Here is a 45,582-nt window from a genome sequence, read left to right on the forward strand (position 1 = left end):
CGGCCGGGAACGCCGCGCGCAGCAGGCCGAGGGCGGTGGGCTGGAGCATCGCGCCGAACAGGCCCTGAAGGACCCGCAGCGCGATCACCATCACGATCTCCTTGGAGAATCCGATGCCCGCCGAGGACAGCGCGAAGCCGGCGACGCCGATCAGGAAGACCGGTTTGTGGCCGAACCGGTCACCGAGCTTCCCGGCGGTGATCAGGGCGACGGCGAGGGCGAGGAGGTAGCCGTTGGTGACCCACTGCAGGTCGGACAGTGACGCGCCCAGGTCCTTGGAGATCGCCGGGTTGGCGATCGCGACGACCGTGCCGTCGAGGGTCACCATGATGACGCCGAGTGCCACCGCGGCCAGCGTCAGCCACGGGTTCCCCTTTCCGCGGCGTCTCGGTCCCGCCCCTGCGGGCAATCGCTCCTGGACGGCCGGCTGCGACATCTCAGTCCCCCTTGGATCGCGCGATCGGTGGCACCCCAGAACTTATGGCAGCCGCTGACACATGACAAATCGTTTTAAGAGTCACAAGCTGCCTTATGGCACACTCTGAACCGATATGTGAACGAGAGGGTGACATGGTCCAAACCTGGGAGGTACCCGCCACCGGCTTGCGGGAGCGGAAGAAACAGCGGACACGCTGGGCGTTGATCGGCGCCGCGCTGGACCTGTTCCTCGCCAAGGGGTACGAGGCGACGACGATCGACGAGATCGTCGCGGCGGTCGATGTGTCGCAACGCACATTCTTCCGGTACTTCGCCGGCAAGGAGGACGTCGCCCTCTCGGTCATGAGGGAGCACGACCAGCTCTTCGTCGCGACGCTGGCCGGCCGACCCGCCGACGAGCCGCCCGTCACCGCGCTGGCGGCCGCGATCCACAGTGTCCTGGACACCGTCAGGTACGCCGACGAGGACCACGCCGGCCGGTTCGCCAAGGTCCGCGACGTGATCGATCACAATCCGGCGCTCGCGATCGCGCAGCTGCGGTACTTCAGCGAGCTGGAGCACGAGCTGGCCACCATCCTCGCCCGGCGGATGGACGCGGACCCGGCGACCGACCTGCGGCCGACGCTGATCGCCGCGACGTTCCTCACCGTGATGCGGGTCGCGTTCGAACGCTGCGCGCGCGACGGCCTCTTCCAGCCGGATGAGGTCGCCACGCGCATCGAAGAGGCCTTCGCCCTCGCCGCCGAGACGCTCCCCCGCGCCTGGTCCGGCGGCTGACCGATCCGCCGACCACGCGCGACTCGGGGGCCGGTGCTCAGCGCAGCGGTTCGGGCAGGTCGCGGGAGTGCAGGACGGTCAGCCGCGAGACGGCCCGGGTCAGCACGACGTAGAGCCGGCGCAGCCCGGGTGAGCGCTCGCCGCCGGCCTCGGCGTCCACGATCGCCACGGGTTCCACGACGATGACCTGGTCGAACTCCAGGCCCTTGGCCTGCGTCGCCGGGGTGACGACGAGACGTGCCGCCGCCATCCCGTCCGCCAGGCGCACGTGCTCGACCCCCAGCGCGGCCAGGTGGCCGGCGAGGCCCGCGACGTCGGCCTCCGCGGCGATCAGGCCGATCGACCCCTCCCCGCGCAGCGCCTCACGGCAGGCGTCCTCGACCGCCTCGAACGGGTCGGCGACCCGCTGGACCCGCAGCGACCCGGGGGCGGATCGTACGGACGTGGGCGGCGCCAGTTCGGGGGCGATCCGCGGGAGCAGACGGCTCGCGAAGTCGATGATCTGGCGCGGCACGCGGTAGCCGCGGTCGAGCACGGTCAGGTCCGCGTCCGGTTTGCCTAGATGCCGCAGGAGCGTCGGCCAGTCGCCGACCGCCCACGGCGTCGTGCCCTGGGCGATGTCCCCGAGGACCGTCACCGATCCGGTCTCGCAGCGCCGGCCGACCGCCCGGCACTGCATGGCCGACAGGTCCTGCGCCTCGTCGAGGACGACGTGGCTGAGGCTGGAGGTGCGGCTGATCAGGTCGGCGGCCTCGTCGACGAGGACGGCGTCTGCGGGCGTCCAGCGCGCGGACCTGGGGCCCTTCGGCGGCTTGGCCCACAGCAGGGCGGCCTGCTCGGCGGGGTCCAGGAGACCGTCGGCGGCCTGCGCGAGGAACGCCGCGTCGGACAGCAGCCGCGTCACCACGCGCACCGGGTCGAGGGCCGGCCAGACGTGGTCGACCATCGCCTTGACGGGACGGGTCCTGCGAACGGCGTCGTGGGTCCGGTCGTCGCAGGCCTCGCCCGCCGTCTCCATGCGCAGAAGGATGGCGTGCGCGATGCGGTGCCCGAGGAGGTCACGGCCGGCGCCGTACCGGATGCCGCGTGCGCGCAGGGTCTCGGCCAGTTCGGTGATCTCATGCGTGGGGATGCGCCAGCGACGGGTGCCACGCGGCAGCATGAGGGCCTCGGACGGCTCGCGCAGGTGGCTCCAGACCGCGCGGCGCAGCACCTCGGCCATCCGGGCGTCGCCCTTGAGCCGCCCTGCCTCGGGCTCGTCGCGGGCCTTCACCGGCACGGCGGCCAGCATCTGGTCGAGGGTGCGCTGCTCGACGTTCACCTCGCCGAGGGCGGGCAGCACCCCGCGGATGTAGTCGAGGAACGACGCGCTCGGGCCGATGACGAGGACACCGCCCCGGCGCATCCGCTCGCGGTGGGCGTACAGCAGGTAGGCGACCCGGTGCAGGCCGACCGCGGTCTTGCCGGTGCCCGGCGCGCCCTGGACGCACAGCGTGTGGGCGGCGTCGGCGCGGACGATGTCGTCCTGCTCGGGCTGGATGGTGGCGACGATGTCGCGCATGGGGCCGACGCGGGGGCGTTCGATCTCCTGGATCAGCAGCCGTGACTCGACCGGCGCGGAGAAGTCCTCGTCCTCGTACGCCGTCAGTTCGCCGCCGGAGTAGCCGAACCGGCGGCGCAGCACGAGGCCCATCGAGTCGGCGGTGCTCGCCTTGTAGAACGGCCGCGCCATGGGCGCCCGCCAGTCGATGACCAGGGCCCGGCCGCCGGCGTCGTGGACGTGGCGCCGGCCGACGTACAGCCGCTCCTCCGGATGGTCGAGGCGCCCGAAGAACAGGGCGGTCGTGGGGTCGTCGCGCAGGGCCTCGGCGCGCTTGGCGAGATCGGCGCCGAGCACCTTGGCGGAGACCCAGTCGCCGGCCGCCGAGGCGTCCAGGGACAGGACGTTCTCGCGCATCCGGCGCAGCGCCTCCCGCGAGTGGGTGAGGTGGGCGCGTTCGGCCGATATCTCGGGGTCGGCGTCCTCCGCCTCTTGCGTGGGCATGGCGAAAGCCTTTCGGTCGATGGAGGGGGTGCGAACCTGCCAACTTAGTACGCGGCCGCGCTCTTCTCAGCCCGTTTTCCCGCGCCCGGAGGGGTGCGCTAGTGTTCGATAAGAGTCGAACAAAAGGAGGAGGTCGTCATGCGCGCGATCCTGGTGACCGAGCACGGAGGGCCGGAGGCGCTGACCCTGGCCGACGTGGACGATCCGCGGCCGGGGCCGGGAGAGGTCGTCGTCGAGACGGCCGCCGCCGGGGTCAACTTCCGGGACGTCTACGAGCGCGAGGGCACCTATCCCATGGAGCTCCCGGCCGTGCCCGGCGCGGAGGGCGCGGGCCGGGTGACGGCGGTCGGCGACGGGGTGACCGACGTGCGCGTGGGTGACGTGGTGGCCTCGGCCGGCCTGCGCGGGGCGTACGCCGAACGGGCCGTCGTGCCCGCCGGCCAGACCGTTCCGGTGCCGGACGGGGTGTCTCCCGAACTGGCCGCCGCCGTGTTGCTGCAGGGCCTCACCGCGCACTACCTGACGCACTCGACGTACGAGATCAAGCCGGGCGACACCGCGCTGGTGCACGCCGCGGCCGGCGGGATGGGGCTCCTGCTCACCCAGATGATCAAGTTGCGGGGCGGCCGGGTCATCGGAACCGTCTCCACCGACGCCAAGGAGAAGCTCGCGCGCGACGCGGGCGCCGACGAGGTGCTGCGCTACGACGACTTCGCCGAGGAGGTCCGCCGCCGCACGGATGGCGGCGTGGCGGTGGTGTACGACGGCGTCGGCAAGACGACCTTCGACGGCAGCCTCGCCGCGCTGCGCAGGCGCGGCCTGCTCGCACTGTACGGGGCCGCCAGCGGGCCGGTGCCGCCGGTCGACCCCCAGCGGCTCAACGCGGGAGGCTCGCTCTACCTGACGCGCCCCACGCTCGTGCACTACGTCACGACCCGCGAGGAGCTCCTGTGGCGCGCCGGCGACCTGTTCGGCTGGGTCGCCTCCGGAGAGCTCTCGGTGCACATCGGCGGCCGCTACCCCCTCGCCGACGCCCGCCGGGCCCACGAGGACCTGGAGGCACGCCGGACGACGGGCAAGCTCCTCCTGATCCCCTGAGTCACGAAACCTCCCTCCTGTCCCGTTAGTCTGGTCGCTCATCGGAACGGGAGGGCGGGTCGTCGTGACCGGAGGCAACACGATCCATCCGCTACGGCCCGGTGACCCGGCCGGGCTCGGGGACTACCGGCTCGTCGGCCGGATCGGCCGCGGCGGGATGGGCACGGTCTACCTCGCGGAGAGCGCGCGCGGCGAGCGCGTGGCGGTGAAGGTCATCAACCCGGACCTGGCCGAGGACGAGATGTTCCGGGACCGCTTCCGCCGGGAGGTCGAGTCCGCCCGCCGGGTGCGGCGTTTCTGTACGGCCCCGGTGCTGGACGCCCGGCTCGACGGCGAGCCGCTGTTCGTGGTCACCGAGTTCGTCGACGGCCCCGACCTCGACGCCTTCGTACGCGACAGCGGGCCGATGCGCGGATCGAGCCTGGAGCACCTGGCGGTGGGGGTCACCACCGCGCTCACCGCGATCCACGCCGCGGGCGTGGTGCACCGCGATCTCAAGCCCGCGAACGTCCTGCTGTCGTCGGTGGGCCCGCGTGTCATCGACTTCGGGATCGCCCGGGCGCTCGACACCGTCTCCGGCGCGACGCGGACCGGGCAGTTCATCGGGACGCCCGCGTACATGGCGCCCGAGCTCGTCGCGGGCGAGACCGCCTCCCCCGCGTCGGACGTGTTCGCCTGGGGATGCGTCGTCGCGTACGCCGCCACGGGACGGGTCCCGTTCGACGGACCCACCGTCCCCGCCGTGCTGTACCAGATCGTCCACGGCGAGCCCGCCGTCGACGACCTCGACGAGGGCCTGCGCGATCTGGTCGCGCAGGCCCTCCTCAAGGACCCCCGGCGGCGCCCGTCCGCCCAGGAACTCCTCGACCGCCTCACCGGGCGACCGCACGCGGACACCGCGGGCGCCGCCGAGGCCGTGGGCCGCACCTGGTCCGTCCCGGATCACCGCACGTCCCCGGCCACGGCGGGCCAGGCGCCGCCGGCCGCCCCGGGGGCCGCGACCCATGCCCGGGCGACGCCCGGCGACCGTACGACGCGGGCCGACGCGCCCACCGGCGCCACCGCGCACATCGGGGGCGGGGTCCCGGCCTCCCTCCGCCGTCGGCGGTGGCTGCTCGCCGGAGGCGCAGTGGCGGGCGTCCTCGTCCTCGGCACCGTGTTCCTCGTCCGGGGTTCCGACGGACCGCCGTCGAAGACGACCGGCGTCTACTTCGACGACTTCTCCAACACGAGCTCGGGGTGGTCAGGCTCGACCTGGTACTCGGGGAACGGCTACTACCAGGGCGGATACCGCATCGACGCGGGCACGAGCATCTACACGCGCCGCGCCGAGAAGGCCCCGTCCGACAAGGCGGTGAAGGACACGCCGGAGCGGGTGCTCGTCGGCGCGGACGCCTCGGTGCTGGGCGGCCCGCCGTACGGCATGTTCGGGGTCTTCTGCCGGGCCACCGGTGACAGCGCCGCCGCCGCCTACTACGACTTCCTCGTCCGCGCGGACGGCAAGGGCGTGCTGATCCGGAAGGCCGCCGGCAAGAGCGGTTCGCGGGAACTGCTGAGGAGGCAGTCCGCCGCCGGTTTCAAGAAGCAGGCAAAGAACCGCGTCCAGGCCGCCTGTGAGGAGCAGGACGGCAAGGTCCTGCTGCGCCTGTGGCTGAACGGCACACTCGCTGCCGAGACGTCCGACGGGGACCGCCCACTGGCCAACGGCGCGTCGGGTCTGGTCGCCGCCCAGGAGAACGGCGGAAGCGGCGGCGACGTCCGGGTGCTGTTCGACAACTTCGACCTGTCCTCGATCCCCTAGCCCCCGTCGGCGGGCCGGGGTCATGTCGCCGCCGGACTCGGAAGTCGACATGACCCGTCGCGGGCTCTTAGTGCGCCGCCCAGTGGCGACGCAGGTGCGGGATCAGGTCGGCCGCGCGCTCGTCGGGGAAGAACAGCTTCCCGCCCTCGATCTCCACGACCTCGGTGGCTCCCGGGATCGTCTCCCGCAGCCAGTGAGCCCAGCGCAGGTCGAAGAACTGGTCGCCGGTGCCCCAGACCACGAGGGTGGGAATGTCGAGCTTGCGCAGCTCCGGTTCGACGGCCAGCAGGTCGGCCGCCACGACCGAGGTGAGGAAGCGCTCGAAGTCCCGGGCCCGGTCGGGAGTGCCGAAGACCGGTTCGAGGAACGCCCGCAGTGTCTCGGCGTCCAGCTTCTCCGGGTGTTCGTAGCCCGCTCCGATGACCCCGCGCGCCGCCTCGACGTCCGCCATGAACACCGGCCCCGCCGGTGCCAGCTCGCCACGCTCGGCCAGCTCGACGGTGGGCCGGAACTCCTCCGGCGGGAGGTTGTCGTGGGTGTCGCAGTTGGTGAGCGTGAAGGTGCGCAGCCGCTCCGGGTGGCGGGCGGCGAAGACCTGGGCGACCGCTCCCCCTGTGTCGTTGGCGACCAGGTCGATGTCGCGCAGGTCCAGGGTGACGCAGAGATCCGCGATCGCCTGGGCGAGCGCGGGCAGCGAGTAGTCGGCTCGCGGTGGGGTCGCGCCGTGCAGGGGAAGGTCGATCGCGACGCAACGCCGCTCCGCGCTGAACTCCTCGACGACTCCACGCCACAGGCGGCTGCTGGTGCCGACGCCGTGCACGAACATGGCGGTCCGGCCCTCCCCCGCGTCGACGTACGCCATGTCGCCCGACTGCGTGTGCGCGATGCGCGTTTCCATGGACACTCTCCTTACATACCGACTGTCGGTTCAAAATCGCAGACCGACTGTCGGTATGTCAACTCTCCGGTATTAACTGCCCTCATGAACAAGAAGGCGGAGCGGGGCCGCGCGACCCGCGAGCACCTGCTCGAGGTCGCGACCGGCCTGTTCGCGGAGCACGGCTACGAGGACACCTCGATCGAGGCCGTGCTCCAGGAGACGGCGGTCAGCCGCGGCGCCCTCTATCACCACTTCGGCGGCAAGGAGGTCCTGTTCACGGCCGTCCTCGAATCGCTCGAACGGGACGTCACGGAGCAGCTGATCGGTGTCGTCGAGCGACTGACCGACCCGGTCGAGACGCTCCGCGCCGGCTGCCTGGCCTGGGTCCGGCTGGCGGCGGACCCGGTCGTCCAGAGGATCCTCCTGATCGACGCGCCGTCGGTGATCGGCTGGGAGCGCTGGCGCGCGCTGGAGGAGAAGTACGCACTGGGCATGACGAAGGAGGCGCTGCGACTCGTCGCCGACGCCGGCCGGCTCCCCGCCGAGTTCGTGGACGCGTTCGCCCACATGCTGCTGGCGGCGCTCAACGAGATGGCGCTCATGATCGCGCGCTCCGAGGACTCCGACGCGGCCATCCGCGAGGGCGTGGCCGCGGTGGAGGAACTGCTCCACCGCCTCGTCGGGCCGGGCCCCGCCTCAGGCGCGGGCGGTCGCTAGGGGCTGTTTCATGAGCCGCGCCGCGCAGCCGGACAGCGGGCTCATGAAACAGCCCCTAGAGCTCGAACCAGAAGGTCAGACCGGCGTCGTGGGTGCGGATGCCGCAGGCCGTCGAGAGCTCCTCGATGAGGAACACGCCGCGCCTGCCCTCGCGGAGCTCATAGCCGTCATAGACCGTCGGGAGCGTGTCACCGCCCTCGTCGGTGACCTCGAACCGCAGCCCGGCGTGCGTCTCGAGCACGACCAGCGTCACCATCGCGCTGTCGGTGTGCACCACGGAGTTGGTGACCGCCTCACTGGTCAGCAGCACGGCGGTCTCCGCCTGCGGATGGCCGGCGAGCGTCTTGGCGACGAACCGCCGGGCCGTCGTGACCTCCTCCGGCCGCCCGGGGAGAGTGATCGCCCCCAGCACCGACCGATGCATCAGCCCGTCACCGGCAGGTGACCGACTGTGGCGAACTTGTCGGTAACTCCACCATGGCGAGCTCCCCCTGTAGCAAGATGGGCAGGGTGATCGAGACGAACGCGCATGGATCGAAGCCCTCTCAGCGGCGGCCTTTAGGGGGCCTATACGAGATAGAGTGTGAGCATACGGCCACGATGCGTAGTCGTGCAACAGGGGGGCTAAAGCCCGTCTCGAAGAGCGGAGCTCCGACGCTGTGAGCCACAGCAGACTGCGGGAGATCGCCGCCCTCGCCGATCCGATGGAGCGCGCCCGTGCCCTCGGCGCGGTGATGACCGACCAGCAGGCCCTGGTCGAGGAGGCCGCCCGGATGCGCCGCCAGGCGATCGCCGAGGCGAGGGAGAGCGGCCACCGCCTGGAGGACATCGCCAACGTGCTCGGCGTGTCACCGGGCCGCGTCTCCCAGATGCGTAAGGGCTCGGCCGCACGGGCGCCCGAGCCGCTCGAGCCGCTCGCCGAGCGGACGCCCCCGGTCATCGTGCAGCGATCACTGCCCACCGAGCCGACGATGTACGGCGCCGGGTGCATGTACAAGAGCGTGGCCGAGCGGCAGGGCGTCCACGCCGAGCTGCGGATCCTCGGCGTCGACCTGGAGCCCGCCCGAGAACACGTCGCGACCTGCCTGCGCGTGCGGCCCGGGGAGGACGTCATCGCCCGCCGCCGGTTGATGCTCGCCGACGACGTGCCGGTGCGGATCGCCGTCTCGTACTTCCGCGCCGATCTCTTCGCGCACACCGCCATCATGGAGCCCAAGCTGCTCAAGCCGACCCTGCACGAGGCGATCGTCGCCTGCGGGCACGCGTTCGGGCACGCCGAGGAGACGCTCGTGGCGCGGCCCGCCGACCCGCCGGAGACAGGCCTGCTCCGCCTCGATCCCGACGACTGGGTCGTCCAGGTGCTCCGGGCGTCCTACTCCACCGACGACACGCCGATCCACGTGCTCGAGACCGTCTGCGCCGCCACCCGCCACGTGTTCACCGTGAACCAGGCCGGCGGGTGCGACCAGTTCTGATCCCGCCGGCTCACAGGTAAACGGTCATCCAGCGCTCGAGCTCGTCGAAGACCTTCGCCCGCACGGGCTCGGCGGACAGCACCAGGTCGTGCAGGCCGGCCTCGACGCGCACGCAGGTGACGTGCCTGCCGAGGCGCGGCGACAAGCGGGCGATGTCCTCGGCGTTCAGCACGCCGTCGCCGGCCGAGAAGTCGGCCTTCTTACCGCGGACCGACGTCGCGCTGGCCATCACGAGGATCGGCACGTCGATGCCGAGCCCCGCGTGGACCTGCCGTTGTGCCCTGATGATCGCCGCCAGCCACCCGGCCCGTACGCCGAAGCCCTCCGCCGGCTTCAAGGTCAGGTCGAAGTCCCACTCCCCGGCGTGGTCACGGTGGATGCTGTGGACGTACGACCGGCTCACTCCGGCCGGCAGGGCCATGGTCGGGCGGCCCTTCGCCAGGGCGCGGACCACGGGCGCGAGCGTCCGCCGGACCCCGGCGGGAACGTTCAGCTCCAGGAACGGGCTGTTGAGGAACAGGCCGTCGACCAGTCCCTGACCGCGTACGCGATCGGCCCACAGCGCCGCGACCAGCCCGCCCGTCGAGTGACCGTTCACCAGCAGCGTGTCGTGGTCCTTCCGGATGAGGCGCACCGCCTCGTCGATCTCGGGGAAGTAGTCGGACATGCTGTGGGCGAAGTTGGGCGTCTGGTGGTCGAGCAGCGAACGCCCGTACTTGCGCAGGTCCAGGGCGTAGAAGGCGTACCCGCGCTCGACGTAGAAGTCGGCGAGGTGCGTCTGGAAGAAGTAGTCGACGAACCCGTGGACATAGAGCACGGCCTTCCGGCTGCCCGGACAGGGACGCCGGACGAGCGTGGCCACCACCTCACCCTCCGCGTCGTCCTCCAGCGTCAGCCGGATCGCCTCATAGTCCGCCCCCAGCACATCCTGTTCCATGGCCGATCAGCGTAAAGCGCCACCCGGACCCGCGCCACAGCCGAGCACGCGTGAAACGCCAGGAACCACCGGATGACCCCGCGCCCGCACATGCGGGCACGTCCACGAACGAGGTCCGCCTCATCCTCCGGCGGCGCGTCAGCCGGGCATCGGCTGCCATCGCCATCGCCTATTCGCCGGCCTCCAGATCGCCTTCGAGGTCGAGGTACGTCTGGCGGAGGCGGTTCAGGGTGTCGGCGTCCGGCTCGGCCCACAGACCGCGGTCGGCGGCCTCCAGGAGGCGCTCGGTGATGCCGCGCAGCGCCCAGGGGTTCGACCGCTCCATGAACGCGCGGTTCTCGGCGTCGAAGACGTACTCCTCGGCCAGCTTCTCGTACATCCAGTCGTCCACCACCCCGGCCGTCGCGTCGTAGCCGAAGAGGTAGTCGACGGTGGCGGCGAGTTCGAAGGCGCCCTTGTACCCGTGGCGGCGCATCGCCGCGATCCACCGCGGGTTGACGACGCGGGCGCGGAACACCCGGTGGGTCTCCTCCCCCAGCGTGCGCGTCTTCACCTGGTCCGGCAGTGCGGAGTCGCCGACGTAGGCGGCTGGGCTGGCGCCGGTCAGCGCCCGCACCATGGCGACCATGCCGCCGTGGTACTGGAAGTAGTCGTCGGAGTCCATGATGTCGTGCTCACGGGTGTCCTGGTTCTTGGCCGCGACCGAGATACGGCGGAACGACGCCTCCATGTCGGTACGCGCCTCCCGCCCGTCCAGACCGCGCCCGTACGCGTATCCGCCCCACACGGCGTACACCTCGGCGAGGTCGCGGTCGTCCCGCCAGTTGCGGGCGTCGATCAGCGGCAGCAGGCCCGCGCCGTACGCCCCCGGCTTGGACCCGAAGATCCGGCTGGTCGCGCGGCGCCAGTCGCCGTGCCCGGCCATGTCCTCCAGAGCGTGGGCGCGGACGTGGTTGCCGGCCTCGTCGAGCCGCGCGACCGCGCCGATCGCGTCGTCCATGAGCGCGATCACGTGCGGGAACGCGTCGCGGAAGAAACCGGAGATCCGCAGGGTGACGTCCACGCGCGGCCGGCCGAGCTCGTCCCTCGGGATGATCTCGAAGCCCGTGACGCGGCGCGACGCCTCGTCCCAGACCGGGCGGACGCCGATCAGCGCGAGCACCTCGGCGATGTCGTCGCCCTGGGTGCGCATCGCGGAGGTCCCCCAGACCGTGAGGCCGACACTGCGCGGATACTCGCCGGTGTCGTCCAGGTGCCGCTGGACCAGCGACTCGGCGAGGGACACCCCCACGTCCCACGAGGTACGGGACGGGATCGCCTTCGGGTCGACGGAGTAGAAGTTACGGCCGGTCGGCAGCACGTTGACCAGCCCGCGGGTGGGCGACCCGGACGGACCCGCGGGGATGTACCCGCCGTCCAGCGCGTGCAGGACCGCGTCGATCTCCCCGGACGTGGCGTCCAGCCGCGGCACGACCTCCCGCGCGCCGAACTCCAGCAGGGCCACGACGTCCGGCGCCTCTCGGCCCAGCACCTCGGTGCAGACGGCCGCCGCACGGGAGGCGTCCCAGCCGAGCGTCTCCATGCCGACGACCAGCCGGCGCGCCACCGCCTCGAGGAGGTCGATCACGTCCGAGGCGGTCCGGGCGGGGCCGTCCGCGAGTTCGGTGAGGGCCGTGACCCCCGCGGCCTGCGCCGGGGACTCCACCCGAGCGCCCGGGACGGCGAGCAGTTCGCGCTCGTCCAGCCCGTGGGCGTGAGCGATCGCGGCACGCAGACCGGGCAGCGCGCCGGCCCGCCCGGCCCACACCTGCGCGGCGCGGAGCACGGCGAGCACCAGGTTGACCCGTTGTTCCGCCTGGGGAGCCTCGCCCAGGATGTGCAGGCCGTCGCGGATCTGAACGTCCTTGACCTCGCAGAGGTACCCGTCGATGTGCAGGACGAAGTCGTCGAAGTCCGCCTCGCCCGGCTCATCGCTGACGTGCAGGTCGTGGTGGAGCTGCGCGGCCTGCACGAGCGTCCAGATCTGGGCGCGTACGGTGGACAGCTTCGCCGGGTCCAGCGCCTGCACGGTGGCGTACTCGTCGAGGAGCTGTTCGAGCTTGGCCAGGTCGCCGTACGTCTCCGCCCGTGCCATCGGCGGCACCAGATGGTCGACGATCACGGCGTGGGCGCGCCGCTTCGCCTGGGTGCCCTCACCGGGATCGTTGACGATGAAGGGGTAGACGAGGGGCAGGTCGCCGAGGACGGCGTCCGGCGCGCACTCGGCCGACAGGCCGAGGCCCTTGCCGGGCAGCCACTCGAGTGTGCCGTGCTTGCCGAGGTGGATCACCGCGTCGGCGCCGAACACCTCGTCCAGCCAGCGGTACGCCGCCAGGTAGTGGTGCGAAGGCGGCAGGTCGGGGTCGTGGTAGATCGCGACCGGGTTCTCCCCGAACCCGCGTGGCGGCTGGATCATCAGCACGACGTTGCCGAAGCGCAGCGAGGCGAGGACCACGTCGTCACCGTCGGTGTAGAGCTCGCCCGGCGGCTCGCCCCAGTGCTCCCGCATGCCCTCGCGCAGCCGCTCCGGCAGCGCGGTGAACCACCGCTCGTAGTCCTTCAAGGTGACCCGGGCGGGTGCGGCGCTCAGTTGCTCCTCGGTCAGCCACTCGACGTCGTGACCGCCCGCCGCGATCAGCGAGTGGATCAGCGTGTCCCCGTCGTCGGGGTACTCGCCGACGTCGTAACCGGCCTCGCGCAGCGCTCCGAGCAGGCGGACCGCCGAGGCCGGCGTGTCCAGGCCGACGGCGTTTCCGACGCGGGAGTGCTTGGTCGGGTACGACGACAGCACGATCGCGAGCCGGCGCTCGGCGACCGGTGTGTGCCGGAGCCGGGCCTGGCGGACGGCGATCCCGGCGACGCGGGCGGCACGCTCCGGATCGGCGGCGTAGACGGGGATGCCGTCCGGCCCCTCCTCCTTGAAGGAGAACGGCACCGAGATCAGCCGGCCGTCGAACTCGGGGATCGCGACCTGCATCGCGGCGTCCATCGGGGAGAGCGCGGCGTCCGACGCCTCCCACGTCGCGCGGGACGTCGTCAGGCACAGCCCCTGGATCACGGGCACGTCCAGCGTGGCGAGCGCCCCGGCGTCCCAGGCGTCCTCGTCACCGCCCGCCGACGCGTCGGCGGCCACCGCTCCGCCGGCGGCGAGGACGGTGACGATCAACGCGTCGGCCCCGCCCAGCAGGTCCAGCAGTCCCTCGTCGGCGGAGCGCAGCGACCCGCAGAAGACCGGCAGCGCGTTCGCGCCCAGCTCCTCGATCCGCTCGCAGAGCGTGTCCACGAACGCGGTGTTGCCGGACAGCTCGTGCGCCCGGTAGAAGACGACACCGACGGTCGGCCGTCCCTCCTCAGGCTCGCTCCCGGTGCGGTGCACGCCGTACGTCGGCATCCGCCGTGGCGGTTCGAAGCCCTCGCCGGTGAGCAGCACGGTGTCGGACAGAAAGCGGGCGAGCTCCCGCAGGTTGCCCACGCCGCCCTCGCGCAGGTAGTCCAGCGCCTCTGCGGCGACGCCGGCGGGCACGGTCGACAGCGCCATCAGCTCCGCGTCCGGCGCGGCCTCCCCGCCGAGCGCGATCAGCGGCAGGCCCCGGCGGCGCAGGTCCTCGACGCCCTCCCGCCAGGCCTTCAGCCCGCCGAGCAGCCGGACCACCACGACGTCGACGCCGTCGCACAGCGCGTCCAGGTCGGCGACGTCCAGACGGGAGGGGTTGCCGGTCACATATCCGGCGTCCGCGGAGCGGGCGGACAGGAGTTCGGTGTCGGCGGTTGAGAGCAGCAGGACACGCACGTGTCGTTCCTTCCCTCGGGGGTCCTCGCCCCGGCTCGGGTGAAAGGTCATCGACGGCGGGAAGTCTCCTGACTCCCAGGTCACCGCTCCCCCGCGGCCTTCCAGCTGGTCGCCGTGGCCGTACACGCGGGCTCGCTACCTGGTCACAGTTGCGGGACAGCCCCGGATTCGCACCGGGTTCCTTCCCTCGCCGTCGCACGCCCAGTCTACGAGTGGGCACCCCTCACCCGCACCGCCCGAGGTCACCCGATCCCCCTCCACGCCTTCGGCCGTGTATCAAAGTGTTACCAGGTCGGCCCTAGCTGGTAATACTTTGATACACACAGCTCACGGGCCGGCAGCGGTGAGAGCGCACCATCGACAGGATCGGCCCTCACTGTGCGTGGGCGTCGCCCACGGGAACGGCACGGGGCGCCCGAGCTCGCCCCGCTCGTACGGGCCCTGGAGACCCTCCCGGACCTCGCTCCGGGCAGCTGAAAGAGACCCGCGGCCCGGCTACCGTGGAGCGCATGGGCAGCCCCGCTCGCGTCAGCCAGACCGCCCGGGTACGGCCGCCGGCGCGTCTCGCGTCGTCGGTGACACGCTGCGTCGGCTACCGCTATGAGGGCTTCCCTCCGGGGACGCATCTCGGGCTGCCCTCCCGGCACCTGACCGTCGTTCTCAGCTTGGACGCCCCGACCCGTACGATCGGGCCGTCCGCCACGGATCGGTGCGCGTTCGCGGCCCTCGCCGGAGGCCTGCACACGCGTCCGGTCGTGATCGCGCACGACGGTGACCTGGCCGGGGTCCAGCTCGACCTGACGCCGGAGGGCGCCCGCTCCCTGTTCGGGCTGCCCGCCGCCGCGATCGGCTCGGCCGTCCTGTCCCTCGACGACCTGATCGGTACGCGGGCCGGGGAGCTCCTCGAACGCCTGGCCGAGGCGCCGACCTGGCGGGCGCGTTTCGCCGTCGTCGACGACGTGCTGTCGCGCGGCATCGGCCGCCTTCCGGGGCCGGCTCCCGAGATCGCGTACGCCTGGCGACGCCTCGCCGAGACGGACGGCACCATGCGCGTCGGCGATCTGGCGCGCGAGGTCGGGTGGAGCAGGCGGCACCTGAGCGAGCGGTTCGCGGCGGAGTACGGGCTGCGGCCCAAGGAGGCCGCCCGCGTCATGCGGTTCGAACGGTCGAAACGGCTGCTGCAGGAGCCCGGCCGGCCGTCGCTGGCGAACGTGGCGGCGGCCTGCGGCTACTACGACCAGGCGCACCTGGCCCGCGAGTGGAACGACCTCGCCGGGTGTCCCCCGTCCGCCTGGCTCGCCGACGAGGAGCTCCCGTTCGTCCAAGACGACGAGGACGCCGCCGGGGAACGATGAGGCCATGAGCGAAACGAGAGTCTGGCCCGCGCTCCTCTACAAGGACGCCCACGCCGCCATCCGCTTCCTCGTCGACGCGTTCGGGTTCGAGGAGGTCGCCGTGTACGAGACCGACGGCCGGGTCGACCACGCCGAGCTGCGCGCGCCCGGAGGCGGCGGCGTCATGCTGGGCAGCGCCGGCCGTACCGACAGCCCGATCGACGGCCTGCCGCCCGGCACCGGGTCGGTGTACGTCGTGACCGACGGGCCCGACACGCTCTTCGAGCGGGCCGTGAAGGCCGGCGCGACGGTCGTCAAGGGGCTGACCGACGAGGACTACGGTTCGCGCGGGTTCACCGTACGGGACCCGGAAGGCGTGTTCTGGAGCTTCGGCACGTACACCGGCGCCGCGTCCGGCGCTTGAGAGCCGCGCGGAACGGACTGCCGGGCTCGCGCCGCTCCCTGATCCGGCGCCCGTTCCGCGCGAGCTCTACGGCGTCAGGACCGGGCAGCCGAGCCACTCCTCGGCGCGCACCGGCGGCGGGGCGCCCTGCGACACGGCGATGCGCAGCGGCCAGAAGGGCTCGTGGGACGCCTCCGCGGCGAGTCTCGTCAGGAACGCCGACGACGAGAGCAGGACGCTCGCCCGGTGGCGGCGTACCCGCTCGGCGACGCCGGCGATCGAACGACGGCCGGAGTCGAGCACCGCGCTGGCCCCGGTGTACAGCGGCAGGAAGACGGTGTTGCGCAGCCCCACCGGGTCGTAGGTCTTCGGGACGGAGAACAGCACGTCGTTCTCCCTCAGCCCGAACGGCTCCATCGCGAGGAACGACGTCTCCGGGTCGGCGTGCGCGTACATCGCCCCGTACTGCGCGAAGGCCGGCGTGCCCGGGAGTACGGGGTGCGCCGGCGGCACGGCCGCCCGTGTCATGCCGGTGACGAGCTCGGCGGGGGTGATGACGGCCCCGTGCCGTCCGGGCGCGCAGATCGCCACCTCCCCGGGCGGCAGCATGGAGGCCTCCGGGTCGGCGAGCAGCGCGATCGCCCCGATCCGCACCGCCCCGAGGAACGCCCACACGAACTCCATCGATCCCGGCAGCGCGATCACGACCCGGTCGCCGGGACGCACCCCGCGCGCCCGGAGCATTCCCGCCGCGTGGCCCACGCCCCGGTGGACCTCCGCGTGGGTGAAGGCGTCGTCACCGCACAGGAACGCGGCCCGGTCGCGCCAGCCGAACGCGAGCGTCCATCGGCTCAGCGACTCGGCCAGATTGGCGGCCGGGGACGGGTCGGGCATGCGCGCTCCTCACCGGTCAGGGATCCCTCTGGGAGACTAAGCCGATCCTGCGTGCCGGGACAGAGCCGGAGCGTGATCAAATGGCCTTGAAGGAGGCCATCTGTGGACAATCTGCGCGTCGCTTTGATCGGGTATGGAACCGGAGGTGCGGTCTTTCACGCTCCTCTGATCTCCGCCGCTCCCGGGCTGGAGCTCGCCGCCGTCGTGGCCCGCGATCCGGCGCGCCGGGCCGCCGTCCGTGACCGGTACTCCGGCACCGAGCTCCTCGACGCGCCCGACGACGTCTGGTCCGGCGGATACGACCTGGTCGTCGTGACGACGCCGAACCGCACGCACGTTCCCCTGGCCCGCGCGGCGCTCGACGCGGGCCTCCCCGTCGTCGTCGACAAGCCGATCGCGACGACGGCCGCCGAGGCACGGTCGCTGGCCGGCGGCCCCCTGGTCGTGCCGTTCCACAACCGCCGCTGGGACGGCGACTTCCGGACGGCCGCCCGGCTGATCGGCGACGGGACGCTCGGCCGGGTGCTGCGGTTCGAGTCGCGGTTCAACCGCTGGCGCCCGCAGATCAAGCCGGGCTGGAAGGAGACCGCCGACCCGGCCGCCGCCGGCGGCGCCCTGTACGACCTCGGCGCCCACCTCATCGACCAGGCGATCACGCTCTTCGGGCCGCCCGTGGACGTCCACGCCGAACTGGACGTACGGCGAACCGGCGCCGAGGCGGTCGACGACGCGTTCGTCGCGCTCACCCATCCGAACGGCGTCCGGTCCCACCTGTGGATGAGCGCGATCAGCGCGGATCTCGGGCCGCGCTTCCGGGTGCTCGGCGACCGCGCCGCCTATGTCACGTACGGCCTGGACGTCCAGGAGGACCAGCTCCGCGCCGGCCTCACCCCGGAGGACGCGACGTATGGCGTGACGCCGCCGGAGGCGTACGGAACGGTCGGGACCCCCGGCGACACCCGGCCCGAGCCAACCGACCCCGGCCGGTACCAGGACTTCTACCCGGCTGTCGCGGCCGCGGTCCGCGGGGAGGGCCCGCCGCCGGTCACCCTGGAGGACGCCGTCGCGGGTCTCGAGGTCATCGAGACCGCCATGCGGCGGACCGGGAACGGCTGAGCGCCGGAGGACAAGCCGGCACGCTCGCCGGCTATTCCGGTCGGCCGCGGGCGCGATCGGCTGCGGCGTCGCGCTGCGCACAGGACGACGTCGAACCGCGACGGCGCGAGCAGGGTCGCCGCGTCGCGCGCGTCGCCCTCGACCAGGCGGACGCGCTCCCGGACCTGCGCGGGTTCGGCCTCCAGCGCGGTCCGAAGGTCGCCGAGCAGGGCGGGTGAGGCGTCGACCCCCGTCACCTGGTGGCCTCTGCGGGCGAGCGCCAGCACCTGGGTGCCCTGGCCGCAGCCCACGTCCAGGATGTTCCGGGACGGAACGTCCGGAAGGTGACCGGCGAGCTGCCGGGCCACCAGCTCCTGGCGCACCACCTGCCGTAGCGTGCCCAGCCTCGCCCGCCAGCGGCCCTCCCCCGGCGCGAAGTCGCTCACGCTCCCGCTCCCCCCGGCGGCACGATCGGCAGGCCCGCCGGGGCTCCGGTCTCGATGAGACGCCACAGGGCGTCGGTGTCGAGGTGCTGTTCCACCAGGTCCCCGAGGGCGTCGAGCTGGGCCTCCCGCAGCGCGGCGAAGTCGGTGTCCGGCGCCGGGGTGAAGTCGCGTCCCGCGACCCGCGCGACGTCGGCGAGGAACGCGCGGCGGAAACCGTCGTTCTCCAGTGCGCCGTGCCAGGTCGTCCCCCAGACCGCCCCCTCGCGGCAGCCGTCGAGGAACGGTTCCCCGCCCTCCACGGCCGCCATCCCGTGGTGGATCTCGTACGCGCGCACCGGCTCGCCGTAGGCCGTCCCGGTGGGCCGGCGCAGCGTCTTGTCCGGCGCGAACTCCACGCGGACCGGCAACAGCCCGAGGCCCGCCACCGCTCCCGCCATCGACTCGACGTCGTCGAGGATCTCGCGGGCGAGCATCTGGTAGCCGCCGCAGATCCCGAGCACCGGCCGGCCCGCCCGCGCCCGGCGTACGACCTCGGCGGCCAGCCCCCGCTCGTGCAGCCAGGCCAGGTCGGTGACGGTGGCCCGGGAGCCGGGCAGCACGACGAGGTCCGCGTCGGCCAGTTCACCGGGCGTCGTGGCGAACCGCACGCTCACGCCGGGCTCGGCGACCAGGGCGTCGATGTCGGTGAAGTTCGAGATCCGGGGCAGCCGGGCGACCGCGACCCGCAGCGTCTCCCCCGAGTCCGCAGGGCGCGTCGCGGGGCGCGCGTCCAGGGCCAGGGAGTCCTCGACGTCGAGCCAGAGCCCGCCGAGCCAGGGCAGCACGCCGTACACCGGCCGGCCGGTCAGGGCGGTGATCTGCGCCAGGCCCGGGGCCAGCAGCTCGGGCGCGCCCCGGAACTTGTTGATGACGAACCCGGCGATCAGCCGCTGGTCCTCCGGCTCCAGCAGGCCGACCGTCCCGTACAGCGCGGCGAACACCCCGCCCCGGTCGATGTCGCCGACGACGATCACCGGCATGCCGGGGCCGTCCGGGGATCCGGCGGCGCGCGCCAGGCCCATGTTCGCGAGGTCGCCGGCGCGCAGGTTGATCTCGGCAGGGCTGCCCGCGCCCTCGCAGATGACCACGTCGTACCGGGCGCGCAGCTCGGCGAGGCTGGCGAGGACCACCTCGCGGAGGCGTGTCTTGTGCGCGGCGTACCCCATCGCGTCGACCTCGGCGACCGGGCGGCCGAGCACGACCACCTGGCTGCGCCGGTCGCTGCCGGGCTTGAGGAGCACCGGGTTCATGTGGGCGGTCGGCTCGACCCCCGCGGCGGCGGCCTGCATCGCCTGGGCCCGCCCGATCTCCGCCCCGTCGGCGGTGACCATGGAGTTGAGCGACATGTTCTGCGCCTTGAAGGGGGCCACCTTGACCCCTTGGCGGGCGAGCCACCGGCAGAGCCCTGCCGTGAGGGTGCTCTTGCCCGCGTCCGACGTCGTCCCCGCGACCAGCAGCATCCCGTTGCCCACGGACGCCGACGGTAGCAGCCGGGCCGCTACCGGCGGGCCGACGCCCTCCTCCGGAGGGCGAGGACGGCGGCCCGGCCACCGACCGTCACGACGGCCGACGCAAGCGTCACGGCACGGGACAGGCGGACGGCGCGCCGGATGTCACGCGGTTCGGCGGCGTGGCCGTCGCCGAGCTCGGGCCGGTGCTCGACACGGCTCCCGTACACGTTGACGCCGCCGAGCCGTACGCCGAGGGCCCCCGCGAACGCCGCCTCGCAGCGCCCGGCGTTCGGGCTCGGGTGGGCCGCGCCGTCGCGGCGCAGGACGGCGTACGTCGCGCGCGGCGAGCCGCCGACGAGCGGGGCGCAGACCGCCGTCAGCACGCCGGTCAGCCGAGCGGGTACCCAGTTGGCCGCGTCGTCGAGACGGGCGGCGGCCCACCCGAAGCGGAGGTATCGGGGACTGCGGTGCCCGACCATCGCGTCCAGCGTGTTGACCGCGCGGTACGCGAGCAGGCCCGGCACGCCGAAGACGGCCCCCCAGAAGAGCGGGGCCACGGCGGCGTCGGAGGTGTTCTCGGCGATCGACTCGACCGTCGCCCGCGCGAGCTCCTTGGCGTCGAGGGCGCTCGGGTCCCGCCCGCACAGGTGCGGCAGCCGGCGCCGGGCCGCCTCGACGTCGCCCGGCTCCAGGGCGACCGCCATCGCCAAACCCTCACGCCCCAGCGACGTCCCGCCGAGAACCGCCCAGGTCGCCGCCGCCGTGAGCAGCACGCGCCCCGGCGCGGCCGCGCGCCGGCCTACGGCGTCCACGGCCGCACCGAGACCGGCGGCCCCGAGTACGGAGGCGGCCGTGAACATCGCTCCGCGCGCCACCGAGTCCCGGTACAGGCGTCGCTCCAACGCGGCGGCGGCCCGCCCGAACCCGGCCACCGGATGCCCTCGCTTCGGGTCGCCGACCAGCGTGTCCAGGACCAGCCCGGCGAACAGTCCCGTCTCAATCGTCACGAACGAAAACGATAGGCCCACCTGCTGCTATACGACACCTATGGCCGGGGTGGCCGCCCCGCTCCGGCGGTGTTTCGTCTCGCGAGGGAATTTCTCGGCTGAGTAGACGGCGCAGAGCGGGACGGCACCGGTCCGGGGCACGGGCGGCCGTCAATCCGTCTCTACTTCGCCCCGCCCGATGACCCCGACCTCGACGCAGTCGCTACCCTGCTGCGTACCGCTGTAACTGCTCTTTCGGTACGGCTCGATCATTTGTACAGTTCCATCTTCGTACGAATCAGGTCTTTCGACTGAGCATCATTTAGGGCTTCATTGGCGCTACCTGGAAATCGGCTGGCGCCACGTCAGCTCCATGCTTCGGATAGAAGCTGGTGTCCATCGCACTACTCAAGGTAGTGGATGTCGTCTCCCGGGGATACGGGCGGCGGCTGCGGCGACGGTTGCCAGGTCTTCGCTCGAGAAGCCGGCGCGACTCAGCACCGCCAGGGATTTGTTCGTTGCCAGCGTGCACAACGCCAGCTCTGCCGCCTCCTGATCATCGGCCCCCGCCGCCAGCAACGCCTGCTCCAGCATCGCCCGCAAACCGTCGATCATGGCGCGGACCATCGCCCGGCCCTCCGCGTCGAGGGCCGGGAACTGCGTTGCCGACACCGTGAGCAGGCAGCCATCCGGGACCGTCGGGTCGGCGATGCGGTTCAGGGTGACCTGCAGGTAGGCGGCCACAACGGCGCTCGGGCTCGGGTGGGGGCCGGACAGCGCCTGGTCGTACAGCGGGTGGTAGGTCTGCGCGTACCGTTGGAGGCTTTTCCGGAAGAGGGTGCTCTTGTCGCCGAAGGTGCCGTAGAGCGAGCTCCGGCCCAGGCCTGTGCCCTCGGTCAGGCGGTCGATCGAGGCCTCCGAATAGCCCCAGCGCCAGAAGACGTGCATCGCGCGTCGTAGCGCCTCGTCCACGTCGAATTGCTTGCGGCCCGCCATGGTTCGTCAGCCTACACATCTTGCACCGATCGTTTCAAGATGTGTATGGTCGCCGGCATGACAAGTTGCACCGATCGTTCCATGATGAGTACGGCCGACGGCACGACAAGCTTGAGTTCGCTGCGGCTGCCCGACGGGTTCACCGACGTCTTCACTAGCCGGCTCGTGGAGCTGAACGGGCTGCGGCTGCACGCGGTCACCGGCGGGGACGGCCCACCGCTGCTGCTGGTCGGCGGGTGGCCACAGACCTGGTACGCCTGGCGGGAAGTGATGCCCGCGCTCGCCCGCGAGCACACCGTCGTCGCCGTCGACTCACGCGGGGCCGGGCTCTCCGACAAGCCCGACGACGGTTACGACGCCGGCACGCTGGCCGCCGATCTGGTCGCTCTGATGGCCGCGCTCGGGCACGACCGGTTCGACGTGGTCGGCCACGACATCGGCATGTGGACCGGATACGCCCTCGCTGCCGATCACCCCGAGCGGGTGGGCCGGCTCGCCGTCGTCGACGCCATTATCCCCGGTCTCACGCCGACCCCGTCGGTCTTCAGCCCGGCCGCGGTCAACCAGCGGCTCTGGCACTTCGGCTTCAACCGGCTCACCGACCTCAACGAGGAGCTGGTCCGGGGGCGGGAGCGGCTCTTCTTCGGCTACCAGTTCGCCAAGAAGGCAGCCACCCCGGACGCGATCCCCGCGTACGCCGTCGACGTCTACGTCGATGCGATCGTCGCGGATCCTCGCGGGCTGCGGGCGAGCTTCGCGTACTACCGGGCGCTGGACGAGACGATCGCGCAGAACGAGCAGCGCAAGAAGACCCGGCTGACGCTGCCGGTGCTCGCCATCGGCGGCGCGCGGTACAGCGGCGCGATGGTCGCCGAGACGATGCGGCTGGCGGCCGACGATGTCACCGGGGTGGTCCTCGACGATTGCGGCCATTACGTGGCCGAGGAGCAGCCGGCGCGGTTTACCGAGATCCTGGAGGACTTCCTCGGTGGCAAACCGATAGCAGGCGTGCCGCACGGCTGACACATTCGTGGCGGAGTTTCGCCATGTCTGTCTTGCGCCCCCGCTCATTCACGTTGCGGCGCCTCCCGCGTGCCAAGAATCGACGGCGATGCGTATGCCGTCGGTGGTGCGCGAGGAAGAATGTCGATGTCCACAGTCAGCTACCGGGATAGAAGCGGAGATACATGGCATCCAGCGCCGGTACTGCCCGTACATCCTCGCGGGGAAGCCCGGCGATCGCCACAGACCGGCGGTATCCGACCTGTAGCCCCACCGTCCTGCCTGATCATCCAGAGTTTCGACACCGCGAAGTGCCGAAGCTCTGGATGATCACGCGCACTGCTGCACGCTCTGCGGCGGCGTTCCAGCGCGATCCGCTCGTGCGGGCGACCGTGCGCCTCCAATCGGAGCGCAACGTCATCGACGTCGAACTGCCCGCCCCCTACGTCGAATGGATCATGTGCGATCGCTCGGCGAACGCTGAACGGTCAGGTGCGCGGCCGGTACACGGCCCCGGTGAACGGCAGTGCGCCGTCCGTCTCGCGCTCGTCGGTCGGTACGAGCCCGGCCGCCGCGGCCCACGCGTCGACGAGGCTTGCCGGCCAGGACGTCCGCCCGCCGGGAAGCACGACCACCACGCCGTCGGGGGCGAGGGCCCGGCCCAGCTCGCGGACGGTGTGGCGCGGGAACGCGAAGGTCTTCGGGTCGAGGTGGCAGACGGCCACGTACAGGCTCGCGTCGGGGAACGGCAGGTCGACGTCGATCTCGCCGACGCCGGGCGCCGGCATGCTGCCGCCCGCCCGTTGCACGGCGCGGCGGAGGGTGCGGGCGTCGCGGCGGTGCGGGACGGACGCCTCGACCGGCACCCCGTCGGCGATGAGCCGGGCGGCCAGGTCGTGCAGGCCCGTGCCGACGAGCCGTACCGGCGCGGTGTGCCGCGCGGCCTCCTTGGTGAGGAGCGCGCCGATGGTCGCGTCGTCGAGCGGGGTACGGCCGTGGGCGGCGGCCGCGGGCGTGCTCATCGGGGTGCCGTTCGGCCGGTGCTCGCGAGGTACGGGAGCGGCGGGGTCGCTGTGGGGCGGGGATGGGTCACCGGAGTCCTCCCACGGTTATCTGTATTCTGCAGCTATCGTAACGCGGGCCTCCTGGCAGGCATGATTCGGGGCATGGACGACATCGACGTGGCGATCGTGGGGCTCGGACTGGCGGGATCCGCCGCCGCCCGGGCGGTGAGCCGCCGGGGACGGAGCGTCGCGGCCTTCGAGGCGTACGGGCCGGGCCACCGGCGCGGCAGCTCGCACGGCCGTGCCCGGATCTTCCGCCGCGCCTACCTGGACCCGCTGTACGTCGAGCTCACCGGCCGGGCCGGGCGGCTCTGGGAGGAACTGGGAGAGCAGGCCGGCGAGCGCCTCCTGACCCGGACCGGTGGCGTCGACCACGGCCGCGGCCGGGAGCCGGAGCGCATGGCGCGGCTGCTCCGGGACCACGGCGTCGCCGCCGAACTGCTCGATCCGGCCGAGGCGGCACGCCGCTGGCCGGGCATCCGGTTCACCGGACCCGTCGTCCTCGATCCGGAGGGCGGGGTCGTCGACCCCGAGGCGGCGATCGCCGCACTCGTCCGGCTCGCCGCCGAGGACGGTGCGCACATCGCGTACGACACCCCCGTCCGAACCATGGAACCGGACTCCACGGGTGTGCGCCTGCGCACCGACGAGGGGACCTGGCACGCCCGTACGGTCGTGGTCGCGGCCGGAGGCTGGACGGGCCCGCTGCTCGACGGGCTCGTCCCCCTCCCGCCGCTGACCGTGACCCGGCAGCAGGTCTTCTTCTTCGCCCCCGAGGACGCCGGCCCCTGGCCCACCGTCGTGCACGGCGAGACGTCCCTCGACCTGTACGCGCTGCCGGAGGGCCCGTACGTCAAACTCGGCGAGCACGCGCCCGGCCCGGTGACGACCGCCGCCGACCGGGACTTCACCGTCGACCCGGCCGCCCGCGAACGCGCCATGGCGTACGCCCGGACCTGGCTGCCGGGCCTGGACCCGGTGCCGCGCTCGGAACTGACCTGCCTCTACACCTGGACGCCCGACGAGGACTTCGTCATCGACCGCCGGGGACCGTTCGTGGTCTGCTCTCCGTGCTCCGGGCACGGCGCGAAGTTCACGCCGTTGCTCGGCGAGCTCGCCGCCGACCTCGTCGACGGCCGCCCGCCGATCGACAGGTTCGCCCTACGGTGAGGTCACGGTGCCGGCGAGCGCCCGTGCCACGGTCAGACTGTCCTCGTAGAAGTGGCAACGGGTGATCAGGCCGCCCTCGACCGTGATCCGGACCGCGCACAGCGCGGTATACGGCTCGCCGTGGGCTCAGCGCGGGGGTGCGAACGGCGTGGCGACCGGGCCGGAGACGCCCGGCTCGACGCGGAAGATCCGGCCGGCGTCCGGCTCGGCCTCTCGTTGCTGCGCGGACAGGCCCTGCTGCGACGTCGTGATGAAGAGCGTCGAACGGTCGGTGCCGCCGAAGCAGCAGCTCGAGACGTTCGTCACCGGGAGGCTGACCGTGGCGACCAGACGCCCGGACGGGTCGTACCGGTGCACGGCGCCGCCGCCCCACAGCGCCACCCACAGGAAACCCTCGTCGTCGACGGTCATGCCGTCCGGGTGGCCGCCCTCGACCGCGAACAGCCGCCTGCGGTCCGTCGCCGCGCCGGTCTCCAGGTCGTAGTCGAAGACGTCGACCTGACCGGTCGGCGTGTCGATGTAGTACATGGTGCGGCGGTCGGGGCTCCAGTCGAGTCCGTTGGAGATGGTGACCCCGTCGAGCACCGTGCGGATCGAACCGTCGAAGACGAACAGCGAGCCGGCGCCGGGCGTCTCGTCGAACGCCATCGTGCCGGCCCAGAACCTCCCCGCCGGGTCGCACTTGCCGTCGTTCATCCGGATCGTGGAACCGTCGGCCAGGTCGCCGGTCAGGGCCGTCGCCCTGCCGTCCTCGTCCAGCTGCATGAAACAGGTCCCGGCGGCGATGATCCACCCGCCCAGCACCCGGGGCACGGCGGCGCCGATAGGACGGTCGACCTCCAGCGAACGCGGGTCGGTGAGCGTCTTGCCGTCGTACCCGGCCAGCCACAGCCGCCCGGCCATGATGTCGACCCAGCCGAGCCGCTCTCCGTACCAGAACGGCCCCTCGGCGTGCTCGACCCGGACCGGCGAACAGGGTTCCGCGGTGAGTTCCATGCTCGGCTCCCAGCCGTGACGTAGTGGATCAGCGACAGTCTTCCACTACCCGCTCAGACGTCCGGCAGCCCGGAGACCCGGGATCGTGCCCCGTCCGCGCGACGAGTGTTACGGTTGCGGCGCACGAAGTGCCGCGTCGGAACGCTTCGTGTGCCACGGCTGTGGCTCCCATGGCGCGCTCAGCCTCGTTGTCACTGACATCGAGGAGCGTCGTCGTGGAGGATGAAATGACCACGCTGGTGATCGGGGCCCGCGGAAGCGTCGGGTGCCATGTCGTCGATCAGCTGCTGGCGGCAGGGGAGCCGGTGCGCGCCTCGGTGCGCGACCCCTCGTCGGCCGACCTGTCCGCCGACGTGTCCGTCGTCGCCGCCGACCTCACGAAGGCCGATACTCTGCGGGCCGCGCTGGCCGGGGTGCGGAAGGTCTTCCTGTACGCGCCCGCCGGAGGCGTGGACGCCTTCATCGACGCGGCCCGTGACGCCGACCTCGAACGCATCGTCCTGTTGTCGTCCGGAAGCGTCCTGCTGCCGTACGCGGTGGACAACGCGATCGCGGAAGAACACCGATCGGTCGAGCGGGCGATGGCCGGCTCCGGTCTCCCGTGGATGCCGATCCGCCCTCTGGTGCTGGCGAACAACACGTTGAACTGGGCCGACTCGATCCGGACCGAACGCGTCGTCCGGCTGATCCATCCCGAGGCGGTGATGGCTCCCATCCATGAACGCGACGTCGCCGCGGTCGCGGTCGCAGCCCTCCTCGGGAAGGCCGGCGACGAGGCCGGCGCCATGCTGACCGGCTCGGAGGCGTTGTCCCAGCGGCGTCAGGTCGAGCTGATCGGTGCCGCGATCGACGAGGACATCCGGGTCGACGAATTGTCGGAGTCGCAGGCGCGTGACCATTTCCGCCGGTTCGCGGACCCGGACATCGTCGACGCGATCATCGAGTTCGTCGCGGCGGCGGCGAACGGAGGGTCACCGGCGACGGACACGGCGGAACAGATGCTCGGGCGACCCGCCGTGCACTTCGCGCAGTGGGCGCGAGATCACGCCACCGTCTTCCGGTGACCGGTCCGACCACCCCGCTATCGGTCCCACGGGGCGGTCGCCGCCGCGGCGGCCTCCGCGTCGTCGGTGACCAGGATGAGCCGGTGGTCGTGGTCGGAGTAGAGCACCTCGATGTTCACCCCGGCCGTGGCGAGCGCCCCGGTGATCGCTCCGAGCTGGCCCGGCTTGTCCTGGTCGAGGCGGCGGGCGACCACCTCGCGGCAGGCCGTGACCGTGATCCCCGCCTTCTCCAGCGCGGCGGTCGCGGCGTCGCCGTCGTGGAACAGGAAGTGCGCCACCCCTCGGCCGTCCACGGTCCAGGCGCCGCCGCCCTCCACGCTGACCCCGGCTGCGCCCAGGGCCTCGCCCATCGCCGCCAGCGCTCCCGGCCGGTCGTCCAGTTCGATGGTCAGGTCGTACATCGTCGCCTCCTCAGCCGTGCACGCGGCGGCTGTCCGCCGGTGCCTCGTCGCGGTGGTCCGGTCCGTAGTCCCGGACCACTTCGGCCATCCGCAGCCGGTACGTCGTGAAGAACCGGTGCCGCCCCAGCGCCTGCGCGCGCCGGTGCGCCGGCGTGTTCCGCCAGGCGGCGACGGCCTCCTCGTCCCGGAAGAAGCCGAGAGCGAGAAACCTCCCCGGCTCCGCCTCACTGGCGTACCGCTCGATCCCGTAGAACCCGTCGAGCTCGGGGAGCAGCTCCCGGAGCCGGGCGGACTCGGCCAGGTAGTCCTGGTAGGTCCCGTCGTCGTCGGGGTCGAGCCGGTACTCGAACATCATCGCGATCACGGATCGACCGTACGGCCGCGATACTTAGACGCCGGTCGAATCATGTCCGTGGTGCCGCGGGTTGCTCACGTGATCATCCAGAGCTTCGGCACGTCCCGGTGCCGAAGCTCTGGATGATCAGGCAGGGCTACAGGTCCGCCACCGCTGGGATCACCTCTGACCCGATCGCTTCCAGCGGCGTGATGCGCCAGACGTCGGACACGCCGCCGATGACCGCGTCGATGCCGAGCTCCGCCAGCCCGCCCAGGGCGTCGACGATCTCGCCGGTCTTCTCGCCCTTCTCTCCGGCGTCGAAGGGGAAGATGACGGTCTTCTCGATCTCGTCGTAGTCGCGGCCCTCCGCCGCGCAGTGCTCGCGCAGCACGTCGAGCTTGTGCGCCAGCTCCGGACCGGGGAACAGGTTGCACGCCTGGGCGTAGCGAGCCACGAACCGCAGCGTCTTCCGCTCTCCCGATCCACCGATCAGGATCGGCGGATGCGGCCGCGACAGGGGCTGCGGCGAGTCGAGCGTGCGTTCGAGGCGGTAGTGACGGCCCTCGTACCCCTCGTCGCCGTCACCCCACATCCGCAGGCAGATCTGGAGTGTCTCCTCCAGACGCTCGAAGCGCTCGGCCGTCGGCGGGAACGGCAGGCCCAGACCGCGGGCCTCCTCCTCGTTCCATGCGGCGCCGATGCCCAGCTCGGCACGGCCGCCGGACAGCACGTCGAGCGTGGTCACGATCTTGGCGAGCAGCCCCGGCGGCCGGTAGACCGCGCCGGTGACGAGCGTGAGCAACCGGGCGCGGGACGTGTGCGCGGCCAGGAAGCCGAGCGTGGTGTACGCCTCGAGCATGTCGTTCTCGGGCGGCCCGACGAACCCGATCTGGAAGACGTGGTCCATCACCGCGATCCGGTTGAACCCCGCGTCGTCCGCCGTGCGCACGATCCGGGCGAGGTCCGCAGCGAGGCTGGACGGCCCGCCGGGCCAGGTGAAGTCTGGAACCTGAAGTCCGATCTTCATGAGATGTACCTCCCACCCGTGATCCTGTCACGGCCCGCCGGAGATCTCTCACCCGTGCCGGGCGGGCACCTCGACGAACCCCATCGACTCGTAGAGGGCCCGGGCGCGCGTGTTCTGCTCGGTCACGGCCAGGGAGAGCCGGTCGTACCCCCGCTCCGCCAGCGCCCCCATCGTCGCGTGGATGAGCCGCCGGGCCAGGCCGCGGCCGGTGTGCGAGGGGGCGGTGAACAGGAACGCCAGGAGGGGTACGCCCGTCCAGACCGTCACGAGGGCGGCCGCGACGGGGCGGCCGCCCTCCTCCGCGACGAAGGACGCCTCCGGCAGGAACGCCCCGTACTCCCCGTCGAAGGCGAGCCGGACATCCTCGGTCGCCGACGCGACGCCGTCACCGGCGTCCCGCTCGTCCGGGGTACCGCGATAGGCGTCCCACATCAGGGCGCCGAGCAGCGGGAGGTCCTCCCGGGTCGGCGTCCGGAAGGATCCGTCCACCGGCGCCCGCGGCCCGGACAGCGTCGCGTCGAGCCGATACCGCCTCGGCTCTTCTGGAGTCTTGGTCACGGGCCGAGACTAGATCGCCTTCACCGGATGGCGAAGGATCGCGGGTATCTTCTCCGGGTCGGTCTCCCGGACGTCGGACAGGTAGATCTCGTGGTGCAGGCCGTTCGACGCCGGCCCGGCCCGCCGCCATGAGGGGCCCTTTGGCCGTAATGTCGCACCCGTGGTGGAGCAGATGTGGCGGGCGGTGGGCGTCTTCCGGCTCGTCACCCTGGCCTATGCCGCGGTCCTCATCCTGCGCGACCACCAGCGGTACGCCCATCCCCTGGGCGGCCTCATGACGCTCGCCGTGATGGCGGCCTGGTCCGCGCTCGTCACGGTGGCGTACGCACGGCGGTCGACGCGGCGTCCCTGGATCGTCGGCGCCGACGTCGCCGTCGCCACCGCGCTGATCCTCGCGACGCGCCTGGTCGACACGGCCGCCCGCATCGACCACGGCGCCGCGACGCTGCCGGTGTGCTGGGCCGCGGCGTCCGTGCTGGCCTGTGCCGTCGCCGGCGGACCGTGGGCGGGGGTCGCCGGGGCGGCGGTCGTCTCGGCCGCCGATCTACTCGAACGCCAGGCGTTGCCGCGCAACACGTTCAACGGGATCGTGCTGCTGTTCATCGCCGGCACGGTCGGCGGTCACGTCGTACGGCTCGTGCTGCGCGCGGAGGCCGCCCTCGACCGCGCGGCCCGGCGGGAGGCGGCCACCGCCGAGCGCCGGCGCATCGCGCGCGACATCCACGACTCGGTGCTGCAGGTCCTCGCGCTGGTCAGCGTGCGCGGCCGGGAGCTCGGAGGCGAGGCCGCCGAGCTGGGCCGGCTCGCCGGAGAGCAGGAGACGGCGCTCCGGTCGCTGATCGCCCTCCCTCCGTCGCCGGCGCCGGACGGCCGGCTCGACGTGCGGACGCTGCTGGAACCCCTGGCCGGCGACCGGATCACCGTCTCCTGTCCGGCGCACGAGGTGCTCCTCCCCGACCCGGCGGCCCGAGCCCTGGCCGCGGCGACCGGCGAGGCCCTCGACAACGTCCGCCGCCACGCCGGCCCGGACGCACGGGCGTGGGTGCTGCTCGACGACGAGGGGGAGGTCGTCGCGGTGAGCGTCCGCGACGACGGCGTCGGGTTCGAGGCCGGCCGGCTCGTCCGGGCGGCCGAGGCCGGGCGGCTCGGCGTCGCCCAGTCGATCGTCGGGCGGATCCGGGAGCTGGGCGGGGAGGCGTCCCTGACGTCGGCGCCCGGCCGTGGGACCGAGGTCGAGCTCCGGGTTCCGCGCACCGCATCCCCGAGAGAAGAGGTGGACCACCGTGGACGCTGACGGCTCGCCGCGCCTGCTCGTCGTGGACGACCATCCGATCTGGCGCGACGGCATCGCGGAGCGGCTGGCGGCGGGCTTCAGTGTCGTGGGCACCGCCGGCGACGGCGCGCAGGCGCTGCGCCTGGCCAGGGCCACCCGGCCGCAGCTCGTCCTGCTCGACCTGCACCTGCCGGACCTGGCGGGGGCGGAGGTGACCCGAAGGCTGCTGGCCGACGATCCGTCGCTCCACGTGCTGGTGCTGTCGGCGAGCGGGGAACGTCAGGACGTCCTCGACGCCGTCACGGCGGGCGCCACCGGTTACCTGACCAAGTCCGCGTCCCTCGACGAGGTGGTCGCGGCGGTGCGCTCGGCGGCGGCCGGGGAGGCGGTGTTCACGCCCGGGCTGGCCGGGCTGGTCCTGGGCGAGTACCGGCGGCTGGTCGGCACGCCAGAGCCGGAGACGCCCCGGCTGACGAAGCGGGAGACCGAGGTGTTGCGGCTGGTCGCCAAGGGCCTGACCTACCGTGAGATCGCCGAGCGGCTCGTGCTGTCGCACCGGACGGTCCAGAACCACGTGCAGAACACCCTGACCAAGCTGCAACTGCACAACAAGGCCCAGTTGGTGCGCTACGCGCTGGAGCAGGGACTCGACTGAGTCCGGAGGATTTTGCGGAGGCGGCGGTCCGCCGCGCACGCCCCGGAACGCCGTGTTGCTCGGGGTTCGACAAGATCATCCCAGTTCCAGGGGCGTGGGAGCGCTCCCAGATTCCGGTTTCGTTCCTATAACGCCCCATTGCGCCCTCTTGGCGACAGGCTTAACATTCCGGCAATCGAAGCGCTTCGACAGGAGCGGGACCTTGGTAAAGATCTCTGACGTGGCCCACCACGCCGGCGTCTCCCCCAGCACGGTGTCGTACGTGCTGAGCGGCAAGCGGTCGATCTCGGACCAGACGCGCCGCCGGGTCATGGACAGCATCCGGGCCCTGGGCTACCGCCCGCACGCCGGGGCCCGCGCACTTGCCAGCAACCGTTCGAACGTCATCGCGCTCGTCGTCCCGCTCCGCTCGGGCATCCACGTGCCGATCGTGATGCAGATGGTCATCGCGGCGGTGACCACCGCCCGCACGTACGACCACGACGTCCTCCTGCTGACCCAGGACGAGGGCGTGGGCGGTCTCGAGCGGGTGGCCGGCTCCTCCCTCGTCGACGCGATCATCGTGATGGACGTCGAGCTGCACGACCTGCGGCTGCCGGTGCTGCGCTCGCTCGAACGGCCGTCCGTGCTGATCGGCTTCCCCGCGGATCCGACCGGGCTGACCTGCATCGACTGGGACTTCGAGGCGGCCGGCGCGGCCTGCGCCGAGTATCTCGCCGACCTCGGACACCGCGAGATCGCGCTGATCGGCGCGCCCCCCGCAGTGTACGAACGCGGCACCGGCTTCGCCGAACGCACGAAGGCGGGCTTCCAGCGCGCCGCCGCCGAACGCGGCGTGGACGCGGTCGTCCGGCCCTGCGACCCGGACAACGCCCGCGCCGCCGCCGACGACCTTCTACGGGACCACCCGGGCCTGACCGGCATCGCGGTCCACAACGAGCCGGCCGTCGAACCGCTGCTCACGGCGTTCCGCGCGAGCGGGCGCCACATCCCCGACGACCTGTCCCTGGTCGCCATCGCTCCCGACGACCTCGCGGAGCGGCTCGACCTCACCTCGATCTCCATCCCCGCAGAGGAGCTGGGCAGACAGGCCGTCGTCCGGCTCATGGAAAAGCTGGACGGCCACCAGCCGCCCGGCGCGACCCTGCTCCCCTCCCGCCTCGTCGTCCGGTCCAGCACCCCGGCGACCTGAACCGAACGACGTCGAACCCGAACTCCTCGGCGCGATTGAAGCGCTTCGACATTTCCCGCACCCCCTGGAGGAAATCCCGATGTTCAAGGCGACAAAGGCGCTCGCGGCCCTGACCGCGGGAATGCTGGCCCTGTCCGCGTGCGGCGGCGGGGGCGGCGGCTCTTCGTCCAAAGAGCTGAAACTGTGGCACTACGAGACCCAGGACAGCGCCATGGGGGTGGCGTGGAACCAGGCGATCAAGGAGTTCGAGCAGACCCACCCGGGCGTCAAGGTGAAGTTCGAGGAGAAGGGCTTCGAGCAGATCCAGAAGACCGCCCCGATGGTGCTCAACTCCAAGGACGCCCCGGACATCCTGGAGTACAACAAGGGCAACGCGACCGCCGGTCTGCTGTCCAAGCAGGGGCTGCTCACCGACATCAGCTCCGAGGTGACCAAGCGCGGCTGGGACAAGCAGCTCCCCGCAGGCGTCGCCGAGACCGCGAAGTACGACGCCAAGGGCGTCATGGGCGGCGACAAGTGGTACGGCGTCCCGAACTACGCCGAGTACCTGCAGGTGTATTACAACAAGGCGCTGTTCGACAAATACGGCGTGAAGGTGCCGACGACGTTCGACGAGTTCACCAAGGCGATGGACACGTTCGCCGGCAAGGGCGTCACCCCGCTGGCCAACGCGGGCGCGGAGTACCCGGCGCAGCAGTACCTCTACCAGCTGGCGCTGAGCAAGGCGGACCGGCCGTGGGTCGACCGGTTCGAGCGCTACACCGGCAAGACCGACTTCCACGACCAGGCGTGGACCTACGCGGCCACCACCTTCGCCGACTGGGCGAAGAAGGGCTACGTCGCCAAGAACTCGGTGGGCGTCAAGGCCGAGGACGCCGGCACCTCGTTCATGTCGGGCAAGTACCCGATGTTCTTCTCCGGCAGCTGGTGGTACGGCCGCTTCGAGAAGGAGATCAAGAACTTCCAGTGGGACACGTTCCTCTGGCCGGGCAGCAAGATGACGCTCGGGTCGAGCGGCAACCTCTGGGTCGTCCCGAAGGGGTCGAAGAACAAGGACCTCGCCTATGACTTCATCAACATCACGATGAAGAAGGACATCCAGAACCTGCTCGCCAACAACGGCGGCGTGCCGGTCGCGGGCGACCCCGCCGGCGTCACCGACCCGAAGAACAAGAAGCTCATCCAGAACTACCAGACCCTGGCCGGCAACGACGGCCTGGGCTACTACCCGGACTGGCCGGCGCCGGGCTACTACGACGTGCTCGTGGCCGGGACGCAGAAGCTCATCAACGGCACCGCGTCGCCGAGCTCGGTCCTGGACGGCTTCGCCAAGCCGTACAACGAGAACCTCTCGAACATCGGCCACTAGCGATTCGCCGAATCGCGGGAGGCGGGCAGGACCGACCGCCCGCCTCCCGTACCGGAGACACACGATGACCCAAACCCTGAGCGCGCCGCCCGCCGAGGCCGTGTCCAAGCCCACCGGACGGCCGCGTCGCGGCCTGTCCTACTCCGTCTACCTGATCCCCAGCGCGGTGCTGTTCGTCGCCGTCATCCTGGTGCCGTTCGTCATGAACATCGGCTTCAGCCTGACCAAGTGGGACGGCATCGGCTCGCCCGAGTGGGTCGGGCTGGACAACTACACGAAGCTGCTGTCCGACGGGACCTTCTGGGCCTCGTTCGGGCACAACGTCGCGCTCGTCTTCGCGATGGCGATCATCCCGTTGATGATCGGGCTGGTCCTGGCCGCCGCGCTGTTCGACTTCATCGCCAAGCGGTTCGGCCCGCGCACCGCGGCGGTCCTGCGGGCGTGCGTCTACCTGCCGCAGGTGCTGCCGTTCGCGGTGGCCGGCATCGTGTGGGCCTGGATCCTGGCTCCCGACAACGGCGCCCTGAACTCCGCCCTCAAGGCCGTCGGCCTCGCCTCGCTGCGCGAGGACTGGCTGGGCGACCAGAAGCTCGCCCTCTACACGGTGATGGGCGTGATGATCTGGGTGCAGATCGGCTTCCCGCTCGTCGTCTTCATGGCGGGCCTGCAGCGCGTCGATCCCTCCCTGTACGAGGCCGCGGACATCGACGGCGCGTCGTGGTGGCGGAAGTTCTGGCACATCACGGTGCCGCAGATCCGCCCGGAAATCTACGTGGTGCTGCTGACCTGCACCGTCGCCGCGATCAAAAGCTTCGACAAGATCTTCATCCTGACCAAGGGCGGGCCCGGCGGGGCGACGACCGTCCCGGCGTACTACTCGTACCAGAACTTCTTTGAAAAGACCCAGGTCGGCTACGGCGCCGCGATCGCGACCGTGCTGACGCTCATCATCGTCGCGGTCACGGCGGTGCTGATCAGCCGCCAGAACAAGGCCGAGGGGGCGGACCGATGACCTCCATCAGCGCCAAGCGTGGCGTCCCGGCGCGCAGGCCTCGCGCGACCGTGCACCGGCGGACGCCGGGGGCCTGGGCGGTGCTCGTGTCGCTCGCCGTGCTCGCGGTGGTGATGCTGCTGCCGTTCGTCATCATCACGTTCAACGCGTTCAAGTCCCCGGCGGATTACTCCAGCCACGGCCCGCTCAGCGTGCCCAAGGGCCTGTACCTGCAGGGCATCAAGGACTTCTGGGAGCGCGTCGACTTCGGCGCCAAGCTCGTCAACAGCCTGATCATCAGCGGCTCGGTCGCGATCCTCGCGGTGATCCTGTCGGTGCTGAACGCCTACGCGCTCGGCATCGGCCGGATCAAGGGCCGCGTGTCGATCCTCGTACTGTTCCTGCTGGCCAACACCGTGCCGCAGGAGGTGCTGGTCTACCCGCTGTACTTCCTGTCGAAGAAGGTCGGCCTGTACGACACGCGGCTCAGCATCATCATCATCTTCACCGCGATCCAGACGGCGTTCGGCACGTACCTGCTGTCGTCGGTGCTGTCGGCGTTCCCGCGCGAGATCCTCGAGGCGGCGCGGATGGACGGCGCGGGCCGGTTCCGCGTCCTGTGGCGCGTCGTCGTGCCGATCAGCCGGCCGACCCTCGGCGTGCTGTTCGTCTTCTTCTTCATCTGGACGTGGAACGAGTTCTTCCTCCCGATGATCTTCCTGATCTCCAACGAGAACCAGACGGTGCCGGTCGCGCTCGGCGTGCTCCAGGGCCAGAAGCTCATGGACGCCACCATGACCAGCGCGTCAGCCCTGCTCGGGATCATCCCGGCGGTCGTCTTCTTCCTGATCTTCCAGCGCACGCTCACCCGCGGCATCACCGTCGGTGCCGTCAAGTAAGAGAAGGACCCACCCTTTGAGATTCACCGACGGCTACTGGATGCTGCAGGACGGCGTGCAGGCCTCGTACCCGGTCGAAGTCCTCGACGTACAGGCCGCCGCCGACTCGCTCAGCGTCTACGCGCCGACCCAGCACATCCGGCACCGAGGCGACCTGCTCAAGGGCCCGCAGCTCACCCTGACCTACACCTCCCCCATGCCGGACGTCATCGGGGTGACGGTCACCCACTTCGACGGCGAGGTCCCCCGGGACCCGAGGTTCCGGCTGAACGAGCAGCGCGCCGACGTGACCGTGACCGTCGACGACGAGGCCGCGTCCCTCACCTCCGGCGCGCTGTCCGTACGGGTCGCCCGCCAGGGCCCCTGGCGCGTCGACTTCTCCGCCGGCGGCCGGGTCATCACCGGCGGCGGCGGGAAGACCACGGCCATCGTGGAGACCGGGGACGGCCGGCACCACATCCGCGAACAGCTCGACCTCGGCGTCGGCCACCACGTGTACGGGCTCGGCGAGCGCTTCGGCCCGCTGGTCAAGAACGGCCAGACCGTCGACATCTGGAACGCCGACGGCGGCACCGCCAGCGAGCAGGCGTACAAGAACGTGCCGTTCTACCTGACCGACGCGGGCTACGGCGTCTTCGTCGACCACCCCGGGCACGTGTCGTACGAGGTGGCCTCCGAGGTCGTGACGCGCACGCAGTTCAGCGTCGAGGGCCAGTCGCTGCGCTACTTCGTCATCTACGGGCCGACGCCGAAGGACATCCTGCGCAAGTACACGGCGCTGACCGGCCGCCCGGCGCGGGTGCCCACCTGGTCGTACGGCCTGTGGCTGTCCACGTCGTTCACCACGTCGTACGACGAGGACACGGTCTCCGGCTTCATCGACGGGATGGCCGAGCGGGACCTGCCGCTGTCGGTGTTCCACTTCGACTGCTTCTGGATGCGCGAGTTCCACTGGTGCGACTTCGAGTGGGACCCGCGCACGTTCCCCGACCCGGAGGGCATGCTCCGGCGCCTGAAGGCGCGCGGCCTGAAGATCTGCGTGTGGATCAACCCGTACATCGCGCAGCGGTCGAAGCTGTTCGAGGAGGGCGGGGAGCGCGGCTTCCTGGTGAAGAAGCCGAACGGCGACGTCTGGCAGTGGGACAAGTGGCAGCCCGGCATGGGCCTGGTGGACTTCACCAACCCCGAGGCCCGCGAGTGGTACGCCGCGAAGCTGGACGCGCTGCTCGACATGGGCGTGGACTGCTTCAAGACCGACTTCGGCGAGCGCATCCCGACGGACGTCGTCTACTTCGACGGCTCGGACCCCGAGCGGATGCACAACTACTACACGCACCTGTACAACGAGACCGTGTTCGAGCTGCTGCGCAAGCGCCGGGGCGAGGGTGAGGCCGTGGTGTTCGCCCGGTCGGCCACGGCGGGGTCTCAGGCGTTCCCGGTGCACTGGGGCGGCGACTGCGAGTCGACGTTCGAGGCGATGGCCGAGGACCTGCGCGGCGGGCTGTCGCTGAGCATGTCGGGGTTCGGCTACTGGAGCCATGACATCGGCGGCTTCGAGGGCACGCCGGACCCGGCCCTGTTCAAGCGGTGGATCGCGTTCGGCCTGCTGTCCTCGCACAGCCGGCTGCACGGCAGTCAGTCCTACCGGGTGCCGTGGCTGTTCGACGATGAGGCCGTCGACGTCCTGCGCGTCTTCACGAAGCTGAAGGCACGCCTCATGCCGTACATCCTGGGCGCGGCGCGGGAGACGTACAGCGAGGGCATCCCGATGATGCGCTCGATGGTCGTGGAGTTCCCCGACGACCCGGCCGTCAGCCACCTCGACCGGCAGTACATGCTCGGCGGGGACCTGCTGGTCGCGCCGGTCTTCTCGGCCGACGACGAGACGGCCTACTACGTGCCCGAGGGCACCTGGACGCACGTCCTGACGGGCGAGCCGGTGACCGGTGGGCGCTGGGTCCGGGAGCGACACGGCTTCCTGAGCGTCCCGCTGCTGGCCCGGCCGGGCTCGGTGATCCCGCTGGGCGCGGTCGACGACCGCCCGGACTACGACTACGCCGACGGCGTCACGCTGCACGCGTACGCGCTGCCGGACGGCGCGCGGGTCACGACGGAGGTCCCGGACACCTCCGGCGAGGTCGTGGCGACCTTCACCACCGCCCGGGACGGCGACGTGGTCACGGTGACCGGGCGGGACGCCGCGAACTGGCGGGTGCTGCTCGTCGGCGTCCGGTCGGGCGACGTCGAGGGCGGCACGGTCACCGAGCATGAACAGGGCCTCCTCGTCGAGGCCACCGGCGACACCGTCACGATCAGAGGGATCTCATGACCGAATTTCTGTGGGGCGCGGCGACGGCGGCCTACCAGATCGAGGGCGCGGCCCGCGAGGACGGCCGGGTGCCGTCGATCTGGGACACCTACAGCCACACGCCGGGCCGGGTGCGAAGCGGCGACACCGGTGACGTGGCCGCCGACCACTACCACCGGTGGCCCGAGGACGTCGAGATCATGCGGGAGCTGGGCCTGGGGGCGTACCGCTTCTCCATCGCCTGGCCGCGCATCCACGACCAGCGCGGGATCGACTTCTACTCCCGGCTCGTCGACGCGCTGCTCGAGTGCGGGATCAGGCCGGTCGCCACGCTCTACCACTGGGACCTGCCGCAGGAGCTGGAGGACGCCGGCGGGTGGACGGCGCGCGACACCGCCTACCGGTTCGCCGAGTACGCCGAGCGGATCGGCGCGGCCCTCGGCGACCGCGTGCACCTGTGGACCACGCTGAACGAGCCGTGGTGCTCAGCGTTCCTCGGCTACGGCTCCGGTGTGCACGCACCGGGCCTGACCGACCCGGCGGCGGCGCTGACCGCGGCGCACCACCTCAACCTCGCGCACGGCCTGGCCGCGCGCGTGCTGCCGGGTAAGGTGTCGGTCACCCTCAACCTGCACCACGTGCGTGGCGAGGACGCCGACGCCGTGCGCCAGGTCGACGCGGTCGCCAACCGGGTCTTCCTCGGGCCGATGCTGGCGGGCGCCTACCCGGCCGACCTGCTGGAGGACACCGAGCAGATCACCGACTGGGCGTTCGTCCGTGAGGGTGACGAGGCGACCTGCGCCGCGCCGATCGACGTGCTCGGAGTGAATTACTACGCCCCGACGCTCGTACGGCGCTGGGACGGCGTGTCACCCCGGGACACCGCGGACGGGCACGGGAACGGCACGGCGTCGCCGTGGGTGGGCTGCGACGACATCGACTTCCTCCCGCAGCCGGGCCCGTACACCGAGATGGGCTGGCCGATCGACGCGACCGGGCTGACCGAGCTGCTGCTGCGGCTGCACCGCGACCACCCCGCCGTCCCGTTGATGATCACCGAGAACGGCGCGGCGTTCGACGACCGCGTCGACGCCGACGGCCGGGTGCGCGACCAGCGCCGGATCGACTACGTGCGCGACCACCTGGCGGCGGTCGGGCGGGCGCGGGAGGCCGGGGCGGACGTGCGCGGCTACTTCGTCTGGTCGCTGCTGGACAACTTCGAGTGGGCGTACGGCTACTCGAAGCGATTCGGCATCGTGCACGTGGACTACGCGACGCAGAAGCGCACCTGGAAGGACAGCGCGCGCTGGTACCGCGACGTCATCGCGGACTCCCCTCAGGGGCCGGGTCAGTAGGAAGCACCACTGTTTTTCGGGGGCAACACCGTCGAAGCGCTTCGACTAACAGGAGGTCGTGGCAAGTGAGATTCCGACCCCGGATAGCGGCAACCCTCGGCGTGGCCATGCTGGCCACGCTCGGGGTGACCGGTCCGGCCCACGCCAAGGAAACCTACCCCTTCCAGAACCCCCGCCTACCGCTCAAGACCCGCGTCGACGACCTGCTCAAGCGGCTGACCGTCGACGAGAAGATCTCGCTGCTCCACCAGTACGAACCGGCCATCCCACGCCTGGGGATCAAGGCGTTCAAGACCGGCACCGAGGGGCTGCACGGCGTCGCCTGGTCCACCGACGTCCACGACAACGGCGCGGTGGTCACCGCGAACGGCACGGTGTTCCCCCAGGCGATCGGCCTGGCCTCGACGTGGAACCCGGCGCTCATCAACAAGGTCGGCTCGGCCGTCGGCGACGAGGCGCGCGGGTTCAACGCCGTCAACCCGGACGTGTGGGGGCTCCAGCTGTGGGCACCCGTCGTCAACCTGCTGCGCGACCCCCGCTGGGGCCGCAACGAGGAGGGCTACTCCGAGGACCCGTACCTCACCGGCGCGATCTCCACGGCGTACGGCTCCGGCATCGAGGGACCCGACCCGGACCACCTCAAGGCCGCGCCCGTCCTCAAGCACTACCTCGCCAACAACAACGAGGTGAACCGCGACACCACGTCGTCGGACCTGCGGCCCCGCGTGAAGAAGGAGTACGACGAGAAGGCCTTCTCCCCGGCCGTCTCCGCCGACGCCGCCACCGGTGTGATGGCGTCGTACAACCTGGTCAACGGGCGGCCCAACACCGTCGACCCCGACCTGAACGACGTCGTGCGCTCCTGGACCAGACGTGACCTGCTCAACGTCACCGACGCCGGCGCGCCGAACAACCTGACCGGCAGCGAGAAGTACTACGCCACCCAGCCCGAGGCGGACGCCGCTCTCCTCAAGGCCGGCCTGGACAGCTTCACGGTCGACGACACGGACGGCTCGAAGACCGCCGCCGCCGTCACGTCGGCGCTGTCGCAGGGCCTGCTCAAGCAGTCCGACCTGGACACCGCGGTGAGCCACATCCTGAGCCTGCGGGTCCGGCTGGGCGACTTCGACCCGGACGGCGGCCCGTACGCCAAGATCGGCAAGTCGGTCATCAACAGCGCGGCCAACCAGGCGCTGGCCCGGCAGACCGCCGACCAGGCCGCCGTACTGCTGAAGAACTCCCGGAACGCCCTGCCGCTGAACGCCGCGACGAGCAAGAAGGTCGCGGTGGTGGGTCCGCTGGAGAAGACCCTCTACACCGACTGGTACTCCGGTTCCCTGCCGTACAAGGTGACCCCGCTGGACGGCGTCAAGCAGCGGCTCGGCGCCGGCGGCACCGTCGCCGACAGCGAGGGCGCCGACCGCATCGCGCTCAAGGACGTCAAGACCGGCAAGTACATCACCGCCGGGACCGGGGCGTCCGGGGCCGCGCTGAAGGAGAGCGCGACCAGCGCCGACGCCACGACCCAGTTCGACGTGTTCGACTGGGGGCAGGGCAGGCTGACCCTGCGCAGCGTCGCCAACGGCAAGTACGCCGGCCGCTACAACTGGGGCGACACCGTCGTCAACGACCAGGACCAGCCGAACGGCTGGTTCGTCCAGCAGATGTTCTCCCTGGAGAAGCAGGACGACGGCAGCTCCCTGCTCCGGTACTCCGGCTACGAGGCCGACGAGTCCTGGTACGGCGACAAGAAGTACCTCAAGGCCGGCGACGACGGCACGCTCGTGCTCACGACCAAGGCCGAGGCCTCCCACTTCGCCAAGGACACGATCAGCAGCGGCGCCGACGAGGCGGTCAAGGCCGCCAAGGGCGCCGACGCGGCGGTCGTGGTCGTCGGCAGCATGCCGTTCATCAACGGCCGTGAGGCGCACGACCGCACCACCATGGCCCTCGCCGAGAGCCAGGAGAACCTGATCAAGGCGGTGCGCGCGGCCAACCCCAACACGATCGTGGTGGTGGAGAACAGCTACCCGACCACGCTCAACTGGGAGCAGAAGAACGTCCCGGCGATCCTGTGGACGACGCACGCCGGCGCGGAGACCGGGCACGCCATCGCCGACACGCTCTTCGGCGACAGCAACCCGGCCGGGCGGCTCACCCAGACGTGGTACCGCTCGGAGGGCGACCTGCCCGGCATCCTCGACTACGACATCATCAAGTCGGACCGCACGTACCTGTACTACAAGGGCCGCACGCTCTACCCGTTCGGCTACGGCCTGTCCTACACGAGCTTCCGCTACGGCGGGCTGCACGTGAGCAGGGCGGGCGGGCGCGTCACCGCCACCGTCCAGGTCACCAACACCGGCAAGCGCGCCGGTGACGAGGTGGTCCAGCTCTACACCCACCAGCGGACCTCGCGCGACAAGCAGCCGGTCAAGCAGCTGCGCGCGTTCCAGCGGGTGCACCTGGCCCCCGGCCGGACCACGACGGCGCGGCTGACGTTCAACGTGTCCGACCTGGCGCACTGGGACGTCACCCGGGACAAGAACGTCGTGGAGACCGGCACGTACGACGTGCTCGTCGGTGCCTCCTCGGCCGACGTCCGGCAGCGCGCCGCCGTGCGCGTCCAGGGCGAGACCATCCCGGCGCGCGACCTCACGGCGCCGACCCGCGCGGTCGACTTCGACGACTACAAGGGCGTGCGCCTCGTCGACGAGACCAAGGTGCGCGGCGACGCGGTCGGCGCGGCCGACGGCGACTGGATCAAGTTCGCCGGCGCGTCGCTCGGCTCCGGAGCGGCGACCTTCACCGCCTCGGCCGCCAAGGCGAGCGACGGCACCGGCTCGATCGAGGTCCGCCTCGACTCGCCGACCGGCCCCCTCGCCGGCACCGCGACGGTGTCGAGCACCGGCGACGTCTACAAGTACGCGACCACGACCGCCGCGCTGCGCGGCGCGAAGGGCCGCCACGACGTCTACCTGGTGTTCCACGGCGACCTGCGGGTCAGCACCTTCTCGCTGAAGTAGAAAGACCGGCCGCCGCTCGGCCGAAGCGACCTCCCACGATCGCGATGGGAGCGCTCCCCTAAGAGCGGCGGCCACACAGGCCGGGCGTCCCGCCCCGGCCCCAGGAACGCTGGGGCGGGACGCCCATCCATCGGGGGACCGACCATTTCCGGACTCATCGGGGGATTGACCGTTCCGGCTCCATCACCGCCACCCGGAGGCCCCGGCTCGTGAAAGTCAGACTCCTCGCCCTCCTGACCGCCATCACCGCGTCACTCGCCCTCGCGGTGTCCCCCGTCGTCCCGCCGATCGCCGCCGCCGCGCCACAGCACCAGGTGACGTACGACCACTACTCCGTGAAGATCGACGGGCAGCGCGTGCTGCTGCGGTCCGCCGAGTTCCACTACTACCGGCTGCCCAGCCCCGACCTGTGGCGCGACGTGCTGGAGAAGTACAAGGCGGCCGGGTTCAACACCGTCTCGCTGTACTTCGACTGGGCGTACCACTCGCCCAAGGCCGGGGTGTACGACTTCACCGGCGTCCGTGACGTGAACCGCCTGCTGACCATCGCCCAGCAGGCCGGCCTGTACGTCATCGCGCGCCCCGGGCCGTACATCAACGCCGAGACCACCGGCGGCGGCTTCCCCGCATGGCTGAAGAACGTGCCGGGCCGCGCCCGCAGCAGCGCACCGGGCTACACGGCCGCGTACCGGGACTGGCTCGGCCACATCGACCGGATCCTCGCGCCGCACCAGATCACCCGGGGCGGCTCGGTCATCCTTTACAACGTCGAGAACGAGTACGCCATGAACACCGACGCGGCGTACATGGAGGACATCCAGAAGAAGGCGCGCGCCGACGGCATCGACGTGCCGACCATGACCAACGACTGCTGCGACGCGGCGTCCTGGACCTCCACGTGGGCGTCCGGGCAGGGCGCGGTGCAGATCCCGGGCGTGGACGACTACCCGCAGGGCTTCGCCTGCGCCGACCCCGACGCGAGCTGGGGGCCGTGGGGCGCCGGGCTCACCGAGCGGCTGCGCGACGACACGCCGGTCTTCGCCGCCGAATATCAGGCCGGGTCGATCGACCCGGACAACGCCGGGTTCGACAAGTGCCGGGAGCTGACCGGGCCGAAGTTCATGAAGTTCTTCTACAAGTCGAACCTCATCTCGGCCGGAGCGACAGCGTTCAACTACTACATGGGCTTCGGCGGCACCAACTGGGGCTGGCTGGCCCAGCCGAACGACGTCCCCACCTCGTACGACTACGGCTCGGCGATCACCGAGAACCGCCTGCTGAGCGACAAGTACGACGAGTTCAAGCGGCAGAACCTCTTCCTGGGCTCCGTCGCCCCGCTCACGAAGACCGACCCGGCGACCGCGCCGGCGTCCTCGGACAAGGCGATCGAGACGGTCGCGCGCGCCAACCCGGACACCGGCACGCAGTTCGTGCTGGTCCGCCACAGCGACCACGCGGCCACGTCCGACGACTCGGCCACGCTCGACTGGACCACGCCGGACGGCCGCTACACGGTGCCGGTGCGGGTCAAGGGCCGGGACGCCAAGGTGCTGGTCGCCGGGTACGACCTGGGCGGCCAGCGGCTCGTCTGGTCGAACTCGGAGATCATGACCCACGTGGTGACCGGCGGCCGGGACGTCGCGGTGCTGTACGGCACGGACGGCACGCAGGGCTCCACGGTGCTGCGCTACTCCTCCCAGCCGACCGTGAAGGTCCTGTCCGGGTCGGTGAAGGCGTCGTACTCTCCCCGACCAACCGGCCCCGGCCTACCTCCCGGCGCGGGCGGTGACCTGCGGCTCGACTACACCCACTCGGGCCTGGCCCGGGTGCTGATCAGCGGCGGCGGGCGCCGTCCGCTGCTGCTCCTGCTCGGCACCGACGCCGAGGCGGCGAAATTCTGGCAGGCGGGATCGGTCCTCGTGCGCGGCACGTCCCTCGTCCGCTCCGCCACCGTGACCGGGCGGACCGCCTCCCTGCGCGCCGACACCGCCAAGGCCGAGGACGTCGAGGTGTTCGGCGACGCCCACCGCCTCGTCGTGAACGGTTCGCCCGTACGGACGCGGGTGACCGCGAGCGGGTCGCTGCTGGGTACGCTGTCCGGCCCGCAGGCCGTGCATCTGCCGGCGCTGACCGGCTGGCGATCGAAGACGGAGGCACCCGAGGCGCAGCCCGGCTTCGACGACTCCGGCTGGACGGCCGCGACCAGGACCACGACCGAGAGCCCGCTGAAGCCGAAGACCCCGACCGTGCTGTACACCGACGACTACGGCTACCACTACGGCGACGTCTGGTACCGGGGCCGCTTCACCTCCACCGGCACCGAGACGAAGGTGTCGCTGAACGCCTTCACCGGCAAGCGCGGCTCCTACCTGGTGTGGCTGAACGGGCGGTACCTCGGCTCGGCGGCGGGCGGCGTCCAGGCCGACTCCGATTCGCCGGTGAACCCCGACCCCGGGCGCGGCGACTTCACGATCCCGGTGGGCCTCGTCAAGGCGGGACAGCCCGCCGTGCTGTCCGTCCTCGTGGAGAACCAGGGCCACAACGACGACTGGATCGCCGACGACAACCGGTTCAAGCAGCCGCGCGGCCTGTACGGGGTCTCGATCGACGGATCGAGCGCGCCGATCTCCTGGCGGATCCAGGGCGCCAGGGGCGGCGAGAACCTCGCCGACCGGACGCGGGGGCCGCTGAACAACGGCGGCCTGTACGGCGAGCGCGCCGGCTGGCACCTGCCCGCCTACGACGACAGGTCCTGGACGGCCGGGGCCGCGACCCAGGTGGCGCCCAGCGTGACCTGGCAGCGCACCTCCTTCCGGCTCGACCTGCCCAAGGGTCAGGACGTGCCGATCGTGCTGCGCTTCGGCGGGCCGGTCGGGAAGGGCTACCGCGTCCAGATCTTCCTCAACGGCTGGAACCTCGGCCAGTACGGCGGCGACATCGGCCCGCAGACCGACTTCACGCTGCCCGCCGGCCTCCTACGGCAGCACGGCCGCAACAGTCTCGCTCTCGCGGTCGTCGCCCGCACCGGCGCCACGCCCGCACCGGTGAGCCTGGTCGCGCTCGACAACGAGCGCGGCGGCGTGCCCGTGTCCGACGTTCCCTCCCCCTCCTCCCGCTGATCTCTTACGGTGCCGTGGCACTCCGAGCTGTTGTTCTTCGAGGAGCCGAAGGGCGGCGTCTTCTGCCCGCCCGGCAACACCTACGCCGCCTCCCAGGGCCAGACCATCTCCCCGTCCGGCTGGTTCTGGCACCCCT

At 71.5% G+C, this 45,582-nt stretch carries 39 protein-coding genes and 1 riboswitch (1 of these 40 only partly in view); of the genes, 21 read left to right on the forward strand and 18 right to left on the reverse strand.

Annotated features, from left to right (window positions below):
- Window positions 1–436, reverse strand: the 5' end (the start) of a protein-coding gene (locus tag NE236_RS35605; RefSeq protein ID WP_252846642.1) for an MFS transporter. Its footprint begins 1,151 nt before the window's first position; 436 of the gene's 1,587 nt are visible here — the first part of the coding sequence; it begins with the start codon at window positions 434–436; the stop codon falls past the left edge of the window.
- Between the two features lie 134 nt (window positions 437–570).
- Between NE236_RS35605 and NE236_RS35610 the strand changes: the two genes are divergently transcribed.
- Window positions 571–1,215: a TetR family transcriptional regulator gene (locus NE236_RS35610; RefSeq protein ID WP_252846643.1), complete on the forward strand. Its 645-nt coding sequence runs from the start codon at window positions 571–573 to the stop codon at window positions 1,213–1,215.
- 37 nt (window positions 1,216–1,252) lie between these two features.
- Here NE236_RS35610 and NE236_RS35615 read toward each other — a convergent pair whose 3' ends face one another.
- Entirely contained in the window at window positions 1,253–3,259 is a 2,007-nt protein-coding gene (locus tag NE236_RS35615) for a HelD family protein (protein WP_252846644.1), read from the reverse strand.
- A gap of 138 nt (window positions 3,260–3,397) precedes the next feature.
- Between NE236_RS35615 and NE236_RS35620 the strand changes: the two genes are divergently transcribed.
- Both NE236_RS35620 and NE236_RS35625 read left to right on the forward strand, forming a co-directional pair.
- Window positions 3,398–4,357: a quinone oxidoreductase family protein gene (locus NE236_RS35620; RefSeq protein WP_252846645.1), complete on the forward strand. Its 960-nt coding sequence runs from the start codon at window positions 3,398–3,400 to the stop codon at window positions 4,355–4,357.
- A gap of 64 nt (window positions 4,358–4,421) precedes the next feature.
- Entirely contained in the window at window positions 4,422–6,158 is a 1,737-nt protein-coding gene (locus NE236_RS35625; RefSeq protein WP_252846646.1) for a serine/threonine-protein kinase, read from the forward strand.
- A gap of 67 nt (window positions 6,159–6,225) precedes the next feature.
- On the opposite strand, the gene NE236_RS35630 is transcribed toward NE236_RS35625, so the two are convergent.
- Window positions 6,226–7,056 carry an alpha/beta fold hydrolase gene (locus NE236_RS35630; RefSeq protein ID WP_252846647.1) on the reverse strand — a complete coding sequence of 277 codons (831 nt, stop codon included), beginning with the start codon at window positions 7,054–7,056 and terminating at the stop codon, window positions 6,226–6,228.
- Window positions 7,057–7,140: 84 nt separating this feature from the next.
- On the opposite strand from NE236_RS35630, the gene NE236_RS35635 reads away from it, so the two are divergent.
- Window positions 7,141–7,755, forward strand: coding sequence for a TetR/AcrR family transcriptional regulator (locus tag NE236_RS35635; RefSeq protein ID WP_252846648.1), 615 nt, complete (start codon window positions 7,141–7,143; stop codon window positions 7,753–7,755).
- 55 nt (window positions 7,756–7,810) lie between these two features.
- On the opposite strand, the gene NE236_RS35640 is transcribed toward NE236_RS35635, so the two are convergent.
- Window positions 7,811–8,179, reverse strand: a complete 369-nt coding sequence (locus NE236_RS35640) for an ATP-binding protein (RefSeq protein ID WP_252846649.1) — start codon at window positions 8,177–8,179, stop codon at window positions 7,811–7,813.
- A 235-nt stretch (window positions 8,180–8,414) separates the two neighbouring features.
- On the opposite strand from NE236_RS35640, the gene NE236_RS35645 reads away from it, so the two are divergent.
- Window positions 8,415–9,230, forward strand: coding sequence for a UTRA domain-containing protein (locus NE236_RS35645; RefSeq protein ID WP_252846650.1), 816 nt, complete (start codon window positions 8,415–8,417; stop codon window positions 9,228–9,230).
- 10 nt (window positions 9,231–9,240) lie between these two features.
- Here NE236_RS35645 and NE236_RS35650 read toward each other — a convergent pair whose 3' ends face one another.
- Window positions 9,241–10,167, reverse strand: a complete 927-nt coding sequence (locus tag NE236_RS35650; RefSeq protein ID WP_252846651.1) for an alpha/beta hydrolase — start codon at window positions 10,165–10,167, stop codon at window positions 9,241–9,243.
- A gap of 169 nt (window positions 10,168–10,336) precedes the next feature.
- Complete coding sequence (gene cobN, locus NE236_RS35655; RefSeq protein ID WP_372494489.1) at window positions 10,337–13,996, reverse strand: cobaltochelatase subunit CobN; 3,660 nt, start codon at window positions 13,994–13,996, stop codon at window positions 10,337–10,339.
- 61 nt (window positions 13,997–14,057) lie between these two features.
- A riboswitch (cobalamin riboswitch) is annotated at window positions 14,058–14,180 on the reverse strand.
- A gap of 325 nt (window positions 14,181–14,505) precedes the next feature.
- Here cobN and NE236_RS35660 point away from each other — a divergent pair.
- A complete protein-coding gene (locus NE236_RS35660; protein WP_252846653.1) occupies window positions 14,506–15,351 on the forward strand; it encodes a helix-turn-helix domain-containing protein in 846 nt (281 codons plus the stop codon).
- A gap of 4 nt (window positions 15,352–15,355) precedes the next feature.
- Window positions 15,356–15,754, forward strand: coding sequence for a VOC family protein (locus NE236_RS35665; RefSeq protein WP_252846654.1), 399 nt, complete (start codon window positions 15,356–15,358; stop codon window positions 15,752–15,754).
- Between the two features lie 66 nt (window positions 15,755–15,820).
- Here the strand turns inward: NE236_RS35665 and NE236_RS35670 are convergent, their stop codons facing one another.
- On the reverse strand, window positions 15,821–16,627 hold the full coding sequence (locus NE236_RS35670) for an AMP-binding protein (protein ID WP_252846655.1): 807 nt from the start codon (window positions 16,625–16,627) through the stop codon (window positions 15,821–15,823).
- Window positions 16,628–16,729: 102 nt separating this feature from the next.
- On the opposite strand from NE236_RS35670, the gene NE236_RS35675 reads away from it, so the two are divergent.
- Complete coding sequence (locus NE236_RS35675; RefSeq protein ID WP_252846656.1) at window positions 16,730–17,743, forward strand: Gfo/Idh/MocA family oxidoreductase; 1,014 nt, start codon at window positions 16,730–16,732, stop codon at window positions 17,741–17,743.
- Here the strand turns inward: NE236_RS35675 and NE236_RS35680 are convergent.
- The 5 genes from NE236_RS35680 to NE236_RS35695 form a co-directional block, all read right to left on the reverse strand.
- The gene (locus tag NE236_RS35680) at window positions 17,626–18,168 is read right to left on the reverse strand and encodes a class I SAM-dependent methyltransferase (protein WP_252846657.1); all 543 of its coding nucleotides are present in this window, start codon (window positions 18,166–18,168) and stop codon (window positions 17,626–17,628) included. The genes NE236_RS35675 and NE236_RS35680 overlap by 118 nt on opposite strands.
- The gene (locus NE236_RS35685; protein WP_252846683.1) at window positions 18,165–19,667 is read right to left on the reverse strand and encodes a cobyric acid synthase; all 1,503 of its coding nucleotides are present in this window, start codon (window positions 19,665–19,667) and stop codon (window positions 18,165–18,167) included. Before NE236_RS35685 ends, NE236_RS35680 begins: the two co-directional genes overlap by 4 nt.
- 38 nt (window positions 19,668–19,705) lie before the next feature.
- The gene (locus NE236_RS35690; protein ID WP_252846658.1) at window positions 19,706–20,665 is read right to left on the reverse strand and encodes a cobalamin biosynthesis protein; all 960 of its coding nucleotides are present in this window, start codon (window positions 20,663–20,665) and stop codon (window positions 19,706–19,708) included.
- Window positions 20,666–20,815: 150 nt separating this feature from the next.
- On the reverse strand, window positions 20,816–20,917 hold the full coding sequence (locus tag NE236_RS45345; RefSeq protein WP_372494490.1) for a DUF397 domain-containing protein: 102 nt from the start codon (window positions 20,915–20,917) through the stop codon (window positions 20,816–20,818).
- A 135-nt stretch (window positions 20,918–21,052) separates the two neighbouring features.
- Window positions 21,053–21,640 carry a TetR/AcrR family transcriptional regulator gene (locus NE236_RS35695; RefSeq protein WP_252846659.1) on the reverse strand — a complete coding sequence of 196 codons (588 nt, stop codon included), beginning with the start codon at window positions 21,638–21,640 and terminating at the stop codon, window positions 21,053–21,055.
- Window positions 21,641–21,697: 57 nt separating this feature from the next.
- Here NE236_RS35695 and NE236_RS35700 point away from each other — a divergent pair, with 57 nt between their 5' ends.
- Window positions 21,698–22,663, forward strand: a complete 966-nt coding sequence (locus NE236_RS35700; RefSeq protein WP_252846660.1) for an alpha/beta fold hydrolase — start codon at window positions 21,698–21,700, stop codon at window positions 22,661–22,663.
- Window positions 22,664–23,130: 467 nt separating this feature from the next.
- On the opposite strand, the gene NE236_RS35705 is transcribed toward NE236_RS35700, so the two are convergent.
- Complete coding sequence (locus NE236_RS35705) at window positions 23,131–23,664, reverse strand: class I SAM-dependent methyltransferase (RefSeq protein WP_252846661.1); 534 nt, start codon at window positions 23,662–23,664, stop codon at window positions 23,131–23,133.
- Window positions 23,665–23,808: 144 nt separating this feature from the next.
- Here NE236_RS35705 and solA point away from each other — a divergent pair, with 144 nt between their 5' ends.
- A complete protein-coding gene (gene solA, locus NE236_RS35710) occupies window positions 23,809–24,876 on the forward strand; it encodes an N-methyl-L-tryptophan oxidase (RefSeq protein ID WP_252846662.1) in 1,068 nt (355 codons plus the stop codon).
- A gap of 126 nt (window positions 24,877–25,002) precedes the next feature.
- On the opposite strand, the gene NE236_RS35715 is transcribed toward solA, so the two are convergent.
- Complete coding sequence (locus NE236_RS35715) at window positions 25,003–25,872, reverse strand: SMP-30/gluconolactonase/LRE family protein (RefSeq protein WP_252846663.1); 870 nt, start codon at window positions 25,870–25,872, stop codon at window positions 25,003–25,005.
- A gap of 215 nt (window positions 25,873–26,087) precedes the next feature.
- Between NE236_RS35715 and NE236_RS35720 the strand changes: the two genes are divergently transcribed.
- Window positions 26,088–26,936, forward strand: coding sequence for an SDR family oxidoreductase (locus NE236_RS35720; protein ID WP_252846664.1), 849 nt, complete (start codon window positions 26,088–26,090; stop codon window positions 26,934–26,936).
- A gap of 17 nt (window positions 26,937–26,953) precedes the next feature.
- On the opposite strand, the gene NE236_RS35725 is transcribed toward NE236_RS35720, so the two are convergent.
- From NE236_RS35725 to NE236_RS35740, 4 genes are all read right to left on the reverse strand, one after another.
- A complete protein-coding gene (locus NE236_RS35725) occupies window positions 26,954–27,337 on the reverse strand; it encodes a hypothetical protein (protein WP_252846665.1) in 384 nt (127 codons plus the stop codon).
- A gap of 10 nt (window positions 27,338–27,347) precedes the next feature.
- Window positions 27,348–27,692, reverse strand: coding sequence for an antibiotic biosynthesis monooxygenase family protein (locus tag NE236_RS35730; protein WP_252846684.1), 345 nt, complete (start codon window positions 27,690–27,692; stop codon window positions 27,348–27,350).
- Window positions 27,693–27,828: 136 nt separating this feature from the next.
- Window positions 27,829–28,701, reverse strand: coding sequence for an LLM class F420-dependent oxidoreductase (locus NE236_RS35735; protein ID WP_252846666.1), 873 nt, complete (start codon window positions 28,699–28,701; stop codon window positions 27,829–27,831).
- A 48-nt stretch (window positions 28,702–28,749) separates the two neighbouring features.
- Entirely contained in the window at window positions 28,750–29,259 is a 510-nt protein-coding gene (locus tag NE236_RS35740; protein ID WP_252846667.1) for a GNAT family N-acetyltransferase, read from the reverse strand.
- Window positions 29,260–29,419: 160 nt separating this feature from the next.
- Here NE236_RS35740 and macS point away from each other — a divergent pair, with 160 nt between their 5' ends.
- The 10 genes from macS to NE236_RS35790 all read left to right on the forward strand — a co-directional run bounded on the left by macS (window position 29,420) and on the right by NE236_RS35790 (window position 45,446).
- Window positions 29,420–30,553 (forward strand): MacS family sensor histidine kinase, encoded by a 1,134-nt coding sequence (gene macS, locus NE236_RS35745; protein WP_252846668.1) that lies wholly within the window; start codon window positions 29,420–29,422, stop codon window positions 30,551–30,553.
- Window positions 30,543–31,187, forward strand: coding sequence for a response regulator (locus NE236_RS35750; protein WP_252846669.1), 645 nt, complete (start codon window positions 30,543–30,545; stop codon window positions 31,185–31,187). Before macS ends, NE236_RS35750 begins: the two co-directional genes overlap by 11 nt.
- A gap of 202 nt (window positions 31,188–31,389) precedes the next feature.
- Window positions 31,390–32,379 (forward strand): LacI family DNA-binding transcriptional regulator, encoded by a 990-nt coding sequence (locus NE236_RS35755; RefSeq protein WP_252846670.1) that lies wholly within the window; start codon window positions 31,390–31,392, stop codon window positions 32,377–32,379.
- 79 nt (window positions 32,380–32,458) lie between these two features.
- Window positions 32,459–33,748 carry an ABC transporter substrate-binding protein gene (locus NE236_RS35760; protein ID WP_252846671.1) on the forward strand — a complete coding sequence of 430 codons (1,290 nt, stop codon included), beginning with the start codon at window positions 32,459–32,461 and terminating at the stop codon, window positions 33,746–33,748.
- A gap of 64 nt (window positions 33,749–33,812) precedes the next feature.
- Window positions 33,813–34,760 (forward strand): carbohydrate ABC transporter permease, encoded by a 948-nt coding sequence (locus NE236_RS35765; protein ID WP_252846672.1) that lies wholly within the window; start codon window positions 33,813–33,815, stop codon window positions 34,758–34,760.
- A complete protein-coding gene (locus NE236_RS35770; protein WP_252846673.1) occupies window positions 34,757–35,638 on the forward strand; it encodes a carbohydrate ABC transporter permease in 882 nt (293 codons plus the stop codon). Before NE236_RS35765 ends, NE236_RS35770 begins: the two co-directional genes overlap by 4 nt.
- 16 nt (window positions 35,639–35,654) lie before the next feature.
- Complete coding sequence (yicI, locus tag NE236_RS35775; RefSeq protein WP_252846674.1) at window positions 35,655–37,967, forward strand: alpha-xylosidase; 2,313 nt, start codon at window positions 35,655–35,657, stop codon at window positions 37,965–37,967.
- A complete protein-coding gene (locus NE236_RS35780; protein ID WP_252846675.1) occupies window positions 37,964–39,301 on the forward strand; it encodes a GH1 family beta-glucosidase in 1,338 nt (445 codons plus the stop codon). Before yicI ends, NE236_RS35780 begins: the two co-directional genes overlap by 4 nt.
- Window positions 39,302–39,366: 65 nt before the next feature.
- Window positions 39,367–42,327: a glycoside hydrolase family 3 protein gene (locus NE236_RS35785; protein WP_252846676.1), complete on the forward strand. Its 2,961-nt coding sequence runs from the start codon at window positions 39,367–39,369 to the stop codon at window positions 42,325–42,327.
- Between the two features lie 209 nt (window positions 42,328–42,536).
- Window positions 42,537–45,446: a beta-galactosidase gene (locus NE236_RS35790; protein ID WP_252846677.1), complete on the forward strand. Its 2,910-nt coding sequence runs from the start codon at window positions 42,537–42,539 to the stop codon at window positions 45,444–45,446.
- Window positions 45,447–45,582 lie beyond the last annotated feature (136 nt).

This window comes from Actinoallomurus purpureus (assembly GCF_024055795.1).
Lineage (GTDB): Bacteria > Actinomycetota > Actinomycetes > Streptosporangiales > Streptosporangiaceae > Actinoallomurus > Actinoallomurus purpureus.

Coding starts and splice junctions, on each gene's coding strand:
- NE236_RS35670 (WP_252846655.1), bottom strand. CDS start 16,627: ATGCCCGACCCGTCCCCGGCCGCCAATCTGGCCGAGTCGCTGAGCCGA.
- NE236_RS35685 (WP_252846683.1), bottom strand. CDS start 19,667: ATGCTGCTGGTCGCGGGGACGACGTCGGACGCGGGCAAGAGCACCCTC.
- NE236_RS35730 (WP_252846684.1), bottom strand. CDS start 27,692: ATGATGTTCGAGTACCGGCTCGACCCCGACGACGACGGGACCTACCAG.
- NE236_RS35615 (WP_252846644.1), bottom strand. CDS start 3,259: ATGCCCACGCAAGAGGCGGAGGACGCCGACCCCGAGATATCGGCCGAA.
- NE236_RS35610 (WP_252846643.1), top strand. CDS start 571: ATGGTCCAAACCTGGGAGGTACCCGCCACCGGCTTGCGGGAGCGGAAG.
- NE236_RS35635 (WP_252846648.1), top strand. CDS start 7,141: ATGAACAAGAAGGCGGAGCGGGGCCGCGCGACCCGCGAGCACCTGCTC.
- NE236_RS35765 (WP_252846672.1), top strand. CDS start 33,813: ATGACCCAAACCCTGAGCGCGCCGCCCGCCGAGGCCGTGTCCAAGCCC.
- NE236_RS35725 (WP_252846665.1), bottom strand. CDS start 27,337: ATGTACGACCTGACCATCGAACTGGACGACCGGCCGGGAGCGCTGGCG.
- NE236_RS35715 (WP_252846663.1), bottom strand. CDS start 25,872: ATGGAACTCACCGCGGAACCCTGTTCGCCGGTCCGGGTCGAGCACGCC.
- NE236_RS35700 (WP_252846660.1), top strand. CDS start 21,698: ATGACAAGTTGCACCGATCGTTCCATGATGAGTACGGCCGACGGCACG.
- NE236_RS35780 (WP_252846675.1), top strand. CDS start 37,964: ATGACCGAATTTCTGTGGGGCGCGGCGACGGCGGCCTACCAGATCGAG.
- NE236_RS35695 (WP_252846659.1), bottom strand. CDS start 21,640: ATGGCGGGCCGCAAGCAATTCGACGTGGACGAGGCGCTACGACGCGCG.
- NE236_RS35640 (WP_252846649.1), bottom strand. CDS start 8,179: ATGCATCGGTCGGTGCTGGGGGCGATCACTCTCCCCGGGCGGCCGGAG.
- NE236_RS35650 (WP_252846651.1), bottom strand. CDS start 10,167: ATGGAACAGGATGTGCTGGGGGCGGACTATGAGGCGATCCGGCTGACG.
- NE236_RS35705 (WP_252846661.1), bottom strand. CDS start 23,664: ATGAGCACGCCCGCGGCCGCCGCCCACGGCCGTACCCCGCTCGACGAC.
- NE236_RS35630 (WP_252846647.1), bottom strand. CDS start 7,056: ATGGAAACGCGCATCGCGCACACGCAGTCGGGCGACATGGCGTACGTC.
- NE236_RS35735 (WP_252846666.1), bottom strand. CDS start 28,701: ATGAAGATCGGACTTCAGGTTCCAGACTTCACCTGGCCCGGCGGGCCG.
- NE236_RS35665 (WP_252846654.1), top strand. CDS start 15,356: ATGAGCGAAACGAGAGTCTGGCCCGCGCTCCTCTACAAGGACGCCCAC.
- NE236_RS35620 (WP_252846645.1), top strand. CDS start 3,398: ATGCGCGCGATCCTGGTGACCGAGCACGGAGGGCCGGAGGCGCTGACC.
- NE236_RS45345 (WP_372494490.1), bottom strand. CDS start 20,917: ATGATCGAGCCGTACCGAAAGAGCAGTTACAGCGGTACGCAGCAGGGT.
- NE236_RS35660 (WP_252846653.1), top strand. CDS start 14,506: ATGGGCAGCCCCGCTCGCGTCAGCCAGACCGCCCGGGTACGGCCGCCG.
- solA (WP_252846662.1), top strand. CDS start 23,809: ATGGACGACATCGACGTGGCGATCGTGGGGCTCGGACTGGCGGGATCC.
- NE236_RS35760 (WP_252846671.1), top strand. CDS start 32,459: ATGTTCAAGGCGACAAAGGCGCTCGCGGCCCTGACCGCGGGAATGCTG.
- NE236_RS35770 (WP_252846673.1), top strand. CDS start 34,757: ATGACCTCCATCAGCGCCAAGCGTGGCGTCCCGGCGCGCAGGCCTCGC.